Raw genomic sequence first — 56,445 nt, 5'->3', positions numbered from 1 at the left:
CACTGCGTCAACAGGTCATTCATGATTGGGAGCAATTGCAGCAGGTCAGTCTGCATGACTGGTACTGCTATGCCTTTGCCCGTAGTCATGGGTTCGAATGGTTCATCGATTCCCACTCAAGCATGCTCTATCGCCAGCATGAGAGTAACCAGGTGGGGGCCAATACCGGGCTTTCATCGTTGCTGCAGCGATATGTAACCATTCATGAGGGCTGGTGGTTCAGTCAGGTCAGGACTATCGCGTTGTTGATCGGGGTAGGTAACGCGCCATTTGTCAGGCGCTGGCTGAAGCTGCGGCGACGTGATCTGTTGTTGCTATCACTGCACGGCGGGCAATGTCGCCGTCGGTTCAGGGACAAGTTTCTGTTCTTCTTTGTTTGCTGCCTCACGGCGGCAGTGGGGAGGAAGTCCTGAGCCAGAGAGGTGCGTGTCATCGGGGTGGGGCTGCTCGAAGCCTAACCACGATGATAAAAACTCTCTATAATCGCGCGCTTCGTGAAGGGAACGAATGGAGCAGGTGCGGCAGAAACGCTGAGTTGGATTTTCAGCTTTCCCGGCCAGTGTTTAATTGCAGTGGAGCATACAGTGTCAAGCCCTTTGTCAGCGGATTCCGCGAGCTCCAGCCTGGACTCCGACATTGTCGAAGTATCGGAAAGACGTGAGACTGTCGCGATATTGATGTGCTCTTTCAACGGTGAACGGTTCCTCCGTGAACAATTGGCCTCCATCGAGCATCAGGATCATGCTCAGTGGCGCCTGTTTGTTTCTGATGACGGTTCGATCGACTCGACACTCGATATTCTTGAATCTTTTCAAGCGCGTCTCGGTGATCAGAAGGTTACGCTGTTTTCAGGTCCCGGAACGGGGTTTGCCAGTAACTTCATGTCAGTGACCTGCCGGGAAGAAATCAACGCTGACTTCTTTGCCTGGTCGGACCAGGACGATATATGGGCCGCCGACAAATTGAGCGCAGCCTTGACGTGGTTGCGTCAGGTGCCCGTCGATGTCCCTGCGCTGTATGCCACCCGGACGACCCTGGTCAATGAAGAGGGCGTGGCCGTGGGGCTGACGCCACTCTACTCTCGCACTTTCGGCTTTCCCAATGCTCTGGTTCAGAACATAGCCGCTGGCAATACGATGGTTTTCAATCGTGCCGCGCGTGAACTGTTGAGGTCCAAAGCGCATCTGAACATCGTCGCCCATGACTGGTGGGCTTATCTGCTGGTGACCGGCGCCGGTGGGCTGTTCCATTTCGATGAGGTTCCGCATCTTCTGTATCGCCAGCATGAGGCTAATTCGATTGGTGCCAGCACCGGTTTCAAGTCGACCATTGTTCGCATACAGAAGCTTTTCCAGGGGCGACTCAGTCGCTGGATCGATCAGAACATCAGTAATCTGGAAGCCGTGGAGTTTCTTCTCGCAGAACAGAATCGTGAAGTATTACAGCGTTTCAAAACTGCCCGTTCCCGAAATCTGCCCGCTCGCCTGTTCGGTATATGGCGCTCCGGCGTCTATCGGCAGACGTTCATGGGGAATTTGGGGTTGCTGGTCGCTGTGATTTTCAAAGGGGTTTGATCAAGAATGTATCAATGGAGTTTATTTATGAATGTTTTTGAGGTTGCTGGCTGATGCAGATATTTTCAGCTTCGCCCGGCGTCATGTTTACCAGTGTCTGGCGCAATCGCGCGCTTATCGCTGCACTGATCAAGCGAGAGGTTATCGGTCGCTACAGAGGCTCTTTCATGGGGATTCTGTGGTCGTTCTTCAATCCTATTGTGATGCTCTCGATCTATACGTTCGTTTTCAGCTTCATCTTCAATTCCCGGTGGGCAGGCGCAGGTGATTCGAAGTCGGAATTCGCGTTGATTCTGTTCGCCGGATTGATGGTGTTCAACCTGTTTTCCGAGTGCGTCACCCGCGCACCGAACTTGATTATTTCCAATGGCAACTATGTCAAGAAAGTAGTCTTTCCTCTGGAAATACTGCCATGCGTGATCGTGGGCGCGTCCTTGTTTCATGCTTTGGTGAGTTTGATTGTCTGGACGGTCGCGTACAGCATCGTGTTCGGCATGCCGCCTGTGACCATGCTTTATCTGCCCGTGGTGATCGCACCTTTGATATTGATCATTCTGGGCCTGTCCTGGGGGTTGGCTTCGCTGGGTGTATACATGCGTGACGTTGCGCACTTCATAGGTCTGGTGACCAGCGGCCTGATGTTTCTAGCGCCTATTTTCTATCCCGCGACTGCGGTGCCGGAGGAGTACAGAAGCTTGTTGCAACTGAACCCGCTGACCGCTGCGGTAGAGAACGTCAGAAGCGTTCTGTTTTTCGGGCAGCAACCGGATTGGCAAGTCCTTGGCATCTATTCCGCCATCGGAATAACTGTCGCTTGCCTTGGCTTTGCCTTTTTCCAGAAAACCAGAAAGGGGTTTGCCGATGTCCTCTGATATTGCAATCAAGCTGCAGGATGTCAGCAAGTGTTATCACATCTATGACAAGCCGAGGGATCGACTGGCGCAGATGTTTGCCGGTCAGCGCAAGCAGTACTACCACGAGTTCTGGGCGCTACGGAACGTCACGTTCGATATCAAGCGAGGCGAGACTGTCGGTATCGTCGGCCGCAACGGCAGTGGCAAGTCGACGTTGCTTCAAGTGATCTGCGGCACACTGAACCAAAGCGCCGGTCAGGTGCAGACAGTGGGTCGCATTGGTGCGTTGCTTGAGTTGGGGTCCGGTTTCAACCCGGAATTCACAGGGCATGAAAACGTTTACATGAACGCTGCGATCCTCGGCTTGAGTCGGGCCGAAGTTGATGAGCGTTATGACGACATCACGGCTTTCGCTGATATAGGCGAATTCATACATCAGCCCGTGAAAACCTATTCCAGCGGAATGATCGTTCGTCTGGCGTTTGCGGTTCAGGCGATGGTAGATCCGGATATCCTGATCGTCGACGAAGCGTTGGCGGTCGGTGATGAGCGTTTTCAGCGCAAGTGTTTTGCTCGCCTGGATGAGTTGAAGGCCAAGGGCACCTCGATCCTGTTCGTGTCTCACTCTGGACCGCAAGTCGTTGAGCTTTGTGATCGCGCGATTCTGATGGAACGTGGTGAGCGCATCTGCACAGGGTCACCGATGGAGGTGGTGCGCGCGTATCAGAAATTGATCTATGCGCCGGCGGATGAGCAGCCGAGGTTGATTGAGGAGTTCAGGCAGATAGGTAGCCAAAAACTCGCTATCGAAACCAGCGACGTCGAAAGGGTCGAGGTTGATGAGCAGGAGGCGCCGGAGGATCAGTATTTCGATCCTGGAATGGTTCCCGAATCCACAACCGTCTATCCGGAGCAGGGCGCTCGTATCGACAGCTTCGAGATCTTCGATAAGCAGGGTCGCCGATGCAATGTTCTGAAGGCGGGCGGTGACTACGATATCGTCATGACGGGTGAACTGAAGGAATCCGTTTCAAGGGTTTTCTTCGCCACGCATATACGAACCGTATCGGGTGTGGTGATTACCGGCCAACGCTTCCCGGACGAGGGCAAGTACTTCGAATGCGATGGCACGGACCGCACTTTTAAAGTCACCTACAGTTTCAAGATGGTCATGCTGCCGGGCGTATACTTCGTTGGTGGAGGGGTCTGGTCGGAGGGTGAGCCTGCCCTGTGTCACAGAATTCTGGATGCGCTCATGTTCCGACTGGTATCGGATCAGGGCACAAGATCTTTTGGTTATATGGACGCTTCTAATAATGAGCCAGCACTTGAATTACTCTGACAGCATTCCTGCGGATCAACTCAGGGATATCCACACGTTTCACAAGATCACCGATGGCATGATCAGTCTGGAAGAGGGGCTGGTTCTTTATAAATTGGCCAGTCTGGTCCAATCTGGTTGCATCGTGGAAGTCGGCTCCTACCGCGGTCGTTCTACCGTTTTCCTCGGTCGTGGTTCTCTTGCCGGCCATAAGGCCCCCGTTTATGCCGTCGATCCGCACAAGCCTTTCATCGGGGTGCTCGGTGGCGTTTTCGGCCCAAAGGATCGTACCGAATTTTACAAAACCATGTTGATCACTGAATGCAGTGAGATTGTCTCGTTGATCAATATGAGCAGTGAGATGATCGTTCCCAAGTGGAACGAGCCCGTGGGCTTGCTGTGGATCGATGGTGATCACAGTTATGAAGGTGTGAAACGCGATTTCGAATGTTGGTTGCCGCATGTGGCTGAGGGCGCATGCATTGCTTTTGACGATGCCTCTGACCCGGTTCTGGGGCCACGCATTCTGATCAATGAGCTGCTCGCGACGCAGACGTACGAAGAGTGCATCAGCGTTGGCAAAGTTTCCGTGCTCAAGAAAAAACAATAAGCCTGAGAGGACGGTAATGACGAGCAATGACGACCAGCGTTTGTTGGATTTTCTTACCTGGAATAGCTGTGTTTCACAGGAGCGGAAATTATTCTACGTAGCAACGCCTAAGGTGGCTTGTACATCTCTGAAATGGTGGTTTGCTGAGATGGAAGGCGTTGCCGAGGCGATTCGGCAACTCAAAACCAGTTCCGAAACCGATCCTGAGCTTGTCATTCATGACTCGTTGCAAGTCGCTGCACCACAATTGTGCCTTCGTTCACCGGAGCAACTCGAGGCAATCAAGGCTGACGGTTTCTTCAGTTTTGCCCTGGTAAGAAATCCGTACAAGCGGCTTTTTTCGGCGTGGCAGTCAAAGATTTTGCTGCGCGAACCGTATCAGATCGAACCTTATCTGGGACAAGCGTTTGTAGAATGCCCGGTTGAAACCATGCTTGATGTCGCTGCCGCGTTCGAGTGTTTTCTGGAATACCTGAACACCTATGAAATCGATGATTTCAAGGATTGGCACTGGGCGCCGCAATATGACCTGCTCAAGCCTCAGCTGTTTCCCTACACCGTTGTATCGAAGATTGAGGACACGAGCGCGTTGAACGACGCGTTGCGTGCTCATCTGGGTGATGCTTACGTCAATCCGTTCACCACGTCGAAAGCCAACGAGAGCCTGATTCCTTACCTGCCGGAATTTATCAGCCCCAGAGCTAAAGCGCTGATTGACCGGCTGTATGCGAAAGACTTTGAAGTTTATGGCTACTCAAACGAACTACCGCCGGCCAAAGAGAAGTTTTCGCAAGAACATCTGACATTGGCGTTGAAGGGAATCGAGCTTCTGCGTGGCCGACATGCTCGGATTGGCGAAATGCGGCAGCAATGCCGTGCCGAGTTTTCGGCATTGTTGAAGGACAAGGAGTGGCTGGCGGAGCAGCGTGAAAACTGGATGGCCGTTTGCAAGGAAAAGGAAACGGAGCTGGTTAACCTGCAAGGCTTCTGCGCCGGCGAGGTTGAAAAGTTCGAGATGGCGCGTGCGGAACTCGAGCAATTGAAGTTGGAGCTTGCACAATCCAACGCCGCGCTCGCGCAAGCGAACTCCGAAATTGGCCAGTCCAATGCAGAGCTGGCCAAGAGGAATGCTGAAGGGGCACGACTGGAGGCGGAGCTGGCCGAGGCCGCATCCCAGGCCAATCAATTGAAATCCGAATTGGCGGCGACGGCGGCAGATGTTGAGCGATTGAACTCGGAATTGGTGCAAGTGACTGCCGATTGGGTCCAAGTGAAGTCTGAGTTAGTCCAGGCAAATTCCGTTTTGGTACAAGTGAAGTCTGAGCTGGTCCAGGCAAACTCCGTTTTGGCGCAATCGAAATCTGATCTGGCGCAATCGAACTCCGAACTGGCTCAATCGAATTCCGAGCTGGCGCGCCTGAAAGCAGACCTGGCACGATCAAATACCGAGCTGGCTCAGTCTGGCAATGATCTGACACGGTCCAACTCTGAACTGGCCATGTCAAACGCCGAACTCGCGCGCTCAAACACCGATCTGGCGCAATCCAATGCTCAACTGGAATGGTCGAGAGCCGAGCTGGAAAAACTGAAACTGAATGTTGGATCATTGATTTCCGAGCGTGAGGCATTTGCCCTTAAACATAAGCGCTATCTCGCGGTTTATCGCTTTGTCGAAGCTGGATTGGTTAGCCGGTTGCGTAAGGCCGGGCGGCTCGTAAAAGGGCGCAAAGGAGAATAAAAAGTGGCAAAGGTTTCGGTTGTACTGACTTCTTATAATCACGAGAAGTTTATCGGGCAGGCTATCGATTCTGTTCTCAATCAGACGTTTACTGATTGGGAATTGATCATTGTGGATGACGTTTCGCCGGATGGGTCCTGGGGCGTGATCGAAAGTTACAATGACCCGCGAATCATCAAGATTCAGAATGACAGGACGCGTCGTTATATTTACAACATCAATCGGGCCATCGAGTCGCAAAGTACCGGTGAGTACATTGCTATCCACCATTCGGATGATGCTTGGGAACTGGATAAACTGGAGAAGCAAGTGGCTGTGCTGGACGCTAATCCTGGCGTAGGTGCAGTGTTTTCACATGTTCAGTGTATTGATGAGCACAACCGGCCACTCGTCGTCGAGTGGTTCAACCAGCCGAACAAACCGCGGACTGCCTGGTTGCGTTCCTTGTTTTTCAACGAGAACCAGTTGTGCCACCCAAGCGCATTGGTCCGACGCAGTGCGTACGAAAATGCTGGGTTGTACAGAAGCGCCAATGCGCAGACGGACGATGCGGAAATGTGGACGCGCCTGTTGAAAATTGCAGATATCCATGTCGTCCAGGAGCGACTGACCCTGCATCGCATTTTCTCGGATCAGTCCAATGAGAGCGGTGCGCGTCCCGACAGGCGTGCCCGGATGTGGCTGGAATGGTACTTGCAGAAAAAGCACTACGCAGGCATGCCTCTGGCCGACATTTTGGAGGCGTTTCCGGAGAGTGAGCGGTGGGTCACTCCAAAAGGGGCCAATAGCGGGTACTTGTTGGCCATGTTCGCTATTCAGATCGGCGGCTGCCCGGGTACGCGGTTGTTCGGTGTCGAGCATCTGTATCAGTTGATGAACGATGCCGAGCAGCGAGCGGAGATCGAGTCGATTCATGGCTTCACTTATCTCGATTTCATTGCCCTTACTGGCCAGGAAGATTTTTTCAATCCGGCGGCAGTCGAACCGGTAGCGCCGAAGCCTATCGTCACCAGCCCGTTGCGGCTTTTTGCCGGTAAGGTAGTGCGCAAACTTCGCGCGTTGTAATCGGACGAATAGGCTTACTCTCCGGTCGGACCTTCATTTTTGCGTTACCGGATTTACACGGACGGAAGGTCCGTCGGAGTGCGGTTTCTGTTGTGTGTAATGTCATTTTTGATATGGGGCAGTGAGTGAGGGTCGATCTGAAAATATTGAGGGGGGTGCTCTTTTTTGCGTTGATTGCGATCGGGGTGCTGGCCTTCGCTCGCTGGACGGGAGTTGGCAACGTGGCAAAGTTGCCTGCCCCGGTTGTTCTTCCGCAAGGGTTAAGTGTGGCAGTAACGGCTGCAGCGCTCACGCTGGAAGTGAAGAGCTGCGACATCGACAAATTGGGCGATGAGTTCTTCCTGCATCAATACCCCACCGATGCTTCGAAGGCGGGGGCTGAGGGTTTCATAAATCAGCAGTTCAATCTGAAGGCTTTGAAACCAGTCGAAATCAAAACTCAGGAAGGCCTCGTTTCTTGCCAGTACCGGGTGGAGTTTTCGCCTGTTGCAATCAATCGGGTTGCGCTAGGGCAGTTCAGAATGCCCGAGGGGCGTTGCTGTGACATTCTGTGGAATAAAGAAGTGAACCTGGATGAATAACCCTTTACCCGTCGGTTCAGCTCCCACCGCCCACCGTTCCTTCGGTCTTGATGTCTGTCGGACCCTCGCCTGTCTGCTTGTTGTGTTTGGGCATATGCTGGCGCATTCGAAACCTCATCCCGTCCTGGCTGGCTTTGCGTTTCTTGCAACGTTCGGCGTAGATCTGTTCTTTTGCCTGAGTGGTTTCCTGATTGGCAGGATTCTGCTTAAAGAGGCGACGCATTGGCGGGAGGAGAAAATCGGCGGACTGACCGGGTTCTGGTATCGCCGATGGATGAGAACATTACCGCTTTATTTCTTTTTCTTTTTCGTTTCGCTGAAATTTGACTGGGCCGGTGCGACCACCTTTGTCGAGCAATTCCATTACTTGATATTCGCCCAGAATTTTGCCTGGAACATGACAGACTTCTATCGCCTGTCGTGGAGTCTGGCGGTTGAAGAATGGTTTTATTACACCTTTCCGCTGGTCATGATGTTGATGATTGGCCTGGGTGCCGGTGTCAGACGCGCGGCAATGATCGTCATCGTGATCTTCATGGTCGTACCTTTCCTCGCGCGTATCGGATTGCCTATTCAGCCGGTGCGCTACGATGATGCTCGGTATGTTGTCCTCTATCGGCTGGACGCTATCGGTTTTGGTGTTTTGATTGCCTACATCTACACGTGGCACAAACCGATTTTCGATCGCCTTGCCAGGTTTTGGTATGTTCCTTTTGCATTCGCTGTGGCGCTGATCGTACTGACTCGCCAAGGGTTGCCGTGGACTGCGGGCAGCAAGCTTGAACAATCTTTGTTCTTCACATGTTCGGCGATATTTTTCGCAGCATTGATCCCGGCATTTTTCAGTTTGGGCGCATCACGTTCGAATGTGCTTAACCGATTTGTGAAATACACAAGCCTGATTTCCTATTCAATCTATCTCGGCCATATTTTCGCTTTTATATTAGTGATCAATGTGCTGAACCGTTATGGGTTGCAGACCATTGTCTATGACAATCCATGGTTGGCTTATCCAGTTTTCATTGCGTGCGTCTATGCGCTCGCGCACCTGACGTATACCTGCGTGGAGAAGCCCTTTCTGCGGCTTCGTGACGTGAATATTTTGTCGATGCTGAAGTCTTTGAAAGGCCTTCAACGTTTCGGTACAGGGAAGTAATCAATCGTTATGTCGAACTCCATGCAGCATGATTTTGCCCCTGATTCCGGTTTTGGAAAAATGACGAAAAGATACCAGGCAGACATTTCGGAAACTGGCGCTCTCGCGCAGGACTACGTTCTCGTCATCAGCAGTTCCAGTGATGCTTCCACGGATTTTTCCGATCTGTATCGGTCGCTGTGCGGCCAGACATTCCAGGCCTGGAAGTGGCTGATCTGTTTCGACAAAAGTGAGGAGCAGGTCCTCAATGCGGCTTTTGTAGAAACTTTGGCGGGTGACGAGCGTGTGCGGATGGTCAGTCGGGCAGAGCTGACTTTTGGCCATGACATCTGGGTGCGACCGGAGTACCTCGTACTGGCAGATGCGGCGACGACGTTCGATCCGACCTTCATTGAAAAGGGAATCTGGTGTCTTGAATCCAACCCCGAGTTTGCCTTTTGCAACTCGTTCGGTGTGATGATGGCAGACGGGGAAGTGACGAACCGGCAGAACTTGATCGAGGGTAAGTATTACCTGGATAACCCTCACGCCAAGGTCAGAGGTATTGTGGCTCGCAAGTCGGCCATTTTGCAGGTGAGTTCGCAGGTAATCATCTCGCCCGACGGTCGGGATCCGACTCCGCTTCTGGTGAGTCTGGCGGACGCCGGCCACTGGGGTTTTACCATTGCAGAGTGTTTGCAGACCTGTGGCAACGTGCCAGAGGCGCTGAGGGTTGCAACGACGCCTGCGATGCCGCTCAAGCCTGTCCCCGCTCCTCAGCGCCGTTATCCGTCGGCCTATGAATCATTGCCTGAAGGTGTTGGTTTCGAAAACCCGTTGAAGCGCAATGCGAATGGCAGACGGGTCATGTTTTTGCTGCCGTGGATGGTCGAAGGCGGAGCCGATCGAGTCAATATCGACCTGATCCAGGGCCTTGTGGCTGGTGGGGCCGATGTCACCGTATGTGCCACGCTTGAGGCGGATCATCGCTGGCAGGACAGGTTTGCGGAGCTGACTGCGGATATTTTCGTCCTGCCGAACTTTCTGTCGTTATCGGATTTTCCGCGCTTCCTGTTGTATCTCATTGCCTCCAGGCAGATTGATACCGTGCTGATTGCCGGAAGTACCCTGGGTTATCAACTTCTTCCGTATTTGCGCACGATTGCATCGAAGACGACATTCCTGGACTTGTGTCATACCGAAGAAATGCATTGGCTCAACGGCGGGCATCCACGATTCGGAGTCGGCTATCAAGACGCCCTGGACATGAATGTGGTGAGTACACGTCATTTGTCCGAATGGATGGCCCAGCGCAATGCCGATGCTGGAAAAATCCGGGTCATGTACACGGGAATCAAGTCGCACCCGGTGTCGCTCTCGCCAGCTCAGCGCGCTGAGACTCAGCGCAGTTTCGGCCTCGACGAACACGCGTTGACCATCATTTTTGCCGGGCGCATGTGCAATCAGAAGCGCCCGCTGAAACTGGCGGAAATTCTCCACGCCCTGAAGCAGGCCGGTGTCCGTTTCAATGCATTGATTATCGGCGAGGGCGAGTTGCGTCCGGAATTCGAGGGGTTGATAAGGCAGTACGATCTGGGCTCAGAGGTTCACGTTGTAGGCGCAAAACCGCATGCCGAGTGGCTATCGTTGCTGGCGATTTCCGATGTGTTGCTGATGCCTTCGGAATATGAGGGGATTTCGGTAGCGCTGTTGGAGTCAATGGCGGCAGGGGTCGTGCCGGTGGTCGCAGATGTCGGCGGGCAGGATGAATTGGTGGGTGACGAAACCGGTTACCTGATTCCCCATGGTGCAGATGAAGTCAGCCAGTATGTCGAGGTATTGCGACGGCTCTCGATGGATGCCTCGATGCGTGAGCGCAAGGCACAAGCCTGTCGGCAGTTGATCGAGGCTCACTACACTGCAGCCGCCACCCAACGTCAGTGGTTACAAATACTGGATGAGGCGCAAGTCAATCGAGCACAGGTGCCACAACCGTTTTTGCCGGCGGGGTTGGCGAGAGAGCTGGCAACGACGGCCTTGGAAAATCGTCGCGTGACCTCGTATCTGGATTACCTTTATTCCACTCATTGCCTGACAAATGACGCTCAAACCGAGGTGCCGGTCAGTGGCAGCATTTCGCGTTTGTTGATTGCGCGAATCCGCCAATATCGAGTGGCGAAGTATCTGCTCGATAAACCCCTGATACAAAATATACTGCGGAAGTTGAAAGTGTTGGTTTCTTGACGCTTTTGCACGCATGTGTTACTTTTTTTGTCATTTTTGTTGGCTGATTAACGTCAATTTTATTGCCATGACTTCGATGTCAGTCGAGAGTTTTTATGAAAATTACAGTGTTTGGCGGCGGCGGTTTTATTGGATCAACCATTGTTGATCGGTTGTTGCAGGATGGGCATTCCATTCGCGTTTTTGAACGACCGCGCGTGGTTGAATATCGTAAGTTTTTATCACATGAATGTGTCGAATGGATGACAGGCGATTTGTCGTCAACCAGCGATATAAATAAGGCAGTAGAGGGTGCAGACGTCGTTTTTCATCTGGTCTCTACAACTTTGCCGAAAAGCTCGAACGAAGACCCGGTTTATGATGTGCAAAGCAATGTTGTCGCAAGTTTGCAATTGCTGAATGCGATGGTTGCGCACAATGTTGGAAGAATCGTGTTCATTTCTTCCGGCGGGACGGTTTATGGTGCGCCGAAATACCTGCCTATCGATGAAAAACATCCGACAGATCCTGAAGTTTCCTATGGCATTACCAAACTGACCATCGAGAAATATCTTCAGATGTACAACCACCTCTATGGCATCAAACCTGTCGTTCTTCGGGTTGCCAATCCGTACGGTGAGCGCCAGCGTGTGGAAACTGCACAAGGGGCGGTGGGTGTATTCATTCATAACGTACTCAAAGGCTTGCCAATCGAAGTCTGGGGTGACGGCAGTGTCGAACGCGACTTCCTCCACGTCAGTGATGTCGCAGAAGCCTTTGCCAAGGCAGTTACCTACTCGGGTAGCGCCAGCGTTTTCAATATCAGTTCGGGTGTCGGCACCAGTCTTAACAGCCTCATGTCGATGATCGAGGACGTCAGTGGCGAACCCGTCGCCAGAAACTACAAACCGGGGCGGTCTTTCGACGTGCCTGTCAGCGTGCTGAGTAACGATCTGGCTCGGGATGAGTTGGGATGGACGCCTAAAGTCTCCATGAAGGAAGGGATTTCCAGAACCTTCGAATGGGCAAAGCAGCAAGACGCACAAAAGTGAGGGTTAACCCGTGAGCGGTCATCAGTCGTTTGCAATTGCTGGTGGCGGTCTGGAGTGAAAGTACTGCTCACGGTTCACCAGTTTTTCCCGGAATTTTCTGCTGGTACGGAGGTCCTGACGCTGTCTGTCGCCAGGACCTTGATCGCCCAGGGGCACGAGGTGCGCGTATTCACCGGGTATCCGGCGACTTCGGCGCTCGGCGACGACGAGCGATTCGACCGATACCATTACGATGGGATCCGGGTCGATCGCTTCCTTCACGCCTACGAGGCCATGGGGGACCAGACCTCCAAAATCGAAATCGGCTATGACAACCATCTCGCTGCGAACTATTTCGAGCACCTGCTGAGTGAATTTCAGCCTGACGTTGTGCACTTTTTCCATCTCAATCGCCTCGGCACTGGCCTGATCGAAAAGGCCGTGGCGGCAGGCGTTCCAGCGTTCTATACGCCAACCGACTTCTGGAGCATTTGTCCTACCGGACAGTTACTCAGATGTGGTGGACGTGCCTGTGAGGGACCCAGTCCTGACGCGGGAAATTGTGTCGTACACTTTTCGGCCAATCTCGCGGGTCCGAAGATCGGAAAACTGATTACGGCGCTTCCGGACAAAGTTGCTGATGCGCTGGTAAGGGTGGCCCGATCGCCATTCCTGCCCGAGGCTTCGTTGGTTACAGAAGTGCACGCACTTGAAAATCGTCTGGGGCGCAATATTCGACGACTCAATCTTCTGAACGGCATATTTGCGCCAAACAATATGATTGAGGCTCTGTTACTGAAGCACGGCGTGCGTCCGGATATCGTCGTCAAATCTGCTTATGGTATTGATCTGGATCACGCTGTCGTGCCTCGCGCCAGACGAGGCGAAGAACGCCCCTTGGTTCTGGGTTTCATCGGCACACTTGCGTCACATAAAGGATGTCATGTGCTGTTGCGGGCCATGCAGCGTTTTTCTGCTCAAGAGTTGCGTTTGAATATATACGGAAAGCATACGGACTTTCCCGAATACGTTGCCGAGTTGAAACAATTGGCTGACGGTCATGAATCGGTGTCTTTCTGCGGTACTTTTCCCAATGGGGAAATATTCAATGTGCTGGGTGGTCTGGATGCCTTGGTTGTACCTTCGGTCTGGAACGAGAATACCCCCCTTGTCGTTTACTCTGCTCAGGCAGCGGGTTGTCCGGTCGTTGGCTCCGATGTGCCAGGCATCGCAGAAGCGGTTACCAGCGATGTCGATGGTTTGTTATTTGAGCCAGGCAGTGTTGAGGCGTTGAGCCTTGCTTTGAAGCGCTTGCTAGAGGAAAGGGGGCTGTTGGCCGGTCTTGCAGCGAACTCGCGACCACCCAAATCCATTTCAGTTTATGTTGAAGAATTACTGCAGGAGTGGGGGCGACCCCTGTAGGAAAATTCTCTACTTTCCTCGCTTCAGTGGGTTTTCCTTGGCGTAAACATTCACCGGGTCTATCCTTCTCGCTTGATTTTGGGCCTGGGCTTCATCCGGATTGAGTGAAATAGTTTCCGGGATGGGAAGCCTGAATTTAATTAAATGTATAGAGCAATGGTGTAGTTACGATGGCTGAAAATCTTGTGGCTCATCAAATGGTCGTCGACCGGGGCCAGCGCAGTTCGATCAAGAAACAACGACCTGCGGTCTTGTGGTTTACGGGTCTGAGCGGCGCAGGTAAATCAACCATTGCAAACGCGTTGGAACAAGCATTACTTGAGCAGGATCGTCATACGTATTTGTTGGATGGTGACAACATGCGTCTTGGGTTGTGCCGTGATCTTGGGTTCAGTGACGTTGACCGAACGGAAAACATTCGTCGAATCGCTGAAGTCGCCAAACTCTTTGTCGACGCTGGGCTGATCGTAGTGACAGCATTCATCTCTCCGTTCCAGCGTGACCGTGCATTGGCGCGTGATGTGATCGGGGACGCTTACTTTGTCGAAGTGTTCATCAGCACGCCGCTGCTGGAGTGTGAGAACCGTGATCCAAAAGGCCTCTACAAGAAGGCCCGTTCGGGTGATCTGAAGAACTTTACCGGCATCGATTCACTGTATGAGCCGCCGGTCAATCCTGATATCTGCATCAATACACTGGAAGATGATGTACCCAGTGCCGTCGCCAGGATAATGCAATATCTGGTCGGACGGATCGAGCCTTGAAAACCCTGATTATCATTGGTGCCGGTTTCAGTGGTGCGGTAACGGCCATTCAGTTCTTGCGGACCTGTGGGGTCGGTACTCATGTAGTGCTGCTCAATCGATCCGGCGACATGGCGCGCGGATTAGCCTACGGCACCAATAGCTCCCGGCATTTGCTGAACGTCCCGGCCGGGAACATGTCCGCCCTGGCTGATGATCCAGAGCATTTTTTGCGATTCTGTGAAAGCCGTTTGCCTGGTACCACGGCAGCCTCTTTTGTACCGCGAAAATTGTATGGCGAGTATCTGTCCGGTTTGCTCGCCGACGCTGAGAATAATTGCGGCGCCGGCATCAGCTTCGAGCGGATCACCGCTGAAGCCCACAGTCTTGAAGCGAGAGGCGACAAGGCGTTGATACAGTTGGCCGATGGCCGCGAACTGACAGCCGATCATGTGATTCTCGCGTTCGGTAATTTTGCTCCCTTCAATCCTTCCATCACTGTCGGCGCCCAGAGAGAGGGGCGCTATCTGGCTGACCCATGGTCCGGCGCGATTGAGGTGCCGATTGCTGCGGATGCACCGATTCTGTTGATGGGGGCTGGTCTGACTGCACTGGATGTGGCGCTGACCCTTGATCAGCAAGGTCATCGCGGACCGGTCTACATGCTTTCCCGGCGTGGTGTACAGCCGTTGCCGCATCGAGCCTCCAGACATACGAAACCAATCGGCTTCGATGTCGTGGAACGTATGCGTTCCTGCAAACCTGGCGCGTTGAGCTACTTGCGCGAAGTGCGTTCGATGGCTGAAGCGGCGGCGGGTGATGATATCGACTGGCGCGATATCGTCGGTGCGCTACGGCCGATTACCGCTCAGTTATGGGGAGCTTTGAGCGAAAACGAGCGGCAGCGTTTTCTGCGCCATTTGCAGGTGTATTGGGATGCTCATCGGCACCGGGTCGCACCGGCGTCCTACGCAGCATTCAGCGAGCAGATCGAGCAAGGCAGACTTCGCCCGATGGCGGGCAGAATCTGCGACATCGCTCCGATGCCCAACGGTCTACGTGTACACGTCGCGATGCGGGGGGCAGAGTCTGTGAAAGCCATAGACGTTTCCCACATCATCAATTGCACGGGGCCGAACTCGAATTTGGCCAGGGTCGAAGATCGCCTGATCGTGCAGTTGTGTGAGGCGGGTCTCATACAGCCCGACACGCTTGGGCTCGGGGTCTGCGTGGATGAATCACTGGCAGCCCGCAATAGTCACGGCGTCGGCACGCCTTGGCTGAGCTATGTCGGGCCGATGCTGAAGGCTCAATTCTGGGAGGCCACAGCTGTTCCGGAGTTGAGAGTCTATGCCCGGGATCTGGCCAAACGGATTACTGCAAAATTCAGCGAGTAACACGCAGGGTCATTCGCTTGGCTCAGATCCTCCCATGTGTCGGACACTGACCAAAAGCCTATGACCCAATGACGATATTGCTCAATCAAGTTTGATGTCACGAACGACTTTGCCTGTTTCGGGATTTTGGCTGATGAATAACCGTGGTTTCGTGCCTGGTGCATATTTTATGTCTGCCGGTCGGCTTCAATGAGTATCAAAGGCCTGCTGGTTACGGGCGCATCCGGATTCGTGGGTTCAGCGTTGCTGCAGCACCTGGCGCGTTCGAAGAGCCATTCATTGATCGCGGCATTACGGACCGAATGCCCTGATCTTCCCGGTGCTGTCCGTCGCTTCAAGATCACGGAACTGTCCGCGACAACTGACTGGAGTCCGGTGCTAGGCGACGTTGATGCCGTAGTCCACGCTGCAGCTCGCGTGCATGTCATGGATGAGACCGCGACTGATCCGCTCACCGAGTTTCGGCGCGTGAATGTCGACGCGACTTTGAATCTGGCGCGACAGGCTGCGGCGGCAGGGGTCAAACGGTTCATTTTCATCAGTTCAATCAAGGTCAATGGCGAGGGTACCGAGCCAGGTTGCGTCTACACCGCAGACGATATTCCGACCCCCGCGGACCCCTATGGCATTTCAAAGCTTGAGGCTGAACTTGGTCTCAAACAACTGGTGGCTACCACCGCAATGGAGTTAGTGATCATTCGCCCGGTGCTGGTGTACGGGCCGGGGGTCAAGGCCAATTTCCTCAGCATGATCCGCTGGCTGCAGCGCGGAGTGCCGTTGCCGTTCGGAGCGATCGATAATCGGCGCAGCCTGGTCAGTCTGGATAACCTGGTTGACTTGATAGAAACCTGCCTTGAACATCCTTGCGCTGCGCACCAGACTTTTCTCGTCAGTGATGGCGAGGATGTCTCGACCACCCGGCTTTTGCGTATGATCGCCGCAGCCCTGAACAAACCCGTCTGGCTGCTGCCAATACCTGTGGAATTTATGAAAGTGATGGCAGGACTGATGGGTAAAGGGGCAGTGGCGCAAAGGGTATTCGGTTCGCTGCAGGTGGATATCGAAAAGAACAAGCGTCTACTGGGATGGGTGCCGCCAGTATCTCTGGGGCAGGGTCTGAGCGAAACGGTAAAGCCATTTCTGGAATCGCGAAAATCATGATGTGTTGGTGGCTTATTCCGGTGGGTGCCGGACTTTCATTCATGCTCACTGCATTACTGCGGCGCTACGCGATATCGCGCAGCTTGATGGACATTCCCAATCAGCGCAGTTCGCACGTCGTGGCGACACCGCGCGGAGGCGGCGTCGCGATCGTTGTGACATTCCTCATGGCGATAACGGTCCTGTTTTTCTCTGGCATCGTTGCACCCGCGGTGTTCATTTCACTGGCTGGGGCAGGGAGCATCACCGCCGTTGTCGGTTTTCTCGATGATCACGGTCATGTGGCCGCGCGCTGGCGTCTTCTGGCGCATTTTCTAGCCGCCGCGTGGGCTGTCTACTGGATAGGCGGCTTGCCAGCATTGACGGTCTTCGGCGTCGATCTGCAGGCAGGCTGGATTGGGCAATTACTCGTGGTGGTCTATCTGGTCTGGATGCTCAATCTCTACAACTTCATGGACGGTATAGACGGAATTGCCGGAGTCGAAGCTGTCACGACCTGCGTGGGGGGCGTACTTCTGTATTGGGTGGCTGGCGTGCCAGAACTGTCTTGGCCCGCCCTCATGCTCGGTATCTGCGCAGCGGGATTTCTATGTTGGAATTTCCCGCCTGCCAAAATATTCATGGGCGACGCTGGCAGTGGATTTCTGGGCGTGGTCCTGGGAATCATGGCATTGCACGCGGGCTGGGCTGATTCGGCGTTGTTATGGGCCTGGCTCATATTGCTGGGCGTGTTCATTGTCGATTCCACTTTCACACTGATGCGGCGACTATTGCGTGGGGACAAGGTGTATGAAGCACATCGTAGCCACGCCTATCAATTCGCATCACGTCGTTTTGGCAAGCATTTGCCAGTCACTTGTGCTGTCGCGGTTATCAATATGCTTTGGCTGTTGCCTTTGGCGTTCTGCGTAGTTTATTTCCGTATTGACGGTGCCCTCGCGCTGATGGTGGCTTACGTTCCACTGATATGGCTGGCGGTCAAATATCAGGCGGGGCAACTGGAAAGGTAAATCGTCAAACAAGTAAACAACGATAGGGCTTTTTGGGTTTACAGTATTTGTTGTACCTGGAGGCGTTGCAGCTTATGCCTCCAGTTGAGCGGAGTGTACTCAGGTGTTGGGCGAGGTTATGGATAAAGTCAGGACTTATCTGTTGGGGTTACCCCGACGGCGCAAACGGATTCTTCAGGTAGCCACCGATACGTTCCTGGTATGGCTTGCGCTTTGGCTCGCGTTTATTGTCCGTTTGGGCATCGACGACATGTATAACCCGCTCAAAGCCCACTTTTGGCTTTTTGTCAGCGCTCCGGTCATTGCCATTCCGCTATTCATCCGCTTTGGCATGTACCGCGCGGTCATGCGCTACTTCGGCAATGACGCGCTGATTGCGATCGTCAAGGCCGTCAGTCTGTCTGCGTTGATCCTGGCGTTGGTGGTGTACTGGTACAGCAATCACCAGGCCGTTGTGCCTCGTTCGATCATTTTCAACTACTGGTGGTTGAGCCTGGTGATCATTGGCGGATTGCGTCTATGCATGCGGCAGTACTTCATGGGTGACTGGTTCAATGCGGCGCAGCACATGCCATTCACCAACCGCGACGATGGATTGACCAAGGTGGCGGTCTACGGCGCCGGTATGGCCGGCAACCAATTGGTCGCGGCCCTGCGTATGGGGCGTGTATTGCGTCCGGTGGCCTTCATAGACGATGACCCCGGCATCTCGGATCGCTCGATCTCCGGGCTTCAGGTGTACAAGCCCAAACACATCCAGCAAATGATAGATGTCACGGGGGCACAGGAAATTCTCTTGGCATTGCCGTCCTCTACACGAGCGCGGCGCAGGGAGATTCTCAATCTGCTCGAAGGCTTTCCACTGCATGTTCGCAGTGTTCCGAATTTTTCGGATTTGGCGAGTGGTCGAGTCAAGGTCGAAGACATCCAGGAAGTGGATATAGCGGATTTGCTCGGTCGTGATGCGGTGCCTGCCCAACCGGATTTGCTCAAGCACTGCATCGAAGGCAAGACGGTCATGGTCACCGGGGCCGGTGGTTCAATCGGCTCGGAACTGTGTCGGCAGATCTTCTCGTTGAGGCCCACTACGCTTTTGCTGTTCGAGCACAGCGAATTCAATCTCTACAGCATTCTGTCGGAACTGGAGCAGCGCGTTTGCCGAGAATCAATTCCGGTTCGTTTACTGCCAATCCTCGGATCCATTCGCCAGCAGGACAAACTGCTTGATGTGATGAAAACCTGGAAGGTGGACACGGTTTACCATGCGGCCGCCTACAAGCATGTGCCGATGGTCGAGCACAACATCGCCGAAGGCGTGTTGAACAACGTCATCGGTACGTTGAATACGGCTCAGGCTGCATTGCAGTCGGGTGTTGCCAACTTTGTTCTGATTTCCACCGACAAAGCGGTACGGCCGACGAATGTCATGGGCAGCACCAAGCGTCTCGCCGAAATGACGCTTCAGGCGCTCAGTCGTGAAGTGGCTCCGGTGTTGTTCTGCGATAACGCCAATGTTTCCCGAGTCAATAAAACCCGCTTTACGATGGTGCGTTTCGGGAATGTCCTGGGCTCGTCGGGATCCGTTATCCCGCTGTTTCATAGCCAGATCAAGTCGGGCGGGCCATTGACGGTCACTCACCCGAAAATCACCCGCTATTTCATGACCATCCCTGAAGCCGCGCAACTGGTGATCCAGGCGGGATCCATGGGGCAGGGCGGCGATGTGTTTGTTCTGGATATGGGAGAACCTGTGAAAATCGTGGAGCTGGCAGAGAAAATGATTCATCTGTCAGGTTTGAGCATACGTTCCGATCGTAATCCGCAAGGTGATATCTGTATCGAATTCACTGGATTACGCCCCGGGGAGAAGCTCTATGAAGAGCTGTTGATCGGCGACAATGTGGCCGCCACCCAGCACCCGATGATCATGACGGCGAGCGAAGACCACCTGCCGTGGGAGGTGCTGAAAGCCCGCTTGAGCGAATTGCTGCTGGCCGTGGAACGCGATGATTATGCGCGGGTCCGTCAACTGCTGCGCGAAACGGTCAGCGGCTATATGCCGGACGGCGAGATCGTCGATTGGATCTATCAGCAGCGCCGCCTCGAACCCTGATTGTTTCACATCCTGTAACGCACGCATTTTTGACATCGCTCCACCATGACCTACGGTTGGAGAGCAGCTTCGGAAAAGCTGCTTTCTCAAACGATGATGGAGCGTCACTAATGCGTACCGGTTACTTCTACTCTCTGATTTTCGCTTTCCTCACCAGCGCCTCGATCGCCGCCATTGCCGCGCCGGTTGCGCCAGCGGAGTCGCCCAAAGCGCCTTTGGTAATGGAGACAGCGGCACCTTCCCAAAGCGCAAAAGTCGATCTCAACGAAGCTGACGCGGCTACGCTACAAAAAGAGCTGGCCGGTGTCGGAGAGGCCAAGGCCAAAGCGATTGTTACTTATCGTGAAACAAACGGGCCGTTCGCATCGGTGGATGAATTGCTGGAAGTGAAAGGGATCGGCAAGGCGATTCTGGATCGCAATCGTGACAAGCTGGAAGTCAACTAAGCTGAGTGTTCTATGCCAAGAGGCCGGTCATTGACCGGCCTTTTTTACTTGCGTAGCGCATGACCGCTGGTTGCGGTGGAGAGGGCAACCGTCGAACGATTTCAAATTACGTCTATCATATTGTGTTTTGATTATGCCTATAATAATTTGCCGGTGCGTCGAGCCAGCAGGTCTCATCGGTAACTTCCTTCATCAAGCATTCCAGGAGCATTCACATGAATTCCGCACAATCCCAAGGTACTGCTCTGGTTACCGGGGCTTCATCCGGTATCGGTGCGATTTACGCTCAGCGCCTGGCGGCGCGTGGTTTTGATCTGCTGCTGGTGGCCCGTGACAAGGACCGCCTGGAAAGTGCTGCGAGACAGTTGCGTGAAGCCCACGGCATTCAGGTCGAAGTGCTGAAAGCGGATCTGACGCAAAAGGACGATGTGCTCAAACTCGAACAGCGCCTGCGCAGTGATTCGAGCATCAGCTTGCTGGTCAATAACGCCGGTGTGGCGGCGGACGGACTGCTGGCGAACGCCGATATGGACCAGTTGGAGCGATTGATCCAGTTGAATATCACCGCCGTCACCCGCCTGGCATCGGCTGCAGCCGCGAGTTTCGCCAAGGCCGGTCGTGGCACGATCATCAATATCGCCTCGGTGGTGGCGCTGTTTCCGGAACGCTTCAACGCAACCTACAGCGCCAGCAAAGCTTATGTACTGAGCCTGACCCAGTCGCTGAACACTGAGCTTGAAGGCACCGGTGTGCAGATTCAGGCTGTGCTGCCCGGTGTAACCCGCACTGAAATCTGGGAGCGCTCCGGTATCGATGCCAGTGGCATTCCGGCAGAAATGGTCATGGACGCGGGCGAGATGGTCGATGCGGCCTTGGCCGGTCTGGATCAGGGCGAGTTGATCACTATTCCTTCACTGCCTGACGCAGGCGAATGGCACGCCTTTGTTGCGGCTCGCCATGTCATGGCGCCGAACCTTTCCCGCAGCTCGGCAGCCCAACGCTACAAGTCCGGCAATTGAATTGATCAGAGGTCACCACGGTATGGATTCGCGTCGAATAGTCGTCACGGGCATGGGCCTGGTTTCACCCTTGGGCAGCGATGTCGAAGTCGTCTGGCAGCGTTTACTGGCCGGGCGTTCTGGTCTGCGTAATTTGCCTGAGGCAGTGGTCGCTGATTTGCCCACGCGAGTCGGCGGTGCGGTGCCGACGCTGGAGGAGGATGCTGAAGCAGGTTTCGATCCGGATCGCGCCACGCCACCCAAAGAACAGAAGAAGATGGACCGCTTCATTCTGTTCGCCATGGAGGCTGCCCGGCAGGCGCTGGAGCAGGCTGGCTGGCATCCTTCAGAAAGCGAAAGCCAGGAGCGTACCGCAACGATCATCGGTTCCGGTGTCGGTGGTTTCGGCGCGATTGCCGACGCCGTGCGCACCACCGACAGCCGTGGACCTCGACGCTTGTCGCCGTTCACCATCCCGTCGTTTCTGGTCAATCTCGCGGCCGGACACGTGTCCATTCAACACGGCCTCAAGGGGCCTTTGGGCGCACCGGTGACGGCGTGCGCTGCGGGTGTTCAAGCGATTGGCGACGCAGCGCGATTGATCCGTGCCGGCGAAGCGGATATTGCCGTGTGTGGCGGCGCGGAAGCGTGCATCGACCGCGTCAGTCTGGCTGGTTTCGCGGCAGCGCGGGCACTGTCGAGCGGTTACAACGATACCCCGGAGCGCGCGTCACGGCCGTTCGACAGTGGTCGCGACGGTTTCGTCATGGGCGAGGGCGCAGGGTTGTTGGTGATCGAATCCCTGGAACATGCGTTGGCTCGTGGCGCGAAGCCGTTGGCTGAGTTGGTCGGTTATGGCACCAGCGCCGACGCCTATCACCTGACGGCCGGGCCGGAAGACGGCAGTGGCGCGCGGCGGGCGATGACGCTGGCACTGGCGCAGGCGGGTGTCGAGCCGGATCAGGTGCAGCACCTCAATGCTCACGCGACCTCGACGCCTGTGGGCGACCTCGGCGAGTTGGCGGCGATCAAAGCGTTGTTTGGCACGCAGAATGAAATCGCCGTGACCTCGACCAAGTCGGCCACCGGTCATTTGCTCGGCGCTGCCGGCGGACTTGAGGCGATTTTCACGTTGTTGGCGATTCGTGATCAGGTGGTGCCACCGACGCTGAATTTCGACAATCCGGATCCGGCGAGCGCAGGCGTGGACATCGTCCATGGCCAGGCGCGGCCAATGTCGATCGAGTACGCACTGTCCAACGGTTTCGGGTTTGGCGGGGTCAATGCCAGCGTGTTGTTCAAACGCTGGCAGGCTTAGTCGCGGTTCTTGAGATGATCGCGGGTGACATCGAGGATGCGTTGCGCAAACTCGGCATCCGCGACGCTGCGTGACAGCAGCAGCGCGCCGACCAGGGTCGACATGATGACGATGGCGCGGTCAGCGTTGCTCTCACCTTCGAGACTGTTCTCGATCTGCTCAAGCCGTGCCTTGAGTACCACGTCACTGGTGGGACTCGGTTGGCCGCGCAGGCCCAACTCCGAAGAGATGGTCAGCAATGGGCAGCCTTCATGGGGCGACGTTTGATGCCATTCGGACAGGTACGTCTCGATGAAGACATCGAGCGGATTGTCCTGTGAAAAAATCTCCGCACATAAGCCGTCAACCTGGCTGCCGGCCTCTTGCAAAGCCTTCTCGACCAACTCGTCCTTGGATTTGAAATGTGAATAGAAACCGCCATGGGTCAAACCCAGCGCTTTCATCAGGGGTTGCAGGCCTGTAGCGCCGATTCCGTCCTTGCGAAAGCGTGCCGAAGCCTCCTTGATGATGCGCTGATGGGTCTGGGCTTTATGGTCCTGCGAATAACGCATTTGGAACTCTCCGCAACAATGTCCCCATCTTAACCAAGGAAAATTAGATGGTGACTGTACTTCTACTTCTTAAAAACGTGCGGATAGGTCCAATGGCTATAAAAAGCACAAACCCCGCCGATCAGGCGGGGTTGTGTTCAACGGTCTTGGGCGTCTTTGGCGTCCGCTTCGGCATTGCGTTGCGCAACGCGTCGGCGTTCTTCATCGGTCAGATCGACCTTGTTCGCGGTGTCGCGCAACATCATCAATCCACCCACGATCGAGCCGATTGCAACGATCAGAATCAACCAGGCATACCAAGGCATAACGGCTCTCCTTAATGGCAGGTCGACGGACGAGGATTTCGCCGTACAACACTGCATACCACTTTTGAGCGAAGTGAACTCGCAGTGGTTCCATTCTAGGCCGCTTGTACCCGGTACACCCGAAATCCCTTAATTGCCTGTCAGCATGGCATCGGCCGGTGCGTTGGCACGCAGTTGCCCGGTGAGCAGAAAGTAGCCGAAACCGACCGCCATGAAGCCGAGGAAGATCAGCCCGATCAACGCGTTGAACCACGCCATCGCCACCAGACAAACCACCGCCAGCACCAATGCAATCATTGGAATCAACGGATAGCACGGCGCGCGGAAAGTACGCTCCAGATTCGGTTCCGATTTGCGCAGTTTGAACAGGCTGAGCATGCTCATGATGTACATCACAATCGCGCCGAACACCGCCATGGTGATCATCGCGGCGGTAAGGGTCATGCCACCGAGGTTGATCAAGCCGTCGCTGTAAATCGCGGCAATGCCGATGATGCCGCCGACAATGATTGCGCGGTGCGGGGTCTGGAAACGTGAGAGTTTCGCCAGCGAGGCGGGAAGATAGCCGGCGCGGGCGAGGGCGAAGAACTGCCGCGAGTAGCCAAGAATGATGCCGTGGAAACTGGCGACCAGACCGAACAGCCCGATCCACACAAGCATGTGCAGCCAGCCGGAGTTGTCGCCGACCACGGTTTTCATCGCTTGCGGCAGCGGGTCATTGATGTTGGCCAGGGTGCGCCAGTCGCCAACGCCGCCGGCAAAGAACATCACACCCATCGCCAGTAACACCAGGGTCAGGATGCCGCTGATGTACGCCTTGGGAATCGTGCGTTTCGGATCCTTGGCTTCTTCGGCAGCCATTGCCGCGCCTTCGATGGCAAGAAAGAACCAGATCGCAAACGGAATCGCCGCGAACATCCCGGCAATCGCCGGTGCGCCGAACACATCCGAACCGGCCCAGCCATTGAGGGCGAAATTGCTGAAGCTGAACGCCGGCGCGACCACGCCCATGAACACCAGCAGTTCGGCAACGGCCAGCACGCAAACAATCAGCTCGAACGTGGCCGCCAGTTTCACGCCAAGAATATTCAGCCCCATGAACACGATGTACGCGCCGACCGCTGCGTGTTTCGGATCAAGCGCCGGAAACTGCACATTGAGGTACGCACCAATCGCCAAAGCAATGGCTGGCGGAGCGAAAACGAATTCGATCAGCGTGGCGAGGCCTGCGATCAATCCACCTTTTTCGCCAAAGGCGCGCCGGCTGTAGGCAAACGGCCCACCGGCATGGGGAATCGCTGTGGTGAGCTCGGTGAAACTGAAAATGAAGCAGGTGTACATGGTCGCAACCATGAACGAAGTCACCAGGAAACCCAGTGTTCCGGCGACACCCCAGCCATAACTCCAGCCGAAGTACTCGCCGGAAATCACCAGCCCTACGGCGATGCCCCACAGATGCAACGTGCCCAGCGTGGGTTTGAGTTGTGTGTTCATGCGCTTGCTCCCTGAACGGTTTGGAAAGCTCGGGGGAGGGCGTGTGCAGTGGGCGTGCCAGTGCGCTGAAACAAGTCGTAATGAGTTGAAAGCTGTCGTATCGGGGATGTTCGCCGGGGGATAGCTGCTTTTTGTGCGCCAGTTGGGTGCGATGTTGCTAGTTATGCCGTCTTCGCGAGCAAGCTCGCCCCCACAATTTGCAATGCATTCCCCTGTGGGAGCGAGCTTGCTCGCGAAGGCGCCAGCCCAAACACCACAAGCTCAGCTGTAACGCCCGCATAAACCCACTCTTTACGCTTTCTTTATGCCCCGCAGCACCCCTCGCTCTCGTTCCTTTACAGCCTCCTTTCCGACAATGCCCCCACACGCGGCAATACGCCGTAACACGGAGATCTTCCATGAGCGTTCTGGACGGGGTGTCACTGCTATTGGCAGTGGGGCTGTTCATTTATCTGTTGGTTGCGCTGTTGCGCGCGGATCGGAACTAGGAGCGGCTATGCACAGTTATGACTATTGGCTGATCCTCGCGTTCTTTGCGGTGGTCTTGCTGCCGGCGCCGTTCCTCGGGCGCTTCTACTACAAGGTAATGGAAGGTCAGCGCACCTGGCTGACGCCGGTTCTCGGCCCGGTTGAACGCGGGTGCTATCGCATCGCCGGGGTCGATCCGCAGGCTGAACAGAGCTGGCAGAAGTACACGCTGGCGCTGCTCGCCTTCAACCTCGCCGGTTTCCTGCTGCTGTTCGCAATTCTGCTGTTCCAGGATCACTTGCCGCTGAACCCGCAAAATCTGTCGGGTCAGGAGTGGACCCAGGCGTTCAACACCGCGGTCAGTTTCATGACCAACACCAACTGGCAGTCCTACAGCGGCGAAGCGACCCTCAGCTACCTGAGCCAGATGGTCGGCCTCACCGTGCAGAACTTCGTCAGCGCCGCCACCGGTCTGGCCGTGCTGGTTGCGCTGTGCCGTGGCATCGGGCGCAAATCGACGAAAACCCTCGGCAACTTCTGGGTCGACATGACCCGCGCCACCCTCTATGGCCTGCTGCCGCTGTGCCTGTTGCTGGCGCTGTATCTGGTCTGGCAAGGCGTGCCGCAAACCTTCGCGCAGTACGTGAATGCCGTGACGATGCAGGGCGTTGATCAAGTGATCCCGCTCGGCCCGGCCGCCAGCCAGATTGCGATCAAGCAACTGGGCACCAACGGTGGCGGTTTCTTCGGCGTCAACTCGGCGCACCCGTTCGAGAACCCGACCGCGTGGAGCAACCTGTTCGAAGTCGCTTCGATCATTCTGATCCCGGTGGCGCTGGTGTTCACCTTCGGCCACTACGTCAAAGACCTGCGTCAGAGCCGCGCGATCATCGCCTGCATGCTCGCGCTGTTCCTGATCGGCGGCGCGACTTCGCTGTGGGCTGAATACCAACCGAATCCGACCCTGAACAACGCCGCCGTCGAACAGACCGCACCGCTGGAAGGTAAAGAAGCGCGCTTCGGCACCACCGCCACCGTGCTGTGGTCGGTGACGACGACGGCGGCCTCGAACGGCTCGGTCAACGGCATGCACGACAGCCTCAACCCGCTCAGCGGTATGGTGGCGCTGGTCAACATGATGGTCGGTGAAGTGATCTTCGGCGGCGTCGGTGCCGGGCTCTACGGCATGTTGCTCAACGTGCTGATCGCGGTGTTTCTCGCCGGTTTGATGATCGGCCGAACCCCGGAATACCTCGGCAAGAAACTCCAGGCTCGGGAAGTGCAATTGCTGGTGGTGACCCTGCTGGTCATGCCGGTTGGCGTGCTGGTGCTCGGTGCGATTGCCGCAGCGGTTCCCAGTGCTGCGGCGACCATCAGCAACCCCGGCCCGCACGGTTTCAGTCAGTTGCTTTATGCCTACACCTCGGCGAGCGCCAACAACGGTTCGGCGTTCGGTGGCCTGAGCGCCAACACACCGTTCCACAACCTGATGCTGGGTCTGGGCATGTTGATCGGTCGCTTCGGTTACATCCTTCCGGTTCTGGCTCTGGCCGGCAGTCTGGCGATGAAGAAAACCGCACCGATCGGGCAGAACAGCTTCCCGACCCACGGCCCGCTGTTCGTGACCCTGTTGACCGTGACCATTTTGCTGGTGGGCGGCCTGACCTTTCTGCCGACACTGGCGCTCGGCCCGATCGCCGAACATTTAAGTATGGGCTTCTAAGGAATCCATCATGAATATGCATGTTCCTGCAAAACCTGCGGTGCCGACCCAGTCGGCAGAAGCACCGAAAACTGCAATCTCGGCTCTGTGGCGGCCGGCGCTGCTGCAAGCCTTCGTCAAGCTCGACCCTCGGCAACTGAAGCGCTCGCCGGTGATGCTGGTGGTCGAACTGACGGCGATTTTCACCACCGTGCTGTGCTTCATTCCTGACGCGGATGTGCCGACCTTCGTCGCCGCACAAATCGCTTTGTGGCTGTGGTTCACCGTGCTGTTCGCCAACTTCGCCGAAGCCTTGGCCGAAGGTCGTGGCAAGGCCCGCGCCGACAGTCTGAAGGCCGGTAGCGAAGGCCTCAGCGCCCGGCGCAAACTGGCCAATGGCAGTTTTCAAGTGGTGCCGGCAGCGAGTCTGCGCAAGGGCGATGTGGTGCGCGTCGAAGCGGGGGAGATGATCCCCGGTGACGGCGAAGTCATCGAAGGCATCGCGGCGGTCAACGAAGCGGCGATCACCGGTGAATCGGCGCCAGTGATTCGCGAATCCGGCGGCGACCGCTCGGCCGTCACCGGCAACACGCGACTGGTCTCCGACTGGTTGCTGGTGCAGATCACCGCCAACCCCGGTGAATCGACTCTGGACCGCATGATCGCCTTGGTCGAAGGCGCCAAACGGCAGAAGACGCCCAACGAAGTGGCGCTGGATATTTTGCTGATCGGCCTGACCCTGATCTTTCTGCTGGTGGTGGTGACCCTGCAACCGTTCGCCCATTTCGCCAACGGCAGCCTGCCGCTGGTGTTTCTGGTGGCACTGCTGGTCACGCTGATTCCGACCACCATTGGCGGTCTGCTGTCGGCGATCGGTATCGCCGGGATGGATCGACTGGTGCGACTGAACGTGATCGCCAAATCCGGTCGAGCAGTGGAAGCGGCGGGTGATGTGCATGTGCTGCTGCTGGACAAGACCGGCACCATCACCTTCGGTAATCGTCGCTGCAGCGCGGTGTATGCCGCGCCGGGTGTGACCGGGCGCGAGCTGGCAGAAGGTGCGCTGTTCGCCTCTTTGGCTGACGAAACTGCTGAAGGTAAATCCATCGTCGAATACCTGCGCGGTCTGCACCCGCAGCCTGAGCCGGCGCTGGAAACCCTGATTGCGGTGCCGTTCAGCGCGGAAACCCGTTTGTCCGGCGTCGACTATCAGGGTCGTGTCTACCGCAAAGGTGCGGTGGATTCGCTGCTGAGTTTCCTCGGCCAGAAACGCGCGGATCTGGCCCCGGCGCTGTCGCGGGAAATCGACAAGATCGCGCAGAGCGGCGGTACCCCTTTGCTGGTCTGTGCCGACGGCAAATTGCTCGGTGCGATTCACCTCAAGGACGTGGTCAAACCGGGCATCCGCGAGCGCTTTGCCGAACTGCGCAAACTGGGGATTCGCACGGTGATGGTCACCGGCGACAACCCGCTGACCGCTGCTGCCATCGCCGCTGAAGCGGGCGTCGATGACGTTCTCGCCGAAGCCACGCCGGAGAAAAAACTCGCGCGTATTCGTCATGAGCAAAACGACGGTCGTCTGGTGGCGATGTGTGGCGACGGCGCTAACGACGCACCGGCGCTGGCCCAGGCTGACGTCGGCATGGCGATGAACGACGGCACCCAGGCTGCCCGCGAAGCAGCGAACATGGTCGACCTCGACAGCGATCCGACCAAGCTGCTCGACGTGGTGCAGATCGGCAAGGAATTGCTGGTGACCCGTGGCGCGCTGACGACCTTTTCCATCGCCAACGATGTGGCCAAATACTTCGCGATCCTGCCGGCGCTGTTTGCGTCGATTTATCCGCAACTGGGCGTGCTCAACATCATGCAACTGACCAGTCCGCAGAGCGCGATTCTCTCGGCCATCGTCTTCAACGCGCTGATCATCGTGGTGCTGATTCCGCTGGCCCTGCGCGGGGTGCGGGTGCAGGCGGCGAGTGCGGCGGCGTTGTTGCGGCGCAATCTGTTGATCTATGGATTGGGCGGGATTGTGGTGCCGTTTGTGGGGATCAAGGCGATCGACATGTTGCTCACCGCGCTGCATCTGGTGTGAGGCTGATATCGCAGCCCCTCACCCTAACCCTCTCCCGGGGGGAGAGGGGGACTGATTGATCTGGCTTAATGATTCTGGACACCCCTAAAGGGCGTTAATCTACGCCCAACGACGAGGTGTGATTTGACCAGACGCTATTTTTCGACAGATTTCAAACGGGACGCGGCTTGCCTGGTTTTGGATAAAGATTATTCGGTGAGCGAAGCCTGTGAAGCAATGGGTGTAGGCCCTACAGCTCTGCGCCGCTGGGTTGAGCAACTGCGTTCAGAGCGCAGCGGGAAGACACCTGAGAAGTCCAAGGCCATGACCGCTGACCAACAACGCATCCAGGAACTGGAAGCAACAATCCGACGGATTGAGCGCGAGAAGGAAATTTTAAAAAAGGCTACTGCTCTCTTGATGTCGGATTCCCTCGATCGGTAAGGCTGGTCGAGGAGTTAAGCGAGCAATATCCAAGATCCGAGTTGTGTGGCGTATTTGGTATCAACCGCAGCAGTTATTACGAGCGTCTGAAACGGCGGACAAAAGTGGATGTCGAGCGCGATCGACTCAAGATCAAGGCTGCCGAATTACATGAGCAAAGTCGCGGCTCAATGGGCGCGCGCAGCCTGGCAAAGGCGTTGTGTAACGAAAAGGAGTCGGTAGGTCGTTACATGGCTCGTAGCCTGATGCGCGAGATCGGATTGAAGAGCCAGCAACGGCGCAGGCATCGTTACAAACCTAGCGGCGCGGAGGCTCAATACGCCCCTAATCATTTGCAGCGTAAATTCAACGTTGAGGCGCCCAATCAAGTGTGGTGTGGCGACGTGACTTACATTTGGGCCGGTACTTATTGGGTTTATCTGGCTGCGGTACTAGACCTGTATGCCCGACGCATCGTCGGCTGGGCGATATCCAGAAGTCCCGATTCGGCTCTGACCTGTAAAGCGTTGAAGATGGCTTTCGAGTCGCGAGGACGCCCTGAAAACTTGATGTTCCATTCGGATCAGGGCTGTCATTACAGCAGCAAAATGTTCCGTGAAACGCTGTCGGAGATGCGGATAAAACAAAGCATGAGTCGACGAGGAAACTGCTGGGATAACGCCCCGATGGAGCGTTTCTTCGGCAGTTTGAAATCTGAATGGATACCCAAGGCTGGCTACCGAAACGAAGACGAGGCCAGTACCGATGTGTTGCGCTACCTGACCCACTATTACAATCGGATCAGGCTACACAGTTACAACGGCTATCGAACTCCCGTAGCCATGGAAGCCCTGGCGGCATGAAAAAGGGTAAAACCCTATAACCGTGTCCAGTATCGTTTGACCAGATCAGATCGAGTGGTTTATCAGAGTTTCACCGACTTGAGATACCGAGCCGAACTCAGGTTTTGAACAGCACAGAAATCGGCTCCCTTTCCCTTTCCCTTTGGCGACTTGGCGGGGAGAGGGGACTGAGCTAGGCCTTTAAGGGATTTGCACCGACCTGAAATACCGAGCCGAACGCAGTTTTGAACAGCACAAAGATCGGCCCCCTTTCTCACTCGCCCCCTTGGGGGAGAGGGCTGGGGTGAGGGGGAAAAGATTCCCCTGACACCCCACCAAAGTTTGCCCAATGAATTCGAGGATCCTGAAATGTCCACAATGATACGTCCGGCCCTGAGCCTGCTGGTACTGATGACCCTGGTCACTGGCGTCGCCTATCCACTGGTGGTGACCGGTGTCGCTCAGGTTGCCTTCCCAGAGCAAGCCAACGGCAGCCTGGTGCATGACGCCGACGGCAAGGTCCGCGGCTCATCGCTGATTGCCCAGGATTTTGTCGGCGATGCATGGTTCCATCCACGGCCATCGGCCGGTGCGTTTGCGACGGTTTCCAGCAGCGCCAGCAACCTCGCGCCGAGCAATCCGGCACTCGCCACACGGGTGATCGACGACGCCAATAAATTGCAGGTTCCCGGCCAGGGTCCGGTGCCATTGGCCTTGCTGACCACTTCCGGCAGTGGCCTCGATCCACACTTGCCTCCGGCGGCAATTGCCTATCAACTGGCGCGTGTTGCGACGGCGCGAAACTTGCCGGTATCGACCTTGCAACAACTGCTCGATGCGCACATCGAACAGCCGCTGGTGGGGCCGCCGGTGGTGAATGTGCTGGCGCTGAACATGGCATTGGAAAAACTGTAGAAGATGATCGTTCCCACGCTCTGCGTGGGAATCCATCAATGGACGCTTTGCGTCTGCTTTGGTGGGACGCAGAGCGTCCCGGGCTGCATTCCCACGCAGAGCGTGGGAACGATCAATCAGCAAGAGAGAACTTCAAGCATGAGCGACTCCGGCCGCGCCGACGCGCTGTTAGCAGACCTGCCCCGTGACGGCCGTGGCCGGCTCAAGGTTTTCCTCGGCGCCGCCCCCGGTGTCGGCAAAACCTACGCCATGCTCCAGGCCGCGCACACGCAACTGCGCCAAGGCGTGAAAGTTATTGCCGGCGTGGTCGAAACCCACGGCCGCGCCGAAACCGAAGCGCTGCTCGGCGGTTTGCCGCAGCAACCGCTGGTGCGCTCGGAATACCGTGGCGTGATGCTCGAAGAAATGGACCTCGACGGTATCCTCGCCGCCAAGCCGAAACTGGTGCTGGTCGATGAACTGGCCCACAGCAACGCTCCCGGCAGCCGTCACGCGAAACGCTGGCAAGACATTCAGGAACTGCTCGCCGCCGGCATCGACGTGTTCACCACGGTCAACGTCCAGCATCTGGAAAGTCTCAACGACCAAGTGCGCGGCATCACCGGTGTGCAGGTTCGCGAAACACTGCCCGACTGGGTGCTGCAAGAAGCTTACGAACTGCTGCTGATCGACCTGCCGCCGCGCGAATTGCTCGAGCGTCTTCGTGAAGGCAAAGTCTACGTGCCGGAGCAGGCGCGGGCGGCGATCGATGCATTTTTCACCCAGACCAACCTCACCGCATTGCGCGAACTGGCGATGCAAACCGCCGCCGCGCAGGTCGATAACGATCTCGCCCAAGGCTATCGCCAACTCGGGCAAGCCGCCCCGGCAGTGCGCGGGCGATTGCTGGTCGGCGTTGATGGCGATGCGCAGGCCGAACGCCTGGTTCGGCATGCCAGCCGCGTCGCCCAGCGCAGGCATTTGCCGTGGAGTCTGGTGCACGTCGACAACGGCAGCGTACGCGACGAGCAATCACGCCTGCGCCTGCAAAGCGCTCAGCAACTGGCCGAACGCCTCGGTGGTGAAGTGGTTTTATTGCGCGCCGGTGAAGTGGCGAAAACCTTGGTCCAGCATGCCGCCGAGCGCCGTGCGAGTCTGGTGTTGGTCGGTCAGTCTCGGCCGAGCTGGCGTCGTCGACTGTTCGGCGGTGGCTTGGCGGCGCGTCTGTTGCGTCAGGCCCATGGGCTGGAAATCAACGTCCTCGACAACGATCATGAACACCCGCAATCGCGCCCGCGAAACCCGCTGACGCTGGTGTGGTTCGACTACGCGCTGGCGCTGGTCGCCACGGTGTTGGCCAGTGCCTTGGCGTGGGCAGTGTCCAGCGTCTTGCCGTTGCCGAACATCTCGCTGGTGTTCCTCGCGGCGGTGCTGCTGGTGGCGGTGCGCAGCAGTCTCGGCCCGGCGCTGGCCTGTGCGGCGCTGTCGTTTCTGACCTATGACTTTCTGTTCATTCCGCCGAATTTTTCTTTCAGCATTCAGCGCGAAGAAGACGTGCTGACCTTGTTGTTCTTCCTGCTGATGGCGGCGCTCACCGGCAATCTTGCGGCGCGGCAGCGTCGGCAATTGCAGGCCCTGCGCGACACCCAGGAAGAGACCACCGAACTGCTCGACCTGTCGCGCAAACTCACCGCCGCGACCGACCGCCAAGCCGTGGTCAGTGCCGCCGCGCAACACCTCAATGGCTGGAGCGATCTGCAACTGTGCCTGCTCAATCGCGACGGGCAGGGCGGCTGGAAAGTCGAAACCGGCGGGCCGCTGCAATTTACCGAGGCCGAACGCGCCGCCGCCGATTGGGCCTGGCAACACGATCAACCGGCGGGCATGGGCACCGGCACCTTGCCGTTCGGGCGTTGGTGGTGGTGGCCGCTTTCCGTGGAGGATGGGCCGCTGGCGCTGCTCGGCGTGTGTGCCAAAGAAGGCCAGACCTTGAGCGGCCAGCGCCGGCGCTTGCTCACCGCGTTGAGTCAGCCGCTCGCCCAAGCGCTGGCGCGGGCGCAACTGGCGGATGATCTGGAAGCCGCACGTCTGCATGGTGAGACGGAGCAGTTGCGCAGTGCCTTGCTGGCCTCGGTGTCCCACGACTTGCGCACGCCGCTGACTGCCATGCGCGGCAGCATCGACAGCCTGTTGGCCCTCGGCGAAGCGATTCCGCTGGAAGATCGCCGTGAGCTGCTCGAAGGCACCCGAGATGAAGCCGAACGCCTCGACCGCTACATTCAGAACCTGCTCGACATGACGCGCCTTGGCCACGGTGCTTTGAAGCTGGCGCGGGACTGGGTGTCGCCGGCCGACATCGTCGGCAGTTCGCTCAATCGTCTGCGTGCGGTGCTGGCGCCGTTGCAGGTCAGCACCGATGTGCCGAGCGAGTTGCCGTTGCTGTTCGTGCATGCCGCGCTGATCGAGCAGGCGCTGGTCAATGTCTTGGAAAACGCCGCACGCTTCTCGCCAAGCAACGGTCGCCTGCAACTGAGCGCGGGAGCGAATGACCAAGAGATTTTCTTCTCGGTCAGCGATGAGGGGCCGGGGATTCCCGAGGATGAACGGGCGAAGATTTTCGACATGTTCTACACCGCTGCCCGGGGTGATCGCGGCGGCCAGGGCACCGGCCTCGGGCTGGCGATCTGTCAGGGTATGGTCGGCGCGCACGGCGGTCGCATCAGCGTTGCCGACGGTATTGATGGACGCGGCACCTGCATCACCTTGCACTTGCCGTTGCAGACACAACCGGGGTTGGACGATGAAGGCTGAATCCGACTGCGCTACTCTCTTGCCAATCTTTTGTGTTGATGTGAATTCATGAGCCAGACCGCGACCATTTTGGTCATCGACGACGAACCGCAGATCCGCAAGTTTCTGCGCATCAGCCTCGCTTCCCAAGGTTACAAAGTGCTTGAGGCCGGCACCGGCGCCGAAGGGTTGGCGCAGGCCGCGCTGAACAAGCCGGACTTGCTGGTGCTCGACCTCGGTTTGCCGGATATGGACGGCCAGCAAGTGCTGCGCGAGTTTCGCGAATGGGCGACGGCACCGGTGCTGGTGTTGTCGGTGCGTGCCAGCGAAGGGCAGAAAGTCCAGGCACTGGATGGCGGTGCCAATGACTACGTGACCAAGCCGTTCGGCATTCAGGAGTTTCTTGCCCGGGTGCGCGCCTTGTTGCGTCAGGCGCCGACGGGAGAGGCGCAGCAGGCGGCGTTGAGCTTCGGCCCGTTGACCGTGGATCTGGCCTATCGGCGGGTGTTGCTCGACGGTGTCGAAGTGGCGTTGACCCGCAAGGAATACGCGGTGCTGGCGCAACTTGCGCGGCATCCGGGGCGGGTGATCACCCAGCAGCAATTGCTCAAAGATATCTGGGGGCCGACGCACACCGAGGACAGCCATTATCTGCGGATTGTGGTGGGCCATTTGCGCCAGAAACTGGCGGATGATCCGACGCGGCCGCGGTTTATCGTGACTGAGGCAGGGGTTGGCTATCGGCTTTTGAGCGATATCGGCTGATCTGGCCTCTTCGCGAGCAGGCTCGCTCCCACAGGGGAATGCATTCCAAATGTGGGAGCGAGCTTGCTCGCGAAGAGGCCATCGAACCTACCCGAGAAATCAGGTCAGATCACCCCTGATCACTGTCATACCGATCCAGCGTATCCCGCGCAATCTCCCGTCCCAGCGCGATCAACTCCGGCGCCTTGTAGAACTCGAAAAACCGGCACACCCGCTTCGGCACATTGATCAGGATATCCGGCGGATACCCGGCGATCTTGTATTGCGCCAGAGAGGTCTGCATCACCTCGAAACTCTGGTTGATCAAATCCAGCAACGAGGCCGGCCCGACGTTATCGATGATGAACGAACCGGTCGCCGATTTCGGCGCGCCTTCACGCTCGGGCGCGGCCGCCGGTTGTTGGCTTTCCGGCTCGGCGCCGTCCAGCCAGGGATTGATGTCCGCCGCTTCGGCGCGCAGCGCTTCCTGCTCGAGCCGCAACAGTTGCTCGGCCTGTGTTCGGCGGAACGGCATCTTCGACCCCAGCGAGCTGATCAGGCTGTCGAAGCGCGAGCGGAACGCGGCCGGGCGCTGGATCACCGGCAATTTGTAATGACGCTGGTTGGTCGAGTTGAGATTGACCGCAATGATCAGATCACAGTGGCTCGACACCACTGGCACGATCGGCAACGGGTTGAGAATGCCGCCGTCGACCAGCATGCGATTGCCTTGCATCACTGGCGTGAACAGGCTGGGAATCGCCGCCGAGGCGCGCATTGCCTGATGCAGGCAGCCTTCCTGAAACCAGATTTCCTGCTGATTGGTGAGGTCAGCGGCGACGGCGGTGTAGGGGATGCGCAAGTCTTCGATGTTGATCTCGCCAACGATCTTGCGGATCTGGCCGAAGACCTTTTCGCCACGAATCGCACCGAGACGAAAACTCACGTCGACCAGGCGCAGCACATCCAGATAGTCGAGACTTTCGATCCAGTTCTTGTAAACATCGAGTTTGCCGGCGGCATAGATCCCGCCAACTACGGCGCCCATCGAACAACCGGCAATGCAGGCGATTTCGTAACCGCGTTTCTCGATCTCTTCAATGACCCCGATATGGGCATAGCCCCGGGCGCCACCGGAGCCCAGTACCAGCGCGACACGTTTTTTCATCCAGCGTCCTCCCGACAAGGTTCCACAATGCACCCATCGCCGGGCAGGCTCAATCGCCGAGGTCGTTGAGTGCGCCGGTGACGTCGTTTTTTCGATACTGCATGACCCTTCGGCGCTATCCTTCTCAGTTGCGCGGTTTCACCCGTCGGCAAGGCACTTTTTTGCAGCCTTACCGTCTTACCTGCACGACTGTTGACCTATTTTGAGGTGTGAGTGATGAAAGCCTGGATCTGTGTGCCGTTGATGGCTTTGGCATTGGCCGGTTGCGCCGGCAAAACCGCGTACCGCGACAGCTGCGGCAGCCAGCTCGACGCGGCATGGCATGAGCTGGATCTGGCCAAGGCCGAAGGCTTTGCCGGCACCGTCAGTTACTCGAAAGCGTTGTCGCTGCTGACCGCCGCCAAGACCCAGCAGCAATTCGAAGGGTTTGAAGGCTGCAGCAAGAAGGCCGAGAAGGCGCGTTTCTACATTCGCGAATCCCGCGCCGGCCGATAAAAGCAGCGGCAAGATTTCAGCTGCAAGCTACAAGTAGTAGGCGCTCACACAACTTGTAGCTTGCAGCTTGCAGCTTCTAACTGTTTACGGAGTAAACCTATGGTTGACCGGTTGGTGGCTCATGTCCTGAGTCTGGAAGTGCGGCTGCTGGCCTGTCAGGCGCGACTGACTGCACGCACCGACCCCGAGGCGTTGCACGATCTGCGCACGACGGTGCGGCGCTTGCGCAGTCTGTTAAGGCCATTGCGCGGTTTGCCCGGTGTCGAGCAACTGGAAGACGCCGCTTCGGCGGTCGGTCAATTGACCACACCGTGGCGCGATCGCGAAGTGTTGGCGGCTTACCTGCTCAAACATGATCAGCCCGAAGCCGCGCAACGGCGCATGACGCAGATGGCCGAGGCCTATCCGGCGCTGGCGGCGAGTGCCGAGGTCGCTTCGCTGCTGATGATTCTCGACGCTTTTCCACGTTTCCTGCGCGCTTCCCAACGTCAGGGCTTGCTCAAGGGGTTGGACAAACGCATCGAAAAACGCTTGGGCAAGCAATGGCAGAAGCTCGACGAGGCGCTGCACGACCCAGCCCACGACCGCCATCGCCTGCGTTTGCTGATCAAGCGCGTGCGCTACGGCATCGAGGCTTATCCCGAACTGGACCGCTTGCCCGCCGCAGCGTTGAAGCGATTGAAGTCCGCGCAAGGCGCGTTGGGTGACTGGCACGATTGCTGGCAGTGGCTGGCGAAAGCTGAGCTGGAGGCAGATCTGCAACCCTGCGTCGCCACTTGGCAGGCGACCATGATTACCGCTGAAACCAAAGCCGATCGCGTGCTCGAAAAACTTAGTAGCTCCTGCTTCAAATAATCCTGAATTCACCACACCCCATGTGGGAGCGAGCTTGCTCGCGAATGCGTTCTGTCAGGCGGTACATTTTTACCTGACACACCGCCTTCGCGAGCAAGCTCGCTCCCACAGGGTGTTGCGTGTGCCAAGAAGTGGTGTAAGGCCTTTCTGTCAGCCCATTTGACCGGAATAGACGCTGCGGCGCGGTGCAGGTCTGGTTAAGATCCCTGCATTCCTTTCTCGCTTTCTGAGGTTGCCATGCGCTTTAGCGATCTGCTCGATGCGGTCCGCCGCCAACCGGAACTGACCATTCCTGCCGAATGGGGCCAGGGCCGTGCCAGTTTCGGTGGTCTGGTTGCCGCGCTGCAATACGAAGCCATGCGCGCGAAAGTCCCGGCGGATCGCCCGGTGCGTTCGCTGGCGATCACCTTTGTCGGCCCTGTCGAGCCAGACGTGCCGGTGAGTTTCGAAGTCGATGTGTTGCGCGAAGGCAAAGCCGTCAGCCAGGTCATGGGCCGGGCGATGCAGAAGGGTCAGGTGGTGACGATCGTCCAGGGCAGCTTCGGTGCTTCGCGGCCTTCGGAGGTGGCAGTCGAAGCCTACCCGGCGCCGTCAATGAAACACTGGGACGAATGCCAGGAATTGCCCTACATCAAAGGCGTGACCCCGGAATTCATGCGCCATCTGGCGATGCGCTGGAGCGTCGGCGGTATGCCGTTCACCGGTAATCAATCGCGGCTGATGGGCGGCTGGGTGCGGTTGCGTGGAGATGTCAAAGAAGAGCCGGTCAACGAGGCGCATCTGCTGGCTCTGGTGGATGCATGGCCGCCCGCGCTGTTGCCGTATCTGAAGAAGCCGGCACCCGGCAGTACGCTGACCTGGACCATTGAATTCGTGCAGCCGCTACACGATTTGAGCACGCTGGACTGGTGCCAGTACCTCGCCGATATCGAGTATGCCGCTGACGGCTACGGCCATATCGCCGCCAAGCTGTGGAGCGCAGAAGGGCAGTTGATTGCGATGAGTCGCCAGACCGTCACGATCTTCGCCTGACTCAATGCCGACGGTGGCGCTCTCGCCAGGCGCGCCACCAGCCGCCGCTGAGAAAGAAGCGCGGAAAAGTCAGAAACTGCTCGACCAGTAACCGCGACACCGCATCTTTTCGATCACTGAACGGCTCGGAGGCTTGCGCCTCCAGGCTGTGGCCGTGGCGCTGCAAACCCAGCGCCGCAACGATACCGATCACGCCGATGGCGACGCTGGCCAGACTCAGGCTGAACACCCCGGAGACAATCAGCAGAAACGCGACGATGAACAGCGGCACGGCAATCAGGTGCAGCACCAGATTGGTCGGGTGCTGATGATTGCCCGGGTACGCGCGCCATTGCCACGCGGGAAGGTTGGGGTGACGTTTGCCCATGTTTTCTACTCCTCGATCCATGTTGAACTCATGGTTGAAGAATAGGCCCGGGCGCGGAGGGCGGCGAATCAAGGTTGGCTATTGAAGTGATAGGCGTCATCGCAGGATTCGATGCTGAGCAGACTGACGCCTTCGCGAGCAGGCTCGCTCCCACAGAGGATTTGTGAGCGCCCCAGATCCAATGTGGGAGCGAGCTTGCTCGCGAAAGGGCCCTCAGAGTTTCAACTGCCCGATCGCCTTGTTGAGTTCCCCAGCCAACGTCGCCAACTCATTACTGGTGGTCGCCGAATCCACCGTCTGTTGCACGGTGTTCTCGGTCACATCGCGAATGCTCACCACCGCCCGGCTCATCTCCTCGGCGACCTGACTTTGCTGCTCCGCCGCGACGGCAATCTGCGTGTTGCTTTCACGCATCTGCGCCACCGCTCCGGTGATTTCCGCTAGCGCCGCGCCGGCCTCTTGCGCTTGCTGCACGCAATCGTCGGCCTTGTACGAACTTTCCTGCATGAAATCCACCGCATCGCGAGTGCCAGCCTGCAACGCCGAGACCATGGTGGTGATCTCGTCGGTCGAGGTCTGCACGCGTTTGGCGAGGTTACGCACCTCATCGGCAACCACGGCAAACCCCCGGCCCATTTCACCGGCGCGGGCGGCCTCGATGGCGGCGTTCAGCGCCAGCAAATTGGTCTGCTCGGCAATGCTGTGAATCACGCTGACCACGCCGTTGATTTTCTGGCTGTCCTCGGCCAGCCGCTGAATCATCTCGGCCGTTTGCTGCACACCGCTGGAGAGTCCAGCAATCGAATGCTGCACCCGGGCGACCACTTGTTGACCGCTGCCGGCGAGGCCATCGGCGGTCTGCGACAGATCGCGGGTGGCGCCAGCGTGCTGGGCGATGTGATAAACGGTGGCGGTCATTTCGTTGATCGCGGTGGCGGCCTGATCGGTTTCGCTCTGCTGACCGAGCATGCCGTGGCGCACCTCGTTCATGCTCGACGCCAGCCGCGCCGCGCCGACATCCAGTTGCCGTGCGGTGTTGGCCACTGTGGTGACGACGCGCTGATAACCGGCCTGCATTGCGTTGAACGCATTGGCCATCTGCCCGACTTCGTCTTTGCCGGCCAGCGGCACACGGGCCGAGAGATCGCCGCTTTTCTCAACGTGAAGCATCACGTCCTTCAAGGTGTTGAGCTGGCTGAGCAGAAAGCGGATCAGCAGTTGCGAGGCACAGAGCATGGCGAACATCAGGATGAACACCGCCACCGCATAGTTGGCGAAACGCTCGCTGAACACCTGACCCAGGCTCGGGCCATAGGCAATCACCGCGACCTGCTGGCCATCGGCGCGGCTGAACACTTCAGCGCCCATCAACGGATTTTCGCCGAACAGCGGCAGGTGATTGATGGCGTTCCAGCCGTTGCTTTCAGTGATTTCCAGCAGGGGTTGATCATTCAAACGCGGAGCCTCACCGCGTTTGAAGGTCAGCACTTGCTCGGCTTTCGGCAACGGCTGCCCGGCCGGCCAGGCCTTGAGCAATTGCGCCTGCGCTTGCGCCGAGACCTGTGACGCGTGGCTGCGCGCCTGCTGTTCGAGCTGCACGGCGTACAACACCAACAACAGGGTGGTGATGAAGGCGACCGCGTTGACCGCCCAGAATTTGTATTTCAGCGAGATATTGCTAAGCCAGGCACCCATGGAGGTCTTCTCTGATAGCGGAAACAGTTTTGGCAAGGTGCCATTATTGTGCCGCTATGCAGATATGCGGATCTTGATGCACATCAACAGAACACATCGCCCCCCTGTGGGAGCGAGCCTGCTCGCGAAGAGGGCGTGTCAGCCAACATTTACGCCATCTGAACCAGCGCTTTCGCGAGCAGGCTCGTTCCCACAGGGGAATTCTGGTGTGTCAGGAGAGGGCGTGGAGGTTGTAGAACGCTCGGGCACACGCGGTGGTGTGGGCCGCCAGATCTTCCTCGGTTTCGCCGCGGTGCAACGCCACCTCACGCAGCACTTCAGTCAGATACGCCGGCTCATTGCGCCCGTTCTTCGGTTTCGGTCGCAGCGTGCGCGGCAGCAGATACGGCGCGTCACTTTCCAGCATCAAACGCCCGCGCTTGATCTCCTTCACCAGGGGATGCAAATGCGTGCCGCGGCGCTCGTCGCAGATCCAGCCGGTGATGCCGATGTGCAAATCCAGATCGAGGTAGCTGAACAACGCCTTTTGCTCGCCGGTGAAGCAGTGCACCACAGCGGCCGGCAGTCGATCGCGGAAGTCTTTCAATATCTCCAGCAAACGCTGGCTGGCGTCGCGCTCGTGCAGGAACACCGGCAGTTGCAGTTCAACGGCCATGGCCAGATGTTCTTCGAGTACTTTTTCCTGTTGCGGGCGTGGCGAGAAATCGCGGTTGAAATCCAGCCCGCACTCACCCACGGCTACCACGTTTTTCTCCTGCAGCAGACTGCGCAAACGGCGCGCGCTGTCAGCGTTCCAGTCACTGGCCGAGTGCGGGTGAATACCGGCGGTGGCGAACAGTCGCTGGCCGCTTTCATCGAGTTGCTGGCACAGCTCCAGGGCTTGCTCGCTGCCCTCGACGCTGGTGCCGGTCAGCACCAGTTGGCAGACCCCGGCCGCATAGGCCCGGTCGAGCACGGCCTGGTGTTTGTCGGCGAAACTGGGGTTGGTCAGGTTGACGCCGATATCGATGAGTTGCATGGTTGCTACCTCGGGCCGAAGGCCGGAAAGCATACCAGAGCTGTAGATTCATAAGAAAAGCCAAGAACTACAACGAGTTATAGCTGTCTGTTGATGCCGCGACGCAGACCGGTTTGGTAGAAGTGCCATTACTGTGCCAGTCTCTCGCACGTTGCCAGCGCTTATGGCGCTCTGTTTTCGTCGGTGATTTCGACCTTTTAAAGATGAAATCGCCCCGTATTCTTTCCGGAGAGTGGATGGTTCGTCCCTCGGTTTTGCTGTTGTTGTGTGGATCGTTGCTGCTGCCGATGACGGCGGTCGCGCGCCTGCCCGGGCCGCTTCAAGCCGTGCCGGCGGCCAAGGTGCGCGACCTGTCCGAGATTCGCAGCAGCCGTGTGTTGCGCGTGCTGGTCAACCAGAGCCGCAACAGCTCCGGCGAAGTGCAGGGCCAGGCCATCGGCGTCGAATACCATCGTCTGCGCGCCTTTGAGCAATACCTCAATGGCCACGCCCGCGACGGTCAGGAAATCACCCTCAAGATCATTCCCAAAGCCAAGGATCAACTACTCGGCGCTTTGCAGCGTGGCGAGGGTGATCTGGTCGCACCGGGCGAATTGCTTGAGCTGCAACCGGGCTACGCGGTGGCCAGCAGCGAACCGATTGCCAGCAACGTGCCATTGGTGTTGGTGGGGATCAAGGGCGAGCGGCGCTACAGCAAAGTCGAGCAGCTTTCTGGCAAAACCCTGGCGTTGCCTACCGGCAGTGCGGCGGGGGAGGCGGTCAGTCAACTCAATCAGAAATTGGCGTTGCACAAACTGGCGCCGATCAAGATCGAATGGGTCGATCCGACGCTAGCGGTCGAAGATGTGCTGGAGATGGTTCAGGGCGGGATTTTCCATCTGACTATCGTCGAGCAACCCATCGCCGAGCGCTGGGGCAAGATTTTGCCGAAACTGCGTTTTGACCGGCAATTGATAATCAGCGAGCCGGGCGAGGAGTATTGGTTCGTACGCCGCGATGCTTCGATGTTGCGCGCGAGCATTGATCGCTTCCTCGGTGGTTACAAGAAACCCTCGAACGAGGATGCAGCGTTTTTGCGCATCTATCGGCGCCTGTATCAAGTCCACAATCCGTTAGCCAAGGCCGATCGCCAGCGTCTGGAAAAACTGCGCCCGACTCTGCAAAAGCACGCCGCCGCGCAGAACATGGACTGGCTGAATCTGGCCGCACTGGCTTTCAAGGAATCACGCCTGCAACCCAATGCCCGCAGCGGCAGTGGTCCGACCGGGCTGATGCAGATCACGCCTTCCGCCGCTCAGCGAGTCGGCGTGAACAACATTCAGAATCTCGATGCGAATGTGCAGGCCGGGGCCAAATATCTGGCGATGATCCGCCGCAAGTTCTTCAACAGCCCCAAGCTCAATGAGCGCGAACGCATGGCGTTCACCCTGGCGGCTTACAACATCGGCCCCGAGCGCGTGCAGGGCATGCGCGCTGAGGCCCGGCGCCGAGGGTTGAACCCGAACCAGTGGTTCTTCCAGGTCGAGCGCATCGCCATGGAGCAGGTAGGAATGGGGCCGGTCAGCTATGTTAATAGCGTGAACAAGTATTACTTGGCGTTTGACCGGGAGCGGGAGTCGTTGGAGCCCGGGGCGCAAAAAGTCGTCTCACGGAAATAATCTAATAAACTGATTGTTATGGCGGAATATTTGCGCTTTTAACATGAAATTTACTGATTAATATAGCGACCAACCAACACACACAACTTCTCGCAAAAACAAGGAATGCCCCATGAGCTCTCTGATCAACAAAGTACTGTTCACCCGCGCTGGCTACGGTCTGACCATCCTGCGCATCGCTGTCGGCGTGATCTTCGCTGCGCACGGTTCGCAAAAACTTTTCGGTCTGTTCGGTGGTTACGGTCTGGCGGGCACCGCGCAGTACATGGACAGCATCGGTCTGCACCCGGGTTACCTGATGGCCACATTGGCCGGCGGTACTGAGTTCTTCGCTGGCCTGGCCTTGATCATCGGCCTGCTGGTGCGCCCGGCGGCGTTAGGCCTGACCTTCCTGTCGCTGGTGGCCATCTTCACCGTACACATCAGCAACGGTCTGTTTATGGCCAACAACGGTTACGAGTTCGCTCTGGCCCTGCTCGGTGGCAGCCTCGCCGTCCTGATCGAAGGTGCTGGCAAGCTCTCGGTGGACCGCGCCATCGCCGGTTAAGCGCTCTAGCTCAAGGAAAAGGCCCGCATTGTGCGGGCCTTTTTTGTTGCGGCTGATTCTTGACACTGATCGGTCACGTTCTCTAGGATGTTGCCCATGCGCCGATTTAAACAGCTACTTGCGGGGCGCCAGGTGACTTCAACAGTTGCTGTCAGAAGCCGGAACAGGGCTTCGAAATACCGCTAAAGCGCTGGTTCGGTGTTGCCTCTCACCTGCCATGCAGACTTTTGAGGCAGAGACACGACACGATGAATGCACTACGCCCTCCAGCACGTCCCGCGCCGATCACGGCACATATCACCCAGCGCAACCCGAAGATTCTCCTTGGCGGCAAACATCAGCCGACGCTGTTGCGTTATCTCGATGGCTGGCCACGTCGCAGCGGCGGTCCTGCTGCGTTCCTGATCCAGTTTGTCGAAGACGGTGAGTCGCTGGCGCGTTTTGCCAGTGACAGTTTTGATCTGGCAGTGATTCAGGCACCCAGTGCGGAAGATGCGCCGGAGATGATCAAGCAACTGACCCGCGTGGCGCGGCAGGGCTTGATCACACGTCGCTGATACGTTTTACGGATAGTCGATAGCGACGATGTAAACGAACTGCTCACCGGTCGGTGTCTGCACCCTGACTTCAGCATCCAGCGCCTTGCCGATCAAGGCGCGGGCCAAGGGCGAGTCGATGCTGATCATGCCCAGTTTCAGATCCAGTTCATCCGGGCCGACGATGCGGTAGCGCGATTGCTTGCCGTCTTCGTCTTCGATGGTCACCCACGCGCCGAAGTAGACCTTGTTCGGGTCGCTGGGTTTTTCACTGACGACTTTCAACGCTTCCAGGCGTTTGGTGAGAAAACGCACGCGGCTGTCGATCTCGCGCAGCATTTTCTTGCCGTAGGTGTACTCGGCGTTTTCCGAGCGATCACCCTGAGCCGCCGCCTCGCTGACCGATTGCGTCACTTGCGGGCGACGCACATGCCACAACTCATGGAATTCGGCGCGCATCCGCGCTTCACCCTCAGGGGTGATCAGCGCGGTGCCGGCGGGGCGTGGAGGGCGATAACGGCTCATGGCAACTTCTTGTGATTAAGACGGCTTGAGTCTATCAACCCTCGCGCAACACTGTCAGTGGACTTGCGTTGAGCGCCCGGCGTGTGCCGAACACGCCGGCGCCTCCAATCAGCGCCGCGCCAATCAATGGCAGCACCAACAACCACGGATGCGGGTGCCACGGCAGATCGAACGCGTAGCGATACAACACCAGACTCACCACTTCCGAGCCGATCGCCGCGAGCAAGCCGCTGACTGCACCGAGCAAGCCGAACTCGATACGCCGCGCCTTGATCAGCAACTGCCGCTCCGCACCCAGCGCACGCAAAAGCGCACCTTGGCGAATGCGTTCATCCAGCGTCGCCTGCAAGCCGGAAAACAGCACCGCCATCCCCGCCGCCAATACAAACAACAACACATATTCCACGGCCATGGTGACTTGGGCGAGGATGCTGCGCAGTTGCTCCAGCAGCGCTTCGACCTGAAGAATGGTCACCGCCGGGAAGGTGCGCGACAGTTCGACGATCTGCTGATCATGACCGGGCGCCAGATAGAAGCTGGTCAGATAAGTCGCCGGCAGATCTTTCAAGGTGCCAGGCTGGAAGATCATGAAGAAGTTCGGCTGGAAGTTGTCCCAGTTGATTTCGCGCAGGCTGGTGACCTTTGCTTCACGATTGACCCCGCCGACGCTGAAGACCATGTGATCGCCGAGTTTGAGCTTGAGGCTTTCGGCGACTTTGCCTTCCACCGAGACACCCGGAACATCCTCGCTGGGCTGATCTTTCCACCATTCGCCGGCGGTGAGCTTGTTGCCCGCAGGCAAGTCCGCTGCCCAGGTCAGGCTCAAGTCCCGCTGTACGGCACGGTCGCCGGCCGAATCCTTGCTGACAATTTGCTGCACCGCTTCGCCATTGATGCTGATCAGGCGCCCCGGCACCACCGGATACAGTGGCGCCGCTTGCGCAGAGACCTTGACCAGGTGATCGGTAAAAGCCTGCTTGTCTGCCGGCAGAATATTCAGGGCGAAGTAGTTCGGCGCATTTTTCGGTAGCTGGTTTTGCCAAGTGTCGAGCAGTTCGCCACGCAGCAGAGCGATCAAGGCCATCGACAGCAGAATCAGACCGAATGCCAGCGACTGACCGGCCGCCGCCAACGGATGGCGCAGCAACTGGCCCAGGCCCAGCCGCCACGGCAACGAAGCGCGGGCGAGCATCCGCCGCAGGCTTTGCAGCAGCAACAACAGCAGACCACCCAACACCAGCGCGGCGACCACGCCACCGCCGAGCAGCGCGAATGTCAGCAGAAGATCGAGGCTCAAGCGCCACATGATCAGGCCGAGCGCACCCAAGGCTGCGCCGTAAACCATCCAGGTACTCGACGGGATCGGCAGCATGTCCCGGCGCAGTACGCGCAGCGGCGGCACGCGGCCCAATGCGGCCAGTGGCGGCAGGGCAAAACCGGCCAATGCCACCAGCCCGGTGCCGATCCCGGCGATGGCTGGAAACAGACCGCCCGGCGGGACGTCGGTGGGTAGCAAGTCATGTAGCAGCGCGAACAAACCCAACTGCGCGAGCCAGCCGAGCAGCGCGCCACTGAGTGCGGCGAGCAGCCCGAGTACGGTCAGCTGCAAACTGAACAGCACCATGGTTTCCCGGCGCGATAGACCGAGGCAGCGCAGCAACGCACTGGCATCGAAACGGCGGCTGGCAAAACGGTTGGCGGACAATGCCACTGCCACCCCGGCCAGCAAGACCGCGACCAGGCTGGCCATGTTCAGATAGCGCTCGGCCTTGCCCAGTGCACCGCCAATCTGCCGGTTGCCGTCGCGGGCGTCCTGAATCCGCTGATTGGCGGCGAGTCCGGGTTTGATCAGTTGCCGATAGGTTTCCAATGCCTGCGGTTCACCGCGCCAGAGTTCGCGGTAACTCACGCGGCTGCCGGGTTGCACAACACCGGTGGCGGCGAGGTCGTCAAGGTTGATCATGACCCGTGGCGTGAGGCTGTAGAAGTTGCCGGCGCGATCCGGTTCGTAAGTCAGCACGCGGGTCAGCTTGAACGTCTTCATGCCGACATCGATACTGTCGCCGATCTTCAGATCCAGCGCGGTCAGCAGACGTGCCTCGACCCAGGCTTCTCCGGGTTGCGGTTCGCCGCCGGATTCTTCGGTGGCAAACGGGGCGGGCGCACTCTTTAGTTCACCGCGTAGCGGATAGGCACGGTCGACGGCTTTGATGCTCGACAGCTGAATGCCGTTGTCGGTGGCGATGACACTGGAAAACTCCACCACTTGCGCATGATTCAGGCGCAGCTCGGTACCGCTTCGGATCTGCTCCTCGCGAGCCGGCGAACTGCCTTCCAGCACCAGATCGGCACCGAGAAATTCGGTCGCGCGCAGCATCATGGCGCCGTTCAGGCGGGCGCCGAAATAGCCGATGGCGGTGCTCGCCGCCACCGCCACGACCAACGCGAAGAACAACACCCGCAACTCCCCGGCGCGGGCATCGCGCATGAGTTGGCGTAGCGCGAGACTGAACAGACGCAACAGCGGCAAACGTGCCATCAAGGCTCCAGAGGGGCGACCAACAGCCCGGCTTCAAGACGGATCAGGCGCCGGCAGCGATGGGCCAGGCGTTCGTCGTGGGTCACCAGCACCAGGGTGGTGCCGCGTTCCTTGTTCAATTCGAAGAGCAAATCGCTGATGCGCTCGCCGGTGTGGCTGTCGAGGTTGCCGGTGGGCTCGTCGGCAAACAGCACGTCAGGCTCGGCAGCGAAGGCACGGGCGATTGCCACGCGTTGTTGTTCGCCACCAGAGAGTTGGCGTGGCGAGTGCGTCAGACGCTGGCCAAGGCCGACGCGCTGGAGCAATTCCGTCGCCCGTTCACGCGCATCTTTGCGGCCATCGAGTTCCAGCGGCAGCATGACGTTTTCCAGCGCATTGAGGCTGTCGAGCAATTGAAAAGACTGGAAGACGAAACCGACATGCTCGGCACGAATGCGTGCGCGCTGGTCTTCATCAAGATTGCTCAGGCCCTGGCCGGCGAGAATGACTTCGCCGCTGCTCGGCAGGTCGAGACCGGCGAGCAGGCCGAGGAGGGTGGACTTACCGGAACCGGACGCGCCGACGATGGCCAGGCTGTCGCCCTTGTTCAGTTCCAGGCTGAGTTCGTGCAGGATAGTCAGTTCACCTTCCGCGCTGGGAACCACTTTGCTGAGGTTCTTCGCGGTGAGAATGCTTGCGCCCATGGAGAATCCGATGCGTGTATGGTTTTTGAGTGCTGGCCTGGCCTTGATGTGCATGGCCCAGAACGCAGCGGCGGGTACTGTCCTGATCGTTGGCGATAGTATCAGCGCCGGTTTCGGACTGGATACCCGCTTGGGGTGGGTGTCGTTGCTTGAACAACGGCTCAAACAGGAGGGTTTCGACGACAAAGTGGTCAATGCCTCCATTAGCGGCGACACCAGTGCCGGAGGCCAGGCGCGGCTGCCGGCGCTGCTTGCAGAGCATAAACCCGAGCTGGTGATACTCGAACTGGGCGGCAACGACGGCTTGCGCGGAATGCCGCCAACTCAATTGCAACAAAATCTTGCCTCGATGATCGACAGCTCCCGGCAGAGTGGGGCCAAGGTGCTGCTGCTCGGCATGCAACTGCCGCCCAACTATGGCAAGCGTTACACCGATGCTTTCGCTGAGGTCTACGGCAAACTCGCCGAGGATAAAAAGATCCCGCTGGTACCGTTTTTCCTCGACGGCGTCGGCGGTCATCCGGACCTGATGCAGGCCGATGGTCTGCACCCGGCGGCCGGGGCTCAGGGCAAGTTGCTGGAAAATGTCTGGCCGACGCTAAAACCGCTGTTATGAGGCTTTTCTAAGGGCAGGCTTTCGGCTAATGTGGCGCCCCCTTATTTGGAGCCCCCGATGTCGCGTTCTGCCTGGTCCCTGTTTGCCTACCAACTGATCGAGCCTGACGAGCAGCTGGATCTGTTCGCCTGCCAGGAAGTGCGGGTGCATCTGGTGACGCGGCAACTCGAACTCGGTGGCTCGGCCGATCGCACTCTGTGCGGCAGTCTGCTGCCGGCGCAACCGCGCTGGTCGAGCGTGGATCGCCGGGTGTTTCAGGATCAGCGTCTGTGCTCGCTGTGCCGGGCGATTCTGGAATCTCAGAAGCGCGGCACCTCGCCGATCTGGCCGGAGCTGCGTTTCGAGCTCTGATTCTGTGGGAGCTGAGCTTGCTCGCGAAGAGGCCATGTCAGTTAACATTTTTGGCGACTGACCCACCGCTTTCGCGAGCAAGCTCACTCCCACCCTTAAGCACCTTGTCGCCTGCATTGGGGTGATTTCCCCGAATATTCAAAGTGCGGTGTACAATCGCGTTCTTATACCCTTGTTGATCATGCGAAGGATTTTCCGGATGTTGCCGCGCTTTCCTGCCGTCACCCGCTGCCTGTCACTTGCCGCCCTGTGTGTGGCCGGTCCCGTTGCTGCATTGGAGTTTCCCCTGCCACCACCCGGTGAAGACATCATCGGTCAGGTGCAGGTGATCAAAGCCAAGTACGAAGACACCTTCGCCGATCTGGGCACGAAGTACGATCTGGGCTACTCGGAAATGGTCGCGGCCAACCCGGGCGTCGATGCCTGGTTGCCGGGCGCCGGCACCGAAATCGTCTTGCCGACCCGTTTCATTCTGCCGCCGGGCCCGCGTGAAGGCATCGTCATCAACCTTGCCGAATACCGCCTCTACTATTTCCCGAAAGGCCGCAACGTGGTGTACACGTTCCCGCTGGGTATCGGTCGTGAAGGTTGGGGTTCGCCGATCGCACACACCTCAATCATCGCCAAAACACCAAACCCGACCTGGACCCCTCCCGCGTCGATCAAGGCTGAACACGCCGCTGATGGCGACCCGCTGCCTAACGTAGTGCCGGCCGGCCCGGACAATCCGCTGGGTCCGTTCAAGTTCACCCTGGGCACGCCGGGCTACCTGATCCACGGTTCGAACAAGAAATTCGGTATCGGCATGCGCACCAGCCACGGCTGCTTCCGCATGTTTAACAACAACGTGCTGGAAATGGCCGGCATGGTCCCAGTCGGGACGTCGGTGCGTATCCTCAATGATGCCTACAAGTTCGGCAGCAGTGGCGGCAAGGTGTATCTGGAAGCGCACACGCCGATTGACGACAAGGGCAATCCGTCGGTAGTCGACAAGCACACTGCGGTGATCAACGCGATGCTCAAGCGTGAAGACGTGACCAGCAATCTGCGCGTGAACTGGGATGTGGTGCGGGATGTGGTCGCGGCCGAAGATGGCCTGCCAACGGAAATCGGCACGCCGAGTACGTCCGCGCCGATCGTCGCCAACACCCCGATCGACTTGCAGCAGTAAGTCGAGGTTAAAAGCCCGCCGATGCGTACAGCGTCGGCGGGTTTTTTATTGCCCGGGTAAAAGCCTCGGGCACAAAAAAGCCGACCCGAAAAATCGGGTCGGCTTGATAACAATCCCGAGGGATTATTACTTGCGGCTAGCTTTGTCCAGCATGCGCAGAGCACGCTCGTTAGCTTCGTCAGCAGTCTGTTGTGCTTTTTGAGCAGCAGCCAGAGCTTCATCAGCTTTACGGTAAGCTTCGTCTGCACGAGCCTGGGAGCGAGCAGCTGCGTCTTCAGTAGCGGTCAGACGTGCTTCGGTTTCTTTCGATGCGCTGCTGCAACCGGTAGCCAGAACTGCGGCCAGAGCCAGAGCAGAGAATTTCAGAACGTTGTTCATCGTGTTCCCCTTCAAGGACTTTCAAATTAAGTGGCTGTCTCCTCACGATTGAGGAAATAGCCGGCGTACATACTACCCATTACTTGTAGTAAGTAAACTGACGTAAGGCAAGAAGCAAAAAAAATTGTAGGCGTTGATTCTTTTTCGAGCAACTTTTAACTGCGGTGTTTAAAAAATATCCAGCTGCAAGCCCCGAGCTGAGCGAGTTAATGAGAAAAAGTTCCCGTTGTCCCGGACTGTTTTTGCAGTCTTGGCTAAAGTCTTTCTAGATGAATTCGTCCACACTTTTGTTCCGATTCTGCGTGCTGCTTCGCTTATCTTTGTGCATGTTGAGGTGACTTTAAAAAAGGCTGCACGTCTTAAGTCTCAACATCCGGCAATGTTCAGGTGAGCAGCCCGGGAAGATCTTCTTCCAGGCCCACCCTGCGTCCATCGGAGCAACCCCCGTCAACCCGCTTGATGACGAGCGTACCTTGAGCATTTTTGCCAATGGTGCCTACTATTTATCAGGTGCCAGGTTGCGCGAGATCGGTGTGGCTCTTCTCGGTGTCCATCAGGCACGGGGTGGCGTAGATGTTCCTTCGCCGGAAAAACATCGGTAAGGTAGGGGTCAGAATTCAAGACCCGCGAGGAGTAGTGATGAGCGAGGCGTTGTCCATCCACCATGACCAGGCTGGTCATCAGTTCGAGACCAATGTGGACGGTCATCGTGCCTACCTGACTTATATGGATCTGGGGAAACAGACCCTGGATATCTATCGCACCTTCGTGCCCAACGCTCTGCGCGGCCGTGGCATTGCCGCAGCGCTGACCGAAAGCGCGCTGCAGTACGCCGAAGAAATGGGCTACACGGTGATCCCGTCCTGCTCTTACGTCGAGCGCTATATGGAGCGTCATCAGCGCCGCGCCGCGAAAATCTGAATCGCATACACAAAAACGCCGGGCAATGCCCGGCGTTTTTTTATGCCTGAAAAACGCCTGTCAGCTGCGCTGGCGTTTCGGCAGAACATCCTTGAGCTTGGCGTGCATGCTGCGCAGGGTGTTCTCGGTAGCAGACCAGTCGATGCAGGCATCGGTGATCGACACGCCGTATTGCAGGTCGGCGAGGTCTTTCGGAATCGCCTGGCAGCCCCAGTTCAGATGACTTTCGACCATCAGGCCGATGATCGACTGGTTGCCTTCGAGGATCTGGTTGGCGACGTTCTCCATCACCAGCGGCTGCAGGGCCGGATCCTTGTTGGAGTTGGCGTGGCTGCAATCGACCATGATGTTCGGCTTGATCTTCGCTTTGTCCAGCGCCTGCTCACACAGGGCAACGCTGACCGAATCGTAGTTCGGCTTGCCATTACCGCCGCGCAGCACCACATGACCGTAGGCGTTGCCTTTGGTAGTGACGATCGACACGCCACCTTCCTGGTTGATACCGAGGAAACGGTGCGGGCTGGACACCGACTGCAAGGCGTTGATCGCCACAGTCAGACCGCCGTCAGTGCCATTCTTGAAGCCGACAGCGGAGGACAGGCCGGAAGCCATTTCCCGGTGAGTCTGCGATTCGGTGGTACGGGCGCCGATGGCCGACCAACTGATCAGGTCCTGCAGATACTGCGGGGAGATCGGGTCGAGGGCTTCTGTGGCGGTTGGCAGGCCTTTTTCGGCCAGATCCAGCAGCAACTGACGACCGATGTGCAGACCGTCCTGAATCTTGAACGAGTCATCCAGATACGGGTCGTTGATCAGGCCTTTCCAGCCGACAGTGGTGCGTGGCTTCTCGAAATACACGCGCATGACCAGATACAGGGTGTCGGAAACTTCCGCAGCCAGCACCTTGAGGCGATCGGCGTATTCGTGGGCAGCCTTGATATCGTGGATCGAGCACGGGCCGATCACTACGAACAGACGGTGGTCGGTGCCATCAAGAATGTTGCGAATGACTTCGCGGCCCTTGGTGACAGTGCGCAGGGCAGCATCGCTCAGAGGGATATCACGCTTGAGCTGATCGGGAGTGATCAGGGTCTCGTTAGAGGCGACGTTTAGGTCGTTGATCGGTAAATCAGCCATCGTTTACTCGTCAGGTCACGGGTGCCGGCCGCCAGCGATCCCCGCGCGGCGGAGCACAGCAGATTTAAGCGCGTCGGGGAGCGGAACCTTAGCGCGTAAAGCGCCTGCTCGACAATGGGCAAAAGGTGCTTTAGTCCAGCGCTGGCTGCGCAAAAGCCTTGCGCACGCTGTCGTGGGAGAACTCGTCGGCGTGTTGCTCGACCCATTGCAGGGCCACCGCCTGAATTTCTTGCAGGTCATCGTGGGTGTCGTGCATGCGGCAGTAGCGCTCGATCTGACACACTTGCTCACCCATTCGCGCGCTGAACAGCGTTTGTTCATCAGTAAACGCGATGCCCACCAGATAGCCTTTTTTACGGCGCAGACACCACGCGACATAGCCCGGATAACAGATGTCGGCATTGAGTGTCGGCAGGCGTACTTGCAGGGCGGTGCCATGGCGCCAGGCACGGTGATAATTGCAAGCGATGCCGCCGAGGCTGATAGTGTGCAGCTGTTGCCTGGAAATACATTCAGGCTTGAGCAAGGTTAATTCAACCGGCACCTCGTCCGGATGAGGAATGAAACGTCCCATGAGCACAGACTCCCTGTGTCGGCCATTTGACATTGTTTCCCCCAGTATAGTGGTCGAATCCGAACTGACCGATTTCGACGCCGACCAACGGCTGCTGGCGATGAGCGGCGTTTCGCTGGTGATTTTCACCAGCGTCGGTTGCGCCAGTTGTCGTTATGCCCGCGAGGTGTTGCCGGGACTCGATCTGGCAATTGATCAATTGTGCTGGATCGATGCCGGCGACAACGGCGGGTTGGTCGAGCGCTATCAGGTCTTTCATTTGTCGGCGCTGTTTGTGGTGCGCGACGGCGAGTTCTTTGGGGCATTGCACACGCGCCTGACCGCCGATGCACTCAACGAGGCATTGGTGCAGGCACTGGGTCGAATTGCGGAGGAGTTGCCATGATGGGGGCAGTGAACACACCAGGCTTCGATAAACCGAAGGTGGGGATTATCGGCACCGGAGCGATTGGTGGTTTTTACGGTGTGATGCTGGCGCGTGCCGGATTCGATGTGCACTTTCTGTTGCGCAGCGAGTTTGCGGCAGTGGCCGAGCGCGGTTTGCAGGTAAACAGTGCGGTACATGGCCCGCTGACGCTGAATCCGGCGCAGGCCTATTCCGCTGCCGAAGACATGCCGAAATGCGACTGGCTGTTGGTGGGAGCGAAAACCACCAGCAACGCCGGTCTCGCGCCTTCAATCATTCAAGCGGCCAAGCCGGATGCGAAAGTGCTGGTGCTGCAAAACGGCCTCGACGTCGAAGACAGCCTGCGTGAACTGCTACCCGATTCCCTGCATCTGCTGGGCGGCTTGTGCCTGATCTGTGTACACCGCGAAGGCCCGGGTTTGGTGACCCATCAGGCACTCGGCGCGGTCAACGTTGGCTATCACAGCGGCCCGGCCATGGATGATGGCGCGCGTATGGCGATTGTCGAGGAGGGTTCTGGGTTGTTCCGAACTGCCGGAATCGATTCCCAGGCGATGCCCAATCTGCAACAGGCGCGCTGGCAGAAACTGGTGTGGAACATTGCCTACAACGGTCTCTCGGTGCTGCTCGGCGCCGGCACCACGGCGCTAATGGCGGATGCCGACAGTCGCCTGCTGATCAAGGCATTGATGGCCGAAGTGGTGCAAGGTGCCAAAGCCTGCGGCCACGACGTGCCGCCGGGATACGCCGATTACCTGTTCATGATGACCGAGAAAATGCCTGACTACTGGCCGAGCATGTACCACGATTTTTTACATAAACGACCGCTGGAGCTGGAAGCGATCTACGCTCGGCCATTGGCGTCGGCGAACGCGGCGGGCTGTGAGCTGCCGCGCATCGAAGCGTTGTATCGCAATTTACGTTTTATCGACCGGCGCAACGTTTAAGCCGGTCGCTCTGGGGGGAAGGCATGGCCAAGAACATCGATGACAAACTGGTGCTGGCGATTTCGTCGCGCGCTTTGTTCGACCTGAGCGAGAGCCACAAGGTCTATCTGTCGAGCGGCGTTGAAGCCTATCGGCAGTATCAGATCGAGCACGAAGACGAGATTCTGGCGCCCGGCGATGCCTTTCCGCTGGTGGAAAAACTCCTGGCACTCAACAGTCGCCTCGGCCGTGCGCGGGTCGAGGTGATTCTGGTCTCGCGCAACAGCGCCGACACCGGCCTGCGTGTGTTCAACTCGATTCATCATTATGGTCTGGCGATTTCCCGCGCGGCGTTTGTCGGCGGGCGCAGTCCGTATCCTTATCTGAAAGCGTTTGGTTGCGATCTGTTTCTGTCGACCCATGCCGAAGACGTGCGCGCGGCGCTGGATGCCGGATTTGCTGCGGCGACGATTCTGTCCGGTGGCGCCAGCCGCGCGGCCAGTGATGAATTGCGCATCGCCTTCGATGGCGACGCGGTGATCTTTTCCGACGAGTCGGAGCGCGTCTATCAGTCCGGCGGGCTGGAAGCGTTTCAGGCCAAGGAGCGCGAGTCGGCCCGCGAGCCGTTGCGCGGCGGTCCATTCAAAGGCTTTCTGGCGGCGCTCAATCTGTTGCAGCGCGAATTTCCCGATGATGACTGCCCGATCCGCACGGCGCTGGTCACCGCGCGTTCGGCGCCGGCCCATGAACGGGTGATCCGTACCTTGCGCGAGTGGGACATTCGCCTCGACGAATCACTCTTCCTCGGTGGCCTGACCAAATCGGCATTTCTCGAAGCATTCGCCGCCGACGTGTTTTTCGACGATCAGGCCGGCCACTGCGAACTCGCCCGCGAAGTCGTTGCCACCGGCCACGTACCGCACGGCATCAGCAACGAACCGTCGGTCTAAAGCCTACGTGCTTCAAGACGTTGCGTCGCACGTCGTACTCGCCAAGGCACTGCTAAGCTGAATCAAATCTCCGCCATGTTGGCACGCGAGGAGGTCATATGATTCGTTCGATGCTGTATGCCACTGACCTCGGTCTGTACGCGCCGTTAGTGATGCAGCATGCCTTGGCGTTGGCGCGAACGTTCAATGCCGATTTGTACGTGGTGCACGCGGTGGAGCCGATGGGGCTGTTTGCCGAATCGGTGCTGCAGAGTTACCTCGACGAGCAGGCATTGAACGAATTTCACAGCCAGGGTCTGAAAACTGTCATTGCCAATATCGAGCAGCGGGTGCTGGAAAGCTTTCGCGAAGAACTCGGGGATGAAGGCGAGCAGGATCTGCAGCGCATTCGCGCAGTGCGCGTGCTGCAGGGCGATCCGTCGCAGGTGATTCTCGACCAGGTGCAGAAACTCTCTGTCGATTTGCTGATCGTAGGAAGCCACAGTCACGGGGTAGGCGCGGAAACGCCGTTGGGGCGCACGGCGGCGCGGCTCCTGCAATTGGCCAAAGTGCCGGTTTACATGGTGCCGCTGGTGGAGCGGCGGAGGCGCGGGGATCGCTGAAGCACGAATAATGGCGTTTTGATAAAAAAGTTCTAGATTTATTATTCAAACCATTAATATAGTTATATACCGTCGCTGATGCCCGTGGCGTCTACCTGCTTTGAGGGATTCATATGAAGCTTCAACAATTGCGCTACATCTGGGAAGTGGCGCACCACGACCTCAACGTTTCCGCTACAGCCCAAAGCCTTTACACCTCACAACCGGGCATCAGTAAACAAATCCGCCTGCTGGAAGACGAACTCGGCGTCGAAGTGTTTGCCCGCAG

At 57.7% G+C, this 56,445-nt stretch carries 55 protein-coding genes (2 of these 55 only partly in view); 42 read left to right on the top strand and 13 right to left on the bottom strand.

Annotated features, from left to right (window positions below):
* From ACZZ0G_RS03180 to fabF, 20 genes are all read left to right on the top strand, one after another.
* On the top strand, positions 1 to 413 hold the 3' portion of the coding sequence (locus ACZZ0G_RS03180) for a glycosyltransferase (RefSeq protein ID WP_463555283.1). 508 nt of this gene lie to the left of the window's left edge; the window shows 413 of its 921 coding nt (coding positions 509-921); the start codon falls outside the window, past its left edge; the stop codon is at positions 411 to 413.
* A gap of 171 nt (positions 414 to 584) precedes the next feature.
* Positions 585 to 1,574: a glycosyltransferase family 2 protein gene (locus ACZZ0G_RS03175; RefSeq protein ID WP_463555282.1), complete on the top strand. Its 990-nt coding sequence runs from the start codon at positions 585 to 587 to the stop codon at positions 1,572 to 1,574.
* Between the two features lie 53 nt (positions 1,575 to 1,627).
* Complete coding sequence (locus tag ACZZ0G_RS03170) at positions 1,628 to 2,446, top strand: ABC transporter permease (RefSeq protein WP_463555281.1); 819 nt, start codon at positions 1,628 to 1,630, stop codon at positions 2,444 to 2,446.
* Positions 2,436 to 3,770: an ABC transporter ATP-binding protein gene (locus tag ACZZ0G_RS03165; protein WP_463555280.1), complete on the top strand. Its 1,335-nt coding sequence runs from the start codon at positions 2,436 to 2,438 to the stop codon at positions 3,768 to 3,770. Before ACZZ0G_RS03170 ends, ACZZ0G_RS03165 begins: the two co-directional genes overlap by 11 nt.
* Entirely contained in the window at positions 3,745 to 4,359 is a 615-nt protein-coding gene (locus ACZZ0G_RS03160; protein ID WP_463555279.1) for a class I SAM-dependent methyltransferase, read from the top strand. Before ACZZ0G_RS03165 ends, ACZZ0G_RS03160 begins: the two co-directional genes overlap by 26 nt.
* A gap of 16 nt (positions 4,360 to 4,375) precedes the next feature.
* A complete protein-coding gene (locus tag ACZZ0G_RS03155) occupies positions 4,376 to 6,097 on the top strand; it encodes a sulfotransferase family 2 domain-containing protein (protein ID WP_463555278.1) in 1,722 nt (573 codons plus the stop codon).
* 3 nt (positions 6,098 to 6,100) lie between these two features.
* Positions 6,101 to 7,162 carry a glycosyltransferase family 2 protein gene (locus ACZZ0G_RS03150; RefSeq protein WP_463555277.1) on the top strand — a complete coding sequence of 354 codons (1,062 nt, stop codon included), beginning with the start codon at positions 6,101 to 6,103 and terminating at the stop codon, positions 7,160 to 7,162.
* 125 nt (positions 7,163 to 7,287) lie between these two features.
* Complete coding sequence (locus ACZZ0G_RS03145; RefSeq protein WP_463555276.1) at positions 7,288 to 7,743, top strand: hypothetical protein; 456 nt, start codon at positions 7,288 to 7,290, stop codon at positions 7,741 to 7,743.
* The gene (locus tag ACZZ0G_RS03140; RefSeq protein WP_463555275.1) at positions 7,736 to 8,899 is read left to right on the top strand and encodes an acyltransferase family protein; all 1,164 of its coding nucleotides are present in this window, start codon (positions 7,736 to 7,738) and stop codon (positions 8,897 to 8,899) included. Before ACZZ0G_RS03145 ends, ACZZ0G_RS03140 begins: the two co-directional genes overlap by 8 nt.
* Before the next feature lie 9 nt (positions 8,900 to 8,908).
* Positions 8,909 to 11,122 (top strand): glycosyltransferase, encoded by a 2,214-nt coding sequence (locus ACZZ0G_RS03135; RefSeq protein ID WP_463555274.1) that lies wholly within the window; start codon positions 8,909 to 8,911, stop codon positions 11,120 to 11,122.
* Positions 11,123 to 11,217: 95 nt separating this feature from the next.
* Positions 11,218 to 12,153 (top strand): NAD-dependent epimerase/dehydratase family protein, encoded by a 936-nt coding sequence (locus ACZZ0G_RS03130; RefSeq protein WP_463555273.1) that lies wholly within the window; start codon positions 11,218 to 11,220, stop codon positions 12,151 to 12,153.
* Positions 12,154 to 12,207: 54 nt separating this feature from the next.
* Positions 12,208 to 13,554, top strand: a complete 1,347-nt coding sequence (locus ACZZ0G_RS03125) for a glycosyltransferase (protein ID WP_463555272.1) — start codon at positions 12,208 to 12,210, stop codon at positions 13,552 to 13,554.
* 170 nt (positions 13,555 to 13,724) lie between these two features.
* Positions 13,725 to 14,318 carry an adenylyl-sulfate kinase gene (cysC, locus tag ACZZ0G_RS03120; protein ID WP_095112931.1) on the top strand — a complete coding sequence of 198 codons (594 nt, stop codon included), beginning with the start codon at positions 13,725 to 13,727 and terminating at the stop codon, positions 14,316 to 14,318.
* Complete coding sequence (locus tag ACZZ0G_RS03115) at positions 14,315 to 15,694, top strand: FAD/NAD(P)-binding protein (RefSeq protein WP_463555271.1); 1,380 nt, start codon at positions 14,315 to 14,317, stop codon at positions 15,692 to 15,694. Before cysC ends, ACZZ0G_RS03115 begins: the two co-directional genes overlap by 4 nt.
* Positions 15,695 to 15,883: 189 nt before the next feature.
* Positions 15,884 to 16,855 (top strand): UDP-glucose 4-epimerase family protein, encoded by a 972-nt coding sequence (locus ACZZ0G_RS03110; protein WP_463555270.1) that lies wholly within the window; start codon positions 15,884 to 15,886, stop codon positions 16,853 to 16,855.
* Complete coding sequence (locus ACZZ0G_RS03105; protein WP_463558813.1) at positions 16,852 to 17,865, top strand: MraY family glycosyltransferase; 1,014 nt, start codon at positions 16,852 to 16,854, stop codon at positions 17,863 to 17,865. The genes ACZZ0G_RS03110 and ACZZ0G_RS03105 overlap by 4 nt, the downstream gene beginning before the upstream one ends.
* A 118-nt stretch (positions 17,866 to 17,983) precedes the next feature.
* Entirely contained in the window at positions 17,984 to 19,978 is a 1,995-nt protein-coding gene (locus ACZZ0G_RS03100) for a polysaccharide biosynthesis protein (RefSeq protein WP_463558812.1), read from the top strand.
* 110 nt (positions 19,979 to 20,088) lie between these two features.
* Positions 20,089 to 20,424: a ComEA family DNA-binding protein gene (locus ACZZ0G_RS03095; protein WP_463555269.1), complete on the top strand. Its 336-nt coding sequence runs from the start codon at positions 20,089 to 20,091 to the stop codon at positions 20,422 to 20,424.
* A gap of 215 nt (positions 20,425 to 20,639) precedes the next feature.
* Positions 20,640 to 21,443, top strand: a complete 804-nt coding sequence (locus tag ACZZ0G_RS03090; RefSeq protein WP_463555268.1) for an SDR family NAD(P)-dependent oxidoreductase — start codon at positions 20,640 to 20,642, stop codon at positions 21,441 to 21,443.
* 22 nt (positions 21,444 to 21,465) lie between these two features.
* Positions 21,466 to 22,740 (top strand): beta-ketoacyl-ACP synthase II, encoded by a 1,275-nt coding sequence (gene fabF / locus ACZZ0G_RS03085; RefSeq protein ID WP_463555267.1) that lies wholly within the window; start codon positions 21,466 to 21,468, stop codon positions 22,738 to 22,740.
* Here the strand turns inward: fabF and ACZZ0G_RS03080 are convergent.
* The 3 genes from ACZZ0G_RS03080 to eat all read right to left on the bottom strand — a co-directional run bounded on the left by ACZZ0G_RS03080 (position 22,737) and on the right by eat (position 25,090).
* The gene (locus tag ACZZ0G_RS03080) at positions 22,737 to 23,291 is read right to left on the bottom strand and encodes a TetR/AcrR family transcriptional regulator (RefSeq protein WP_463555266.1); all 555 of its coding nucleotides are present in this window, start codon (positions 23,289 to 23,291) and stop codon (positions 22,737 to 22,739) included. The genes fabF and ACZZ0G_RS03080 overlap by 4 nt on opposite strands.
* Before the next feature lie 137 nt (positions 23,292 to 23,428).
* On the bottom strand, positions 23,429 to 23,596 hold the full coding sequence (locus tag ACZZ0G_RS03075; RefSeq protein WP_463555265.1) for a DUF2897 family protein: 168 nt from the start codon (positions 23,594 to 23,596) through the stop codon (positions 23,429 to 23,431).
* 129 nt (positions 23,597 to 23,725) lie between these two features.
* Entirely contained in the window at positions 23,726 to 25,090 is a 1,365-nt protein-coding gene (gene eat / locus ACZZ0G_RS03070) for an ethanolamine permease (RefSeq protein WP_160058933.1), read from the bottom strand.
* 398 nt (positions 25,091 to 25,488) lie between these two features.
* Here eat and kdpF point away from each other — a divergent pair, with 398 nt between their 5' ends.
* The 7 genes from kdpF (at position 25,489) to ACZZ0G_RS03035 (ending at position 35,048) form a co-directional block, all read left to right on the top strand.
* Positions 25,489 to 25,578 (top strand): K(+)-transporting ATPase subunit F, encoded by a 90-nt coding sequence (kdpF, locus tag ACZZ0G_RS03065; protein ID WP_007899818.1) that lies wholly within the window; start codon positions 25,489 to 25,491, stop codon positions 25,576 to 25,578.
* An 8-nt stretch (positions 25,579 to 25,586) separates the two neighbouring features.
* Positions 25,587 to 27,281 (top strand): potassium-transporting ATPase subunit KdpA, encoded by a 1,695-nt coding sequence (gene kdpA / locus ACZZ0G_RS03060; RefSeq protein ID WP_463555264.1) that lies wholly within the window; start codon positions 25,587 to 25,589, stop codon positions 27,279 to 27,281.
* Between the two features lie 10 nt (positions 27,282 to 27,291).
* A complete protein-coding gene (gene kdpB / locus ACZZ0G_RS03055; protein WP_463555263.1) occupies positions 27,292 to 29,355 on the top strand; it encodes a potassium-transporting ATPase subunit KdpB in 2,064 nt (687 codons plus the stop codon).
* A 123-nt stretch (positions 29,356 to 29,478) separates the two neighbouring features.
* Positions 29,479 to 30,620 (top strand): IS3 family transposase gene (locus ACZZ0G_RS03050; RefSeq protein WP_463555262.1). Its coding sequence is split into 2 segments (ribosomal slippage): positions 29,479 to 29,740 and positions 29,740 to 30,620, totalling 1,143 coding nucleotides; the frame shifts between segments, so codons are not numbered across the junction.
* Positions 30,621 to 30,968: 348 nt separating this feature from the next.
* Positions 30,969 to 31,514 carry a potassium-transporting ATPase subunit KdpC gene (gene kdpC / locus ACZZ0G_RS03045; RefSeq protein WP_463555261.1) on the top strand — a complete coding sequence of 182 codons (546 nt, stop codon included), beginning with the start codon at positions 30,969 to 30,971 and terminating at the stop codon, positions 31,512 to 31,514.
* A gap of 138 nt (positions 31,515 to 31,652) precedes the next feature.
* A complete protein-coding gene (locus ACZZ0G_RS03040) occupies positions 31,653 to 34,304 on the top strand; it encodes a DUF4118 domain-containing protein (RefSeq protein WP_463555260.1) in 2,652 nt (883 codons plus the stop codon).
* 48 nt (positions 34,305 to 34,352) lie between these two features.
* Positions 34,353 to 35,048 carry a response regulator gene (locus ACZZ0G_RS03035; protein ID WP_463555259.1) on the top strand — a complete coding sequence of 232 codons (696 nt, stop codon included), beginning with the start codon at positions 34,353 to 34,355 and terminating at the stop codon, positions 35,046 to 35,048.
* A 109-nt stretch (positions 35,049 to 35,157) separates the two neighbouring features.
* Here the strand turns inward: ACZZ0G_RS03035 and ACZZ0G_RS03030 are convergent, their stop codons facing one another.
* Positions 35,158 to 36,195 (bottom strand): patatin-like phospholipase family protein, encoded by a 1,038-nt coding sequence (locus ACZZ0G_RS03030; RefSeq protein ID WP_463555258.1) that lies wholly within the window; start codon positions 36,193 to 36,195, stop codon positions 35,158 to 35,160.
* Positions 36,196 to 36,411: 216 nt separating this feature from the next.
* On the opposite strand from ACZZ0G_RS03030, the gene ACZZ0G_RS03025 reads away from it, so the two are divergent.
* The 3 genes from ACZZ0G_RS03025 (at position 36,412) to ACZZ0G_RS03015 (ending at position 38,577) form a co-directional block, all read left to right on the top strand.
* Entirely contained in the window at positions 36,412 to 36,690 is a 279-nt protein-coding gene (locus ACZZ0G_RS03025; RefSeq protein ID WP_007908543.1) for a hypothetical protein, read from the top strand.
* 99 nt (positions 36,691 to 36,789) lie between these two features.
* The gene (locus ACZZ0G_RS03020) at positions 36,790 to 37,545 is read left to right on the top strand and encodes a CHAD domain-containing protein (protein WP_463555257.1); all 756 of its coding nucleotides are present in this window, start codon (positions 36,790 to 36,792) and stop codon (positions 37,543 to 37,545) included.
* 237 nt (positions 37,546 to 37,782) lie between these two features.
* Entirely contained in the window at positions 37,783 to 38,577 is a 795-nt protein-coding gene (locus ACZZ0G_RS03015; RefSeq protein ID WP_463555256.1) for an acyl-CoA thioesterase, read from the top strand.
* A gap of 1 nt (position 38,578) precedes the next feature.
* Here the strand turns inward: ACZZ0G_RS03015 and ACZZ0G_RS03010 are convergent, their stop codons facing one another.
* The 3 genes from ACZZ0G_RS03010 to ACZZ0G_RS03000 form a co-directional block, all read right to left on the bottom strand.
* A complete protein-coding gene (locus ACZZ0G_RS03010; protein ID WP_007908547.1) occupies positions 38,579 to 38,944 on the bottom strand; it encodes a DUF962 domain-containing protein in 366 nt (121 codons plus the stop codon).
* Between the two features lie 213 nt (positions 38,945 to 39,157).
* Entirely contained in the window at positions 39,158 to 40,639 is a 1,482-nt protein-coding gene (locus ACZZ0G_RS03005) for a methyl-accepting chemotaxis protein (protein ID WP_463555255.1), read from the bottom strand.
* Positions 40,640 to 40,850: 211 nt separating this feature from the next.
* Entirely contained in the window at positions 40,851 to 41,657 is an 807-nt protein-coding gene (locus ACZZ0G_RS03000) for a TatD family hydrolase (RefSeq protein ID WP_463555254.1), read from the bottom strand.
* A gap of 236 nt (positions 41,658 to 41,893) precedes the next feature.
* On the opposite strand from ACZZ0G_RS03000, the gene ACZZ0G_RS02995 reads away from it, so the two are divergent.
* From ACZZ0G_RS02995 to ACZZ0G_RS02985, 3 genes are all read left to right on the top strand, one after another.
* The gene (locus ACZZ0G_RS02995) at positions 41,894 to 43,315 is read left to right on the top strand and encodes an MltF family protein (protein WP_463555253.1); all 1,422 of its coding nucleotides are present in this window, start codon (positions 41,894 to 41,896) and stop codon (positions 43,313 to 43,315) included.
* A gap of 112 nt (positions 43,316 to 43,427) precedes the next feature.
* Positions 43,428 to 43,862, top strand: coding sequence for a DoxX family protein (locus tag ACZZ0G_RS02990; RefSeq protein ID WP_007908568.1), 435 nt, complete (start codon positions 43,428 to 43,430; stop codon positions 43,860 to 43,862).
* A 248-nt stretch (positions 43,863 to 44,110) separates the two neighbouring features.
* Positions 44,111 to 44,419: a hypothetical protein gene (locus ACZZ0G_RS02985; RefSeq protein ID WP_003226820.1), complete on the top strand. Its 309-nt coding sequence runs from the start codon at positions 44,111 to 44,113 to the stop codon at positions 44,417 to 44,419.
* A gap of 6 nt (positions 44,420 to 44,425) precedes the next feature.
* Here ACZZ0G_RS02985 and greB read toward each other — a convergent pair whose 3' ends face one another.
* Genes greB through ACZZ0G_RS02970 form a run of 3 tightly spaced genes read right to left on the bottom strand, consistent with a single transcriptional unit; the run spans position 44,426 to position 48,145 of the window.
* Entirely contained in the window at positions 44,426 to 44,923 is a 498-nt protein-coding gene (gene greB, locus ACZZ0G_RS02980; protein ID WP_463555252.1) for a transcription elongation factor GreB, read from the bottom strand.
* Positions 44,924 to 44,957: 34 nt separating this feature from the next.
* Positions 44,958 to 47,462, bottom strand: coding sequence for an ABC transporter permease (locus ACZZ0G_RS02975; protein WP_463555251.1), 2,505 nt, complete (start codon positions 47,460 to 47,462; stop codon positions 44,958 to 44,960).
* The gene (locus tag ACZZ0G_RS02970; RefSeq protein WP_007908572.1) at positions 47,462 to 48,145 is read right to left on the bottom strand and encodes an ABC transporter ATP-binding protein; all 684 of its coding nucleotides are present in this window, start codon (positions 48,143 to 48,145) and stop codon (positions 47,462 to 47,464) included. The genes ACZZ0G_RS02975 and ACZZ0G_RS02970 overlap by 1 nt, the downstream gene beginning before the upstream one ends.
* Positions 48,146 to 48,155: 10 nt before the next feature.
* Between ACZZ0G_RS02970 and ACZZ0G_RS02965 the strand changes: the two genes are divergently transcribed.
* The 3 genes from ACZZ0G_RS02965 (at position 48,156) to ACZZ0G_RS02955 (ending at position 50,283) form a co-directional block, all read left to right on the top strand.
* A complete protein-coding gene (locus ACZZ0G_RS02965; RefSeq protein WP_463555250.1) occupies positions 48,156 to 48,761 on the top strand; it encodes an arylesterase in 606 nt (201 codons plus the stop codon).
* A 57-nt stretch (positions 48,762 to 48,818) separates the two neighbouring features.
* A complete protein-coding gene (locus ACZZ0G_RS02960) occupies positions 48,819 to 49,112 on the top strand; it encodes a hypothetical protein (RefSeq protein ID WP_007908575.1) in 294 nt (97 codons plus the stop codon).
* Between the two features lie 199 nt (positions 49,113 to 49,311).
* Positions 49,312 to 50,283: a L,D-transpeptidase family protein gene (locus ACZZ0G_RS02955; protein WP_463555249.1), complete on the top strand. Its 972-nt coding sequence runs from the start codon at positions 49,312 to 49,314 to the stop codon at positions 50,281 to 50,283.
* 126 nt (positions 50,284 to 50,409) lie between these two features.
* On the opposite strand, the gene oprI is transcribed toward ACZZ0G_RS02955, so the two are convergent.
* Positions 50,410 to 50,661, bottom strand: a complete 252-nt coding sequence (gene oprI, locus ACZZ0G_RS02950; protein ID WP_003199355.1) for an outer membrane lipoprotei OprI — start codon at positions 50,659 to 50,661, stop codon at positions 50,410 to 50,412.
* A 639-nt stretch (positions 50,662 to 51,300) separates the two neighbouring features.
* On the opposite strand from oprI, the gene ACZZ0G_RS02945 reads away from it, so the two are divergent.
* On the top strand, positions 51,301 to 51,582 hold the full coding sequence (locus tag ACZZ0G_RS02945) for a GNAT family N-acetyltransferase (protein ID WP_003226804.1): 282 nt from the start codon (positions 51,301 to 51,303) through the stop codon (positions 51,580 to 51,582).
* Between the two features lie 60 nt (positions 51,583 to 51,642).
* On the opposite strand, the gene ACZZ0G_RS02940 is transcribed toward ACZZ0G_RS02945, so the two are convergent.
* Together ACZZ0G_RS02940 and ACZZ0G_RS02935 are read right to left on the bottom strand one after the other, a co-directional pair.
* Positions 51,643 to 52,719, bottom strand: coding sequence for a 3-deoxy-7-phosphoheptulonate synthase (locus ACZZ0G_RS02940; protein WP_016985505.1), 1,077 nt, complete (start codon positions 52,717 to 52,719; stop codon positions 51,643 to 51,645).
* A 130-nt stretch (positions 52,720 to 52,849) separates the two neighbouring features.
* Complete coding sequence (locus tag ACZZ0G_RS02935; RefSeq protein ID WP_463555248.1) at positions 52,850 to 53,293, bottom strand: PilZ domain-containing protein; 444 nt, start codon at positions 53,291 to 53,293, stop codon at positions 52,850 to 52,852.
* Between ACZZ0G_RS02935 and ACZZ0G_RS02930 the strand changes: the two genes are divergently transcribed.
* From ACZZ0G_RS02930 to cysB, 5 genes are all read left to right on the top strand, one after another.
* Entirely contained in the window at positions 53,292 to 53,678 is a 387-nt protein-coding gene (locus ACZZ0G_RS02930; protein ID WP_463555247.1) for a YbbN family protein, read from the top strand. The genes ACZZ0G_RS02935 and ACZZ0G_RS02930 overlap by 2 nt on opposite strands.
* On the top strand, positions 53,675 to 54,646 hold the full coding sequence (locus ACZZ0G_RS02925) for a putative 2-dehydropantoate 2-reductase (RefSeq protein WP_463555246.1): 972 nt from the start codon (positions 53,675 to 53,677) through the stop codon (positions 54,644 to 54,646). Before ACZZ0G_RS02930 ends, ACZZ0G_RS02925 begins: the two co-directional genes overlap by 4 nt.
* 23 nt (positions 54,647 to 54,669) lie before the next feature.
* Entirely contained in the window at positions 54,670 to 55,575 is a 906-nt protein-coding gene (locus tag ACZZ0G_RS02920; RefSeq protein WP_102900381.1) for a 5'-nucleotidase, read from the top strand.
* 98 nt (positions 55,576 to 55,673) lie between these two features.
* A complete protein-coding gene (locus ACZZ0G_RS02915; protein ID WP_435037577.1) occupies positions 55,674 to 56,177 on the top strand; it encodes a universal stress protein in 504 nt (167 codons plus the stop codon).
* A 113-nt stretch (positions 56,178 to 56,290) separates the two neighbouring features.
* Positions 56,291 to 56,445 carry the 5' end (the start) of an HTH-type transcriptional regulator CysB gene (gene cysB / locus ACZZ0G_RS02910; RefSeq protein ID WP_003183769.1) on the top strand. The gene runs 820 nt beyond the window's last position, so only the first 155 of its 975 coding nucleotides appear in the window; the start codon lies at positions 56,291 to 56,293; the stop codon falls past the right edge of the window.

The sequence above is a fragment of the Pseudomonas sp. AC169 genome (genome assembly GCF_979258515.1).
Note: the sequence above shows the minus strand (reverse complement) of the source record. Positions and strands in the feature narration are given on the sequence as shown.

Excerpts from the sequence above, each read along its gene's own strand:
- ACZZ0G_RS03170 (WP_463555281.1), top strand. The coding sequence starts at position 1,628 with ATGCAGATATTTTCAGCTTCGCCCGGCGTCATGTTTACCAGTGTCTGG.
- ACZZ0G_RS03165 (WP_463555280.1), top strand. The coding sequence starts at position 2,436 with ATGTCCTCTGATATTGCAATCAAGCTGCAGGATGTCAGCAAGTGTTAT.
- ACZZ0G_RS03160 (WP_463555279.1), top strand. The coding sequence starts at position 3,745 with ATGAGCCAGCACTTGAATTACTCTGACAGCATTCCTGCGGATCAACTC.
- ACZZ0G_RS03155 (WP_463555278.1), top strand. The coding sequence starts at position 4,376 with ATGACGAGCAATGACGACCAGCGTTTGTTGGATTTTCTTACCTGGAAT.
- ACZZ0G_RS03140 (WP_463555275.1), top strand. The coding sequence starts at position 7,736 with ATGAATAACCCTTTACCCGTCGGTTCAGCTCCCACCGCCCACCGTTCC.
- ACZZ0G_RS03135 (WP_463555274.1), top strand. The coding sequence starts at position 8,909 with ATGTCGAACTCCATGCAGCATGATTTTGCCCCTGATTCCGGTTTTGGA.
- ACZZ0G_RS03130 (WP_463555273.1), top strand. The coding sequence starts at position 11,218 with ATGAAAATTACAGTGTTTGGCGGCGGCGGTTTTATTGGATCAACCATT.
- cysC (WP_095112931.1), top strand. The coding sequence starts at position 13,725 with ATGGCTGAAAATCTTGTGGCTCATCAAATGGTCGTCGACCGGGGCCAG.
- ACZZ0G_RS03110 (WP_463555270.1), top strand. The coding sequence starts at position 15,884 with ATGAGTATCAAAGGCCTGCTGGTTACGGGCGCATCCGGATTCGTGGGT.
- ACZZ0G_RS03105 (WP_463558813.1), top strand. The coding sequence starts at position 16,852 with ATGATGTGTTGGTGGCTTATTCCGGTGGGTGCCGGACTTTCATTCATG.
- ACZZ0G_RS03100 (WP_463558812.1), top strand. The coding sequence starts at position 17,984 with ATGGATAAAGTCAGGACTTATCTGTTGGGGTTACCCCGACGGCGCAAA.
- ACZZ0G_RS03095 (WP_463555269.1), top strand. The coding sequence starts at position 20,089 with ATGCGTACCGGTTACTTCTACTCTCTGATTTTCGCTTTCCTCACCAGC.
- ACZZ0G_RS03090 (WP_463555268.1), top strand. The coding sequence starts at position 20,640 with ATGAATTCCGCACAATCCCAAGGTACTGCTCTGGTTACCGGGGCTTCA.
- fabF (WP_463555267.1), top strand. The coding sequence starts at position 21,466 with ATGGATTCGCGTCGAATAGTCGTCACGGGCATGGGCCTGGTTTCACCC.
- ACZZ0G_RS03080 (WP_463555266.1), bottom strand. The coding sequence starts at position 23,291 with ATGCGTTATTCGCAGGACCATAAAGCCCAGACCCATCAGCGCATCATC.
- ACZZ0G_RS03075 (WP_463555265.1), bottom strand. The coding sequence starts at position 23,596 with ATGCCTTGGTATGCCTGGTTGATTCTGATCGTTGCAATCGGCTCGATC.
- eat (WP_160058933.1), bottom strand. The coding sequence starts at position 25,090 with ATGAACACACAACTCAAACCCACGCTGGGCACGTTGCATCTGTGGGGC.
- kdpF (WP_007899818.1), top strand. The coding sequence starts at position 25,489 with ATGAGCGTTCTGGACGGGGTGTCACTGCTATTGGCAGTGGGGCTGTTC.
- kdpA (WP_463555264.1), top strand. The coding sequence starts at position 25,587 with ATGCACAGTTATGACTATTGGCTGATCCTCGCGTTCTTTGCGGTGGTC.
- kdpB (WP_463555263.1), top strand. The coding sequence starts at position 27,292 with ATGAATATGCATGTTCCTGCAAAACCTGCGGTGCCGACCCAGTCGGCA.
- kdpC (WP_463555261.1), top strand. The coding sequence starts at position 30,969 with ATGTCCACAATGATACGTCCGGCCCTGAGCCTGCTGGTACTGATGACC.
- ACZZ0G_RS03040 (WP_463555260.1), top strand. The coding sequence starts at position 31,653 with ATGAGCGACTCCGGCCGCGCCGACGCGCTGTTAGCAGACCTGCCCCGT.
- ACZZ0G_RS03035 (WP_463555259.1), top strand. The coding sequence starts at position 34,353 with ATGAGCCAGACCGCGACCATTTTGGTCATCGACGACGAACCGCAGATC.
- ACZZ0G_RS03030 (WP_463555258.1), bottom strand. The coding sequence starts at position 36,195 with ATGAAAAAACGTGTCGCGCTGGTACTGGGCTCCGGTGGCGCCCGGGGC.
- ACZZ0G_RS03025 (WP_007908543.1), top strand. The coding sequence starts at position 36,412 with ATGAAAGCCTGGATCTGTGTGCCGTTGATGGCTTTGGCATTGGCCGGT.
- ACZZ0G_RS03020 (WP_463555257.1), top strand. The coding sequence starts at position 36,790 with ATGGTTGACCGGTTGGTGGCTCATGTCCTGAGTCTGGAAGTGCGGCTG.
- ACZZ0G_RS03015 (WP_463555256.1), top strand. The coding sequence starts at position 37,783 with ATGCGCTTTAGCGATCTGCTCGATGCGGTCCGCCGCCAACCGGAACTG.
- ACZZ0G_RS03010 (WP_007908547.1), bottom strand. The coding sequence starts at position 38,944 with ATGGGCAAACGTCACCCCAACCTTCCCGCGTGGCAATGGCGCGCGTAC.
- ACZZ0G_RS03005 (WP_463555255.1), bottom strand. The coding sequence starts at position 40,639 with ATGGGTGCCTGGCTTAGCAATATCTCGCTGAAATACAAATTCTGGGCG.
- ACZZ0G_RS03000 (WP_463555254.1), bottom strand. The coding sequence starts at position 41,657 with ATGCAACTCATCGATATCGGCGTCAACCTGACCAACCCCAGTTTCGCC.
- ACZZ0G_RS02995 (WP_463555253.1), top strand. The coding sequence starts at position 41,894 with ATGGTTCGTCCCTCGGTTTTGCTGTTGTTGTGTGGATCGTTGCTGCTG.
- ACZZ0G_RS02990 (WP_007908568.1), top strand. The coding sequence starts at position 43,428 with ATGAGCTCTCTGATCAACAAAGTACTGTTCACCCGCGCTGGCTACGGT.
- ACZZ0G_RS02985 (WP_003226820.1), top strand. The coding sequence starts at position 44,111 with ATGAATGCACTACGCCCTCCAGCACGTCCCGCGCCGATCACGGCACAT.
- greB (WP_463555252.1), bottom strand. The coding sequence starts at position 44,923 with ATGAGCCGTTATCGCCCTCCACGCCCCGCCGGCACCGCGCTGATCACC.
- ACZZ0G_RS02975 (WP_463555251.1), bottom strand. The coding sequence starts at position 47,462 with ATGGCACGTTTGCCGCTGTTGCGTCTGTTCAGTCTCGCGCTACGCCAA.
- ACZZ0G_RS02970 (WP_007908572.1), bottom strand. The coding sequence starts at position 48,145 with ATGGGCGCAAGCATTCTCACCGCGAAGAACCTCAGCAAAGTGGTTCCC.
- ACZZ0G_RS02965 (WP_463555250.1), top strand. The coding sequence starts at position 48,156 with ATGCGTGTATGGTTTTTGAGTGCTGGCCTGGCCTTGATGTGCATGGCC.
- ACZZ0G_RS02960 (WP_007908575.1), top strand. The coding sequence starts at position 48,819 with ATGTCGCGTTCTGCCTGGTCCCTGTTTGCCTACCAACTGATCGAGCCT.
- ACZZ0G_RS02955 (WP_463555249.1), top strand. The coding sequence starts at position 49,312 with ATGTTGCCGCGCTTTCCTGCCGTCACCCGCTGCCTGTCACTTGCCGCC.
- oprI (WP_003199355.1), bottom strand. The coding sequence starts at position 50,661 with ATGAACAACGTTCTGAAATTCTCTGCTCTGGCTCTGGCCGCAGTTCTG.
- ACZZ0G_RS02945 (WP_003226804.1), top strand. The coding sequence starts at position 51,301 with ATGAGCGAGGCGTTGTCCATCCACCATGACCAGGCTGGTCATCAGTTC.
- ACZZ0G_RS02940 (WP_016985505.1), bottom strand. The coding sequence starts at position 52,719 with ATGGCTGATTTACCGATCAACGACCTAAACGTCGCCTCTAACGAGACC.
- ACZZ0G_RS02930 (WP_463555247.1), top strand. The coding sequence starts at position 53,292 with ATGAGCACAGACTCCCTGTGTCGGCCATTTGACATTGTTTCCCCCAGT.
- ACZZ0G_RS02935 (WP_463555248.1), bottom strand. The coding sequence starts at position 53,293 with ATGGGACGTTTCATTCCTCATCCGGACGAGGTGCCGGTTGAATTAACC.
- ACZZ0G_RS02925 (WP_463555246.1), top strand. The coding sequence starts at position 53,675 with ATGATGGGGGCAGTGAACACACCAGGCTTCGATAAACCGAAGGTGGGG.
- ACZZ0G_RS02920 (WP_102900381.1), top strand. The coding sequence starts at position 54,670 with ATGGCCAAGAACATCGATGACAAACTGGTGCTGGCGATTTCGTCGCGC.
- ACZZ0G_RS02915 (WP_435037577.1), top strand. The coding sequence starts at position 55,674 with ATGATTCGTTCGATGCTGTATGCCACTGACCTCGGTCTGTACGCGCCG.